The sequence below is a fragment of the Achromobacter insuavis genome, from assembly GCF_902859645.1.
Lineage (GTDB): Bacteria > Pseudomonadota > Gammaproteobacteria > Burkholderiales > Burkholderiaceae_B > Achromobacter > Achromobacter insuavis.
In genome coordinates this window covers 109,044-162,758 of sequence record NZ_CADIJR010000002.1, presented here as the reverse complement: position 1 = coordinate 162,758, position 53,715 = coordinate 109,044, and the positions used below count along the sequence as shown (strand labels likewise).

Here is a 53,715-nt window from a genome sequence, read left to right as displayed (position 1 = left end):
GCATCAAGGCCGGCGACCTGGTGGGCTTCGTCGCCAGCCAGGTGGGCGGCAAGGGCGGCGGCCGTCCGGACATGGCCATGGGCGGCGGCACCGATCTGGCGGCATTGCCCGCCGCGATCGCCAGCGTGCAGAAGTGGGTCGATGAGCGCCTCTGATCTGGACGCCGCGCCGGCCGTGCCGGCGCCGTCCTTCGACCAGGACGTCGACGCCAGCGGCCTGACCTGCCCGTTGCCGATCCTGCGCGCCAAGAAGGCCCTGGCGCAGATGGAAAGCGGCCAGGTGCTGCGCGTCCTGACCACCGACCGCAACGCCATCCGCGACTTCCAGGCGTTCGCCCGCCAGACCGGCAACGTGCTGGTCGCGCAACACGAGGCCGATGGTCGCGGCGTGCATTACCTGCGCCGCCGCTGATCCGGCGCTCCATGAAAAAGGCCAGCCTTTCCGGGCTGGCCTTTTTGTTTGGCGCGATGGCGCGCGTCTGCGCGCCGCGCCGTCTATTTATGGATGGCCGCCGCCACCGCCTGCGTGATGGTGAAGTCCACCAGATCGCCTTCCTTCAGTTTCGCCAGGCGCGCCTGCATTGCCGGATCCTGCACCTGGATCGTGCGCAGCGCGCCCTGCGGGCCCTTCAGGGTGACGAGATTGGCGCTCTTGTTGATGTGCCAGATCTCGGCGGTGATGGTGGTCTGCCGCCCGACCGCGCCGCCCGGCTTGGCTCCCTTGGCGCTGCGCGTGCCAGCGGTCTGGGTGACCACTTCGGGGGCGCCCGAGCCGGCCGGGCGCACATCGACGGCCACCGACTCGTAATAGTCCAGCGTCAGCGAGTCGCCCGGCTTGATCTGCTTGAAATTGCGCACTTCCGGGCCCGCCTGGACATCCACCACATTGCCGTTGGCGCCCTGCAGGGTGATGGTGCGGGTGGCGGGGTCCACCGCGGTGACCTTGCCGGTGGCGGTGGTCAGCGCGGCGCCGACCACCCGGGCCTGGGCCGCCATCGGCAGCGCCAGCATGCCCGCCAGCAGCCCTGTTGCCGCCAGGCGCGCGACAGGGGTGAAGACAGTTTTACGGTTCTTCATGGTGCAGCACCCTCCGGTAGAGGAAGTTGGGGGAAAACGCGGGAAAAAAGGGGTGCGATCAGTCGCCGAGAAACCGGGGACGTTTGCGCAGGCGCGGGGGACGCGAGGGCGGAGAAGGGCGGCGCCGTTGCGGCGCGGCCAGGGGAGGCGGGCTTGCGGATGTGGCGCAGGATGACATTCCGATCTCTCCAATCGGGGAAATGCTTCACACGCACTTGCCAAGGGCGCCGGTCCGGCGGCGCGTTCCGGATGGAAACGCCGCCGGGCGATCTTCCTGCGCCTCGGCGCGGCACAGCGGCCCGTGACGGGCTACACTCTGTCTGCGGCGGGCTCCGGCCCGGATTTTGTAGAATACCCGTATGTGGTGCATATGTGGTGTTTTCGCGTATAAATCACGCCGCGTCTCCCGATATTCAGCACGGGCATTTGCCAGCCGGCTTGTTTAAGTGCTAGAATTTCCCGTTTTTCACAACTAATTCAAGGGATTACCTATGGTGGTGATTCGCCTGGCCCGCGGTGGGTCCAAGAAGCGTCCGTTCTACAACCTGGTGGCCACCGATTCGCGTAACCGTCGCGACGGCCGTTTCATCGAGCGCGTGGGTTTCTACAACCCCGTCGGCAACGAAGGCGCGGAAAACCTGCGCATCGCGCTGGATCGCGTGCAACACTGGACCAGCAACGGCGCCCAGCTGTCGCCGGCCGTCGAGCGCCTGGTCAAGGACTACTCGGCCAAGGTTTCCGCCGCGGCTTAATGCCCGCGTCGCACGCCTGAACCCTGCTAGTTTCTAGCTACGCTGTACGAAACCGATAGCCCGATACATGTCTGATGCCGCACATTCCAACGCGGCGCCTGCGGACTTGATCGAGCTGGGTCGCATCAGTGCGGCCTACGGTGTGAAAGGCTGGGTCAAGGTGCAGCCGCATTCGGCCAATGCCGAAGTGCTGCTCTCAGCTTCTCAATGGTGGTTGACTCGCCCTGTGCCTGAATTGGCGCGGGGCGCTGTCGCGTCTGCGCCTGTCGCATACAAGGTCGTGCAAGTCCGTTCGCAGGGGGCCACCGTGGTGGCCCAGCTGGCCGGCATCGCCGACCGTGACCAGGCCGAAGCGCTGCGCGGTTTTTCCGTGCAGGCGCCGCGGGGTTCCTTCCCCGCGCCCGAAGAAGACGAATACTACTGGGTCGATCTCATTGGCTGTTCGCTGTACACCACGGCGAATGGCGATGCCGCGCTCATCGGCGTGGTGGACGAGGTCCTGGATAACGGCGCTCACGCCGTCTTGAAAGTCTTGTGCCAGAAGGTCGGAGCCGACGGCCCCGAACCTCTCCTGAACGCCAAGGGAAAGCCCGCCGAAATGCTCGTTCCGTTCGTGCGCGCGCACATCCAAGCCGTCGATCTGGCCGCGCGCCGCATCGATAGCGACTGGCCCGCGGATCTCTGATGCGCATCGATGTCGTGACACTCTTTCCCGAGATGTTCGGGGTGGTGCGCGACCTGGGCGTCACCGGCCGGGCCCATGCCCAGGGCCGGTGGGCCCTGCATGCCTGGAATCCGCGTGATTTCACCAGTGATCCCCACCGTACCGTGGACGACCGCCCTTATGGCGGCGGCCCCGGCATGGTGATGATGGCGGCTCCGCTGGAAGCCGCCGTCAATGCCGCCCAGGCGGCGCGCGCGGCCCAAGGCCTGGGGCCGGCCCCGGTGGCGCTGCTCGCGCCCGTGGGCAAGCGTTACGACCAGGCCGGCGCCGAGGCGCTGGCCGCCAGCGACGGCCTGATTCTCATCTGCGGTCGCTACGAAGGCGTCGACCAGCGCTTCATCGAGCGCTGCGTCACGCACGAAATCTCGCTGGGCGACTTCGTGTTGTCCGGCGGTGAGATCGCGGCGCTCGCCGTGATCGACGCCGCGGTGCGCCTGTTGCCGGGCGTGCTGAACGACGGCGACTCCGCGTTGCAGGACTCCTTCAACGACACGCTGTCCGGCCTGCTGGACAGCCCGCATTACACGCGCCCCGAAGTCTACGAGGGCGCGCCCGTGCCGGCGCCGCTGCTCAGCGGCCACCATGCCAACATCTCGCGCTGGCGCCGGGAACGCTCGCTGGCATTGACCGTTGCGCGGCGTCCCGAGCTGATCGAATCGGCCCGCGCCCAGGGCTGGCTGTCGCTGGCCGACGAGCGCTTCCTGGCCGAGCTGGCCGGCGAGCCGTTGCCGCCGCTGCCCGCCAAGCGCCGCCGCGGATCCAAACCCAAGGCTTCCTGAGCCGGCCGGCGCATCTGCCGGCTTCGCGCCAGGCCGCAAATCCCGCGCTTCGATCCGGCGCGCGATAGTCCGCGACCGCCCCTATCTGTCCAGGTTCCAAGAGCGCCTCCCGCCGTCTTGCCATCCGTCGTGCGGACCTTGTCCGCAAGTCTTTTCCCTTTTTCCAGGACCCAGGCGGCCTAGGGATGCTCCTAGGTTGTAGCGGCTCGCCTCGCTCCTTAGTATTGAAAATTACATAAAAATGAAATTTTCATATGAGCCGATCCTCTCCCGTGCCGCGTGATGCCGACGCGCTGTCCAGGCCAGCGCTGGCGGCGGGCCGTCCCGAATCCGCCGTCGACATGTGGCTGGGCCAGCAACTGCGCCAATTGCGCAAGCAGCACGGCCGCTCACTGGCGGACGTGGCGCAGGCCTGCGCCATGTCGGTGGGCCTGCTAAGCCAGATCGAGCGCGGCCTGAGCTCGGCGTCGGTCAAGACGCTGCACCAGCTGGCGCGCGAGTTCGGGGTGTCGGTCAACGCCTTGCTGCGCAACGCCGAACACACCGAAGGCGAGGACGGCGGCCGCGTCGCCCGCGCCGGCACGCACCGCTACATCGACCTGCGCGAGAAGGGCATCGTCAAGGAGATGTACACGCCGCCCGCGTGCCGCAGCATGGACCTGTGCCGCGCCACCATCGAGCCTGGCGGCTCGACCGGCAACGAGCTGTTCGTGACCGGGCAGGGCGAGCAGATCGGCGTGGTGCTCAAGGGCACGCTCGAACTCTGGGTGGGCGACCGCGTCGTGCTGCTCAAGGAAGGCGACAGCTTCTGCTATGCCAGCAGCACGCCGCGGCGCTGGCGCAATCCCGGCTTGCAGGCGACCGAGGTCATCTGGGCCATCTCGAATATCAATCAAGCCGCGGGGGATGTGACGCAACCGCCGCCTTGAGCGCGCGGGCAGTGAATGGGCGCGATGACACTGGGGATCATCCGCCTTCCGGGCACGTTCCGGAACTCTTTGCCTAGATGAGGAAATGTCATGAAATTCAAGACTCTGGTTGTCTCTGTATTCGCAGCATTGTCCACGGCCACGGCCGCGCAGGCCCAGACGGTGTTGAAGGTGGGGTCCACGCCCACCGGCAGTCCGTTCACCTTTCTCGACACCAAGACCAATTCCATCGAGGGGGTGATGGTCGACATCGTCAAGGCGGTCGGCAAGGAGGCCGGTTTCGAGGTGCAGATCGAACCCATGGCGTTTTCAGCGCTGATCGGCTCGCTGACCTCCAAGCGCATCGACATCGTCTCGGCGGCCATGTTCATCACGCCGCAGCGCCAGCAGGTAGTGAGTTTCTCGGAGCCGGTCTATCGCTATGGCGAAGGCCTGATGGTGCTCAAGAGCGACAACAAGGAATACAAGTCCTTCGCCGACATGCAGGGCATGACGGTCGGCGTGCAGGTCGGCACCGCCTTCGTCGAGCCGATCCAGAAGAGCGGCGTGTTCAAGGAAGTGAAGCTCTACGACAACCCGCCGGACATGATGCGCGACGCCAATGCCGGCCGCATCCAGGGCGGCTTCATGGACTACCCGATCGCCGCGTACATCCTGACCCAGGGCAATTATCCCAACCTGAAGATGGCGCAGTCCTACCAGCCCACCGTCATGGGCAGCCTGGGCCTGGCCACGCGCAAGGACGATACCGCCTTGCTCGAACGCATCAACAAGGCGCTGGCCAAGCTGAAGGCCGATGGCGCCATCGACCAGATCCTGAAGAAGTGGGGGCTGGGCGGCTGACGCCCGTTTGATGGCGGGCGCGGCGCCGCGACAGGCGTCCGCCCGGACTGCGCGCCCTGGCGCGCGGACCGGCCGCGACCCGGGTTTCCGGAGGCGGCCCAGTTGGGGTGAATCGAGTCATGACGGAATTCTTCAAAGACGCGGCGGAATACCTGCCGATCCTGTTGCAGGGGGCCAAGCTCACCATCCTGGTGACGCTCGGGTCGCTGGTCCTGTCCACGGTGTTGGGACTGGTGTGGGCGCTGATGCGGGTCTCCGGCAACAAATACCTGTCCAAGTTCAGCGCGGGCGTGATCAACCTGCTGCGCGGCATCCCGATCATCGTGCTGCTGTTCTACATCTACTTCGTGATGCCGGACATGGGCATCGCGCTGACGGCGGTGCAGGCCGCGATCATCGGCCTGGGCATTGCCTACTCGGCCTACCAGGCCGAGAACTTCCGCGCCGGCATCGAGGCCATCGACCGCGGCCAGATCGAGGCGGCCATGGCGATGGGCATGAGCTGGAGCATGACCATGCGCCGCGTGGTGCTGCCGCAGGCCGTCAAGATCGTGCTGCCGCCCTACGGCAACATCATGATCATGATGCTCAAGGACTCGTCGCAGGCCTCCACCATCACGGTGGCCGAGCTCGCCCTGCAGGGCAAGCTGATCGCCGTGTCGACGTTCAAGAACGCCACCGTGTTCTCGCTGGTGGCGCTGATGTATCTGGTGATGTGCGTGCCGCTGATCCTGCTGGTGCGGCATCTGGAAAAGAGGAGTGCCGCCAAATGATCGAACTCAAGGGCGTGCGCAAGAGCTTCGGGTCGCTGGAGGTGCTCAAGGGCATCGATGCCGAGGTCAGCAAGGGCGAGGTCGTGTGCGTGATCGGGCCGTCCGGCTCGGGCAAGTCCACCATCCTGCGCTGCATCAACGGGCTGGAACGCTACAACGCCGGCCGCATCACCGTGGATGGCGAGCTGGTGGACTGCGATGCGGCCTCTATCGTTTCCATCCGCACGCAGGTGGCGATGGTGTTCCAGCGCTTCAACCTGTTCCCGCACCGCACCGCGCTGGAAAACGTGGTGGAAGGGCCGATCTACGTGAAGGGCGAGCCGCGCGCGCAAGCGTTCGAACGCGGCCGTGAATTGCTCGCCAGCGTCGGCCTGGCCGACAAGGCCGACGCCCATCCGCCGCAGCTGTCCGGCGGCCAGCAGCAGCGCGTGGCGATCGCGCGGGCGCTGGCGATGCAGCCGAAGGCGATCCTGTTCGACGAACCGACCTCGGCGCTCGACCCCGAACTGGTGGGCGACGTGCTGGGCGTGATGCGCAAGCTGGCCGAGGCCGGCATGACCATGGTTGTCGTGACGCACGAGATGAGCTTCGCGCGCGAGGTCGCCGATCGCGTCATGTTCTTTGACGGTGGCGTGATGGTGGAGCAGGGCGCCGCCCGTGAAGTGCTGAATCACCCGCAGCACCCGCGCACGCAGGATTTCCTGCGCCGCGTGCTGCATCCCATGTGAGGAACCATCATGTCGCAGACGCCGTTTCCACTTTCCCCGTCGCTCTGGGCCGCCACCGCGGCGGCGCCGCCGGACACGCAGCCGCTGACGCAGTCCGCGCAGGCCGACGTGCTGGTGGTGGGCGGCGGCTATGCCGGCCTGAGCACCGCGCTGCACCTGGCCGAGCAGGGCGTGCGGGTGGTGCTGCTGGAGGCGCGCGAGATCGGCTTCGGCGGCTCGGGTCGCAACGGCGGCCAGGTCATTCCCGGCCTCAAATACGATCCCGATGCGCTGGTGTCGATGTTCGGCGGCGAACGCGGTGAGCGCCTGGTGCGCTTCGCCGGCGCCACCGCCGATTCGGTGTTCAACCTGATCGAGCGGCACGCAATGGACGTGCCGCACGTGCGCAGCGGCTGGATCCAGGGCGCACACACCCCCGCGGCGCTGGAACTGGCGCACGCCCGCGCCGCGCAATGGGCGCGCCATGGCGCCGACGCGCAACCGCTGGACAAGGCGGAGGTGGCGCGCCTGATCGGCACCGATCGCTATCTGGGCGGCTGGATCGACCGGCGCGCGGGCGCGGTGCAGCCGCTGAGCTATGCGCGCGGCCTGGCGCGGGCCGCCTTGAACGCGGGGGCGGTGATCCACACCGACACGCCCGTCACCGGGCTCAAGCGCGACGGCGGCAAGTGGACCGCCACCACCGCCGGCGGCGCCAGCGTGACCGCCGACCGCGTGGTGATGTGCACAAATGCCTACGGCGCCGACCTGCTGCCAGGCCTGAAGACCTCGATCATCGACGCCAACACCTTCCAGGTCGCCACCACGCCGCTGCCGGAGCGCCTGCGCGCGGGCATCTTTCCGGAAGGACAGGTCACCTCCGACACCCGCAACCTGCTGCTCTATTTCCGGCTGGACCACCAGGGCCGCCTGCTGATGGGCGGGCGCGGGCCGTTCCGCGAGCCCAAGGGGCCGCAGGACTGGGCTCACCTGGAGCGCGTCATGGTGAAGATGTTCCCGCAGGTGGCCGGCACGCCGTTCGAGTATCGCTGGTGCGGCCGCGTGGCCATCACCCGCGACTACCTGCCGCACCTGCACGAGCCGCAGCCCGGCCTGCTGGTGGACATCGGCTGCCAGGGGCGCGGCGTGGGCCTGCAGACCAGCATGGGCCGCGCCATGGCGCAATACCTCGTCAGCGGCGACGCCAAGGCGCTGCCGGTGCCGCTGTCGCCGGTGAGGTCGTTCCCGCTGTATGGGTTGCGGCGCCTGTACGTCAATGCGGTGGTCACGTGGTACCGCATGACGGACGGCGGCGTGTAGGCCGGCGCGATACCCGCCGACGCGATGCGCATCGGCAAGATGCCCGCGAAAAAAAGCCCCGGACCTGTCCGGGGCTTTTTGCGTGCGGCGGGTCAGGCGATCAATTGCCCAGCTTGCCGCGCTGTTCGCGCACCTTCTGCAGCGTCTCGCCGAACTGCGCCACGCGGGCCTTTTCCTGCTCGACCACGGCGGCCGGGGCGCGTTCGACGAAGCTGGCGTTGGACAGCTTGCCGTTGGCCTTGGCGATCTCGCCTTCCAGGCGCGCGATTTCCTTGTCCAGGCGCACGCGTTCGGCGGCGACGTCGATCTCGACGTGCAGCATCAGGCGGCTGGCGCCGACCACCTGCACCGGCGCGCCGGCGTCGGGCAGGACGTCCAGCACGTCGACCTGGCTGAGCTTGGCCAGCGCGGCCAGGTAGGGGGCGTTGCGCGTCAGCGTGGGCGCATCGCCCTGGGCGCACAGCGGCACCTTCTGGGCCGGCGACAGGTTCATCTCGCCGCGCAGGGCGCGCACGGCCTCGACCTGGGCCTTGAGCTCGGCCACGTCGGCTTCGGCGGCGGTGTCCACGGCGGCCGGGTTGGCCTGCGGGAACGGCTGCACGCTGACGCTGTCGGCCACGCCTTCCTGGCGCTTGCCGGCCACCACCGAGACCTTCTGCCACAGTTCTTCCGTGATGAACGGAATGATCGGGTGGGCCAGGCGCAGCACGCCTTCGAGCACGCGGATCAGCGTGCGGCGCGTGCCCAGTTGCTGGGCCGGCGTGCCGGTCTGGATCTGCACCTTGGCCAGTTCCAGGTACCAGTCGCAGTATTCATCCCAGACGTAGCGGTACAGCGCGTTGGCGATGTTGTCGAAGCGGTAGTCGGCAAAGCCGCGCGCCACGTCGGCTTCCAGCGCCTGCAGCTGGCTGACGATCCAGCGGTCGACGAACGAGGTTTCGCCCGCGTCCGGACCGGTCAGGTCGTGGCCTTCGGTGTTCATCAGCACGAAACGGGTGGCGTTCCAGAGCTTGTTGCAGAAGTTGCGGTAGCCCTCGCAACGCTTCAGGTCGAAGTTGATGTTGCGGCCCAGGGTCGCGTAGGCGGCCATGGTGAAGCGCAGCGCGTCGGCGCCGAAGGCGGGGATGCCGTCCGGGTACTGGCGGCGCGTGGCCTTCTCGATGGCGCCGGCCTGCTTGGGGTTCATCAGGCCGTAGGTGCGCTTGGCCACCAGGCCTTCCAGGTCGATGCCGTCGATCAGGTCGATCGGATCGAGCGTGTTGCCCTTGGACTTGCTCATCTTCTGGCCGTCGGCGTCGCGGATCAGGCCGTGCATGTAGACGTGCTTGAACGGGATCTGGCCGGTCAGGTGCGTGGTCAGCATGACCATGCGCGCGACCCAGAAGAAGATGATGTCGAAACCGGTGACCAGCACGCTGGACGGCAGGTAACGTTCCAGGTCGGGCGTCTTGTCGGGCCAGCCGAGCGTGGTGAAGGGCGCCAGGCCCGACGAGAACCAGGTGTCGAGCACGTCCGGATCGCGCTTGAGCTCGCCGGTGACGCCGGCGGCGCGGGCCTGCTGGATGGCTTCGGCTTCGTCGTGGGCGACGAACACCTGGCCGTCTTCCGCGTACCACGCGGGAATCTGGTGGCCCCACCACAGCTGGCGCGAAATGCACCAGTCCTGGATGTTGTTGAGCCACTGGTTGTAGATGGTGGTCCAGTTGTCCGGGTAGAACTGGATGCGGCCGTCGGCCACGACTTCCAGCGCCACTTCGGTGATGCTCTTGCCCGGGTTGAGCGTGCCCTCGGGGGCCGGCTTGCTCATGGCGACGAACCACTGGTCGGTCAGCATGGGCTCGAGCACGACGCCGGTGCGGTCGCCCTTGGGCTGCATCATCTTGTGCGGCTCGACCTTGACCAGGTAGCCCTCGGCTTCCAGCTGGGCGACCACGGCCTTGCGGGCCTCGTAGCGCTCCATGCCCTGGAACTGCTTGGGGCCGTTCTCGTTGATGTGCGCGTCGAGCGTGAAGATCACGATCAGCGGCAGGTCGTGGCGCATCGCGCAGGCGTAGTCGTTGAAGTCGTGCGCGCCGGTGATCTTGACGCAGCCGGTGCCGAATTCGGGGTCGACGAAGTCATCCGCGATGATGGGGATGTTGCGGTCGCACAGCGGCAGTTCGACTTCCTTGCCGACCAGGTGCTTGTAGCGCGGGTCTTCGGGGTGCACGCACAGCGCGCCGTCGGCCAGCATGGTCTCGGGGCGGGTGGTGGCGATGGTCATGCCGCGCAGGGTGACCGTCTGGCCGTCCTTGTCGACGATGGTCTGCGGACCGTCGACGAAGGGGTAGAGGATGTGCCACATGTGGCCGTCGGTCTCTTCCGACAGGACTTCCAGGTCGGACACCGCCGTCAGCAGCTTGGGGTCCCAGTTGACCAGGCGTTTGCCGCGGTAGATCAGGCCCTGTTTATGCAGGCGCACGAAGGTCTCCACCACGCCGCGCGACATGCGTTCGTCCATGGTGAAGTATTCGCGCGGCCAGTCGGCCGAGGCGCCCAGCCGGCGCACCTGGCCGGTGATGGCGCTGCCCGACTTTTCCTTCCATTCCCACACTTTCTCGAGGAATTTCTCACGGCCGAGGTCGTGGCGCGAAACCTTCTGGGCGTCGAGCTGTCTTTCAACCACGATCTGCGTGGCGATGCCGGCGTGGTCCGTCCCCGGAATGAAGACGGTGTCGTCGCCCAGCATGCGGTGGTAGCGGATCAGGCCATCCATGATGGTCTGGTTGAACGCGTGGCCCATGTGCAGCGTGCCCGTCACGTTGGGCGGCGGGAACTGGATGACGTAGGGTTGCGATTCCGTCCCCGTTTTTACGTGCGACCCCGCGGCGAAGTAGCCGCGCTTGTCCCACTCGGCGTACCAGCGGGATTCGAGTTCGGCGGGTTCGAAGCTCTTGGAGAGTTCCGGGGAGTCGGTCGCGGCGGGCGCGGCGTTCGGGGGAGCGGCTTGAGTCATTACAGGGTTCCGGCAGACAGGGCGCCCGGTCGATGAAAACGGGCAAGCAAACCGCTCATTTTAAGATGTAATGCGGTCGTATCGGCGTGTTAGAATACCGGGTTACTGTAAACCTTTTAGAAGTCCCTGAATTCATTGAGGTTTCGCCAAAAGTTCATTGAAAAAACGCTGCGAATTTCAGCACAATGAACCGAGCGAAGCACTCGAGGCGGGACGGCCCCGGGGGCAACCCCGGGATCACTCCGAAGGGTAGGCAGTGTCGAATCCCCGCCTTGGCACAGGCGGCCGGGACGGCCCGGAACGCGCTGTCAACGCAGCTGTTCCGAGCCGCTTGCGCGCCCATGGCGCGATGCCGCTTGAAGGGTGACACCAACGAGCGCAGGCCACGCCAGGCAATCATAGAAACCAGTCAGCAATCCGTTTTCGGAGTTTTTCATGTCCATCCAACGTACCCTCTCGATCATCAAGCCCGACGCCGTCGCCAAGAACGTCATCGGCCAGATCGTCGGCCGTTTCGAACAAGCCGGCCTGAAGGTCATCGCCGCCCGCCTGGCCCAGCTGTCGCGCGCCGACGCCGAGCGTTTCTACGCCGTGCACAAGGAACGCCCCTTCTTCAAGGACCTGGTTGACTTCATGATCTCCGGTCCCGTGTTCGTGCAAGTGCTGGAAGGCGAGGACGCCATCCTGAAGAACCGCGACCTGATGGGCGCCACCGACCCCAAGAAGGCCGCCCCGGGCACGATCCGCGCCGACTTCGCCGACAGCATCGACGCCAACGCCGTGCACGGCTCGGACGCGCCGGAAACGGCCGCTGTCGAAGTGGCTTTCTTCTTCCCCGAAATCAACATCCACAGCCGTTGATTTTCCGGAAATCGTTTTAGCGTCATAGCAATACCAGGTCATGGAATCCGTCGAACGAATCAATCTGCTGGGGCTGGATGGCTCCGCCCTGTCCGAACTCGTCGGGCAGTGGGGCGGCAAGCCGTTTCGCGCCCGTCAGCTGCAGCGCTGGATGCACCAGCGCGGCGCCGATTCGTTCGACGCCATGACCGACCTGGCCCGCGATTTCCGCGGCCAGCTGGCGTCGCGTTGCGTCATCGAGGCGCTGGCCGTCAACACCGAGCAACGCTCGTCCGACGGCACCCGCAAGTGGCTGTTCGACGTGGGGCAGGGCAACGCCATCGAAACCGTCTTCATCCCCGAAGACGACCGCGGCACGTTGTGCATCTCCAGCCAGGCCGGCTGCGTGGTGAACTGCCGTTTCTGCTCGACCGGGCACCAGGGGTTCAACCGCAACCTCAAGACCAGCGAGATCATCGGCCAGCTGTGGTGGGCCAAGCGCGTGCTGGAGGCCGACATCGGCACCGCGCGCCTGGAAAGCGCCCGCGCCACCGAAGACACCCGCGTCATCAGCAACGTGGTCATGATGGGCATGGGCGAGCCCCTGCTCAACTACGACCAGGTCCTGCCGGCCCTGCGTCTGATGCTCGACGACAACGCCTACGGCCTGTCGCGGCGCCGCGTCACGGTGTCGACCTCGGGCGTGGTGCCCATGATGGACCGTCTGTCGCAGGACTGTCCGGTGGCACTGGCCGTGTCGCTGCACGCGCCCAATGACGCGCTGCGCGACGAGCTGGTGCCGCTGAACAAGAAGTACCCGTTGAAGGAGTTGCTGGCCGCGTGCGAACGCTACCTGGCTTTCGCGCCGCGCGACTTCATCACGTTTGAATACTGCATGCTGGACGGCATCAACGATACCGACCAGCACGCCAAGGAACTGATAAACATCGCACGCCAGATCCGCTGCAAGCTCAATCTGATCCCGTTCAATCCCTTCCCCGCGTCCGGCCTGAAGCGTTCGCCCACGGCCCGCGTCAAGGTGTTCGCCCAGCGTCTGATGGACGCCGGCATCATCACGACGGTCCGCAAGACCCGGGGGGACGATATCGATGCCGCTTGTGGTCAACTGGCCGGAGAAGTGCGCGACCGTACCCGGATTACCGAACGGAACGCCGCGCAGCGCCAGACCATACCAATTAGACAGGTGCATGCATGACGCAGGATATCGCTTCTGCAGTTTCAGAAACGCCCGCGGGCGCAGGGGGTTCGGGCAAGGTGGGCTCGGCGCTGCGCACGCTGCGCCAGTCCAAGGGCTGGTCGCTCGAGGAAGTGTCCAGCCGCATCAAGTTTTCGGCCAAGCAGATCGAGGCTCTCGAGAACGAACAGTGGGGCGAGCTGCCCACCGGCGTCTCGCTGCGCGGTCTGATCCGCAATTACGCCCGCATGCTGGGCGCCGATTCCCAGGCCATCGTCGATTCGCTCGATCCCAAGGCCCGCGTCACCGGCCCGGTCAAGCTGAGCCCGGGCGCGCTGCATTCCGCGCACTCCATTCCCCAGTCGAGCGCGGATGACGATCGCGCGTCCTCGACCTCCTGGGGCTGGCTGATCGCCATCGTTCTGGTGCTGGCCGCCGGCGTCGCCTACGCCTTCTGGCAGGGCTGGCTGCCGCAGCAATGGCTGGCGTTCGACTGGCTCCCCAAGCTGTCCAAGTAAATACCGGTTTAGCCGATGCAAGATTCCTCTCTGCCTTGCCAGGATGCGCCGCCGCCCTCAGTGGGCGCGGCTTCCCGCCGCGTCACGCGTTCGGTGGCGGTGAAGTGGGGCGACCGCACGGTCATGATCGGCGGCGACGCGCCGGTGGTGGTCCAGTCCATGACCAACACCGACACCGCCGACGCCATCGCCACGGCGATCCAGGTCAAGGAACTGGCGCTGGCCGGTTCCGAGATGGTGCGCATCACCGTCAATACGCCCGAGGCCGCCAAGGAAGTCATGGCGATCCGCGAGCAGCTCGACCGCATGGGCGTGGATGTGCCGCTGGTGGGCGACTTCCACTACAACGGCCACAAGCTGCTGACGCAATTCCCGGACTGCGCCCAGGCGCTGTCCAAGTACCGCATCAACCCCGGCAACATGGGCGGCGGCAAGCGTCGTGACGACAACTTCGCCCAGATGATCGAGGTGGCTTGTCGCTACGACAAGCCGGTGCGCATCGGCGTGAACTGGGGCAGCCTGGATCACGAGCTGATGGCGCGCAAGATGGACGAGAACAGCCGCCGCGCCCAGCCCTGGGAAGCGCAGGCGGTGATGCGCGACGCGCTGGTGGTGTCCGCCATCACCAACGCCCAGCGCGCCGAGGAACTCGGCCTGCGCCGCGACGCCATCATCCTGTCGTGCAAGGTCAGCCACGTGCAGGACCTGATCACGGTCTACCGCGACCTGTCGGCGCGTTGCGACTATCCGCTGCATCTGGGCCTGACCGAGGCCGGCATGGGCAGCAAGGGCATCGTCGCCTCGACCGCCGCGCTGGCCGTGCTGCTGCAGCAGGGCATCGGCGACACCATCCGCATTTCGCTGACGCCGGAACCCGGCGGCGACCGCGGCCGCGAAGCCGTGGTGGCGCAGGAAATCCTGCAGACCATGGGCCTGCGCGCGTTCACGCCCATGGTGGTGGCCTGCCCCGGTTGCGGCCGCACCAGCAGCACGTTCTTCCAGGAACTGGCCGATAGCATCCAGTCCTACCTGCGCCGGCAGATGCCGGTGTGGCGCGCCCAGTACCCCGGCGTCGAAAGCATGAACGTCGCGGTCATGGGCTGTGTGGTCAACGGGCCTGGCGAAAGCCGCCACGCGGATATCGGCATCAGCCTGCCGGGCACCGGCGAGGTGCCGGCCGCGCCGGTGTTCGTCGACGGCGAGCGCACGGTCACCCTGAAGGGCGACCATATCGCCGAAGAATTCCAGGCCATCGTTGAAGACTACGTGGCGCGCCGCTATGGCGCGCTCGCCTCTCATTAAAGAAAGGGTGTGGCCGCGAGGCGCGCTTGCCAGCGCGCGGGGCGGCATGATCAAGATGACTCAAGCTTTCCAGAAAGTCGCCGCCATCCGCGGCATGAATGACCTGCTGCCAGGGCCCAGCGCCCGCTGGGAGCAATTCGAGGAAATCGTGCGCGGCTGGCTGCGCGGCTATGGCTATCGCAATGTGCGTACGCCCGTGCTTGAGCATACGCGCCTGTTCACGCGCGGCATCGGCGAAGTGACCGACATCGTCGAAAAAGAGATGTACACGTTCACCGATGCGCTCAACGGCGAATCGCTGACCATGCGGCCCGAGATGACCGCCGGCATCGTGCGCGCCTCGATCGAGCACAATCTGCTGTACGACCGCCCGCAGCGCGTCTACTCGATCGGTCCGGTGTTCCGCCACGAGCGCCCGCAGCGCGGCCGCTACCGCCAGTTCCACCAGATCGACGTCGAGGCCCTGGGCTTCGCCGGTCCCGATGTGGACGCCGAGCTGATCGTCATGCTGGCCCGCCTGTGGAAGCTGCTGGGCCTGACCGACGTGCGCCTCGAACTGAACTCGCTGGGCCAGCCGGCCGAGCGCGCCGCGCACCGCGCCGCCCTGATCGCGCACCTGGAAAAGCACGTCGACATCCTCGACGAGGACGGCAAGCGCCGCCTGTACACCAACCCGCTGCGCGTGCTCGACACCAAGAACCCCGCCATGCAGGAAATGGCCGACAGCGCGCCGCGCCTGTTCGACTTCCTGGGCGAGGAGTCGCGCGCCCACTTCGACGGCGTGTGCCAGCGCCTGACCGACGCCGGCATCGAATACCGCCTCAACCCGCGCCTGGTGCGCGGGCTCGACTACTACAACCTGACCGTCTTCGAATGGGTCACCGACCGCCTGGGTTCCCAGGGCACGGTGTGCGGCGGCGGCCGCTACGACGGCCTGATCGAACTGCTGGGCGGCAAGGCCGCGCCGGCCGTCGGTTTCGCCATCGGCATGGAGCGCCTGCTGGACCTGTGGGAACAGAGCGTGCAGGTCGACGCCCCGGCCGAGTGCGACGTCTACGTCGTGCACCAGGGCGAGGACGCGCAGCGCCTGGCCGCCCGGGTTGGCGAAGACCTGCGCGATGCAGGCCTGTCGGTGGTGGTGCACGCCGGCGCCGCCAGCTTCAAGTCCCAATTCAAGCGCGCGGACGCCAGCGGCGCCCGCGTTGCGGTTATCCTTGGCGCCGATGAAGTGGCTTCGCAGACCGCCAGCATCAAATTCCTGCGCGCCGACGCCCAAGGCGATGCCGCGCAGCAGCAAGTCCCGTTGGCGGGCTTGGCCGACGTATTGAAGAATCTCAAGGGTTAGGGCATGGCATACGATCTGGAAGAACAGGAAAAACTCGACGCAATCAAGGCGTGGTGGGCCCGCTACGGCACGCTGGTGCTGTCGCTGGTGGCCGCCGTGGCGGTGGCCTGGGGCGGCTGGTGGGGCTCGAAGGCCTACCAGTCGCACAAGGCGAACCAGGCCATGGGTTATTTCGAGGCGCTCGAAGACGCGGCCCGCCTGGGCGGCGCCGATTCGTCGGTGCGCATCAAGGCCGCCGCGGCGACCCTGCGCGACCAGTACGGCTCGACCGGCTACGCCACCCGTGGCGCGCTGGTGGCGGCCCAGGCGCTGCAGGCCCAGAAGGACGTCGACGGCGCCCGCCAGCAGCTCGAATGGCTGGCCGGCCAGACCAAGAACCCGTCCATGCAGGCCGTCGCCCGGCTGCGCCTGGCGGGCCTCTTGCTCGACCAGAAGCAATACGATGCCGCGCTGGGGCAGCTGAACAACGCCCCGGCCGCGTTCGCCGCCTTGTTCGCCGACCGCCGTGGCGATATCCTCGCGGCGCAAGGCAAGCGCGAGGATGCGCGTGCGGCATGGCAAAGCGCCATTGATGGCCTGGGCACGGCGAATCCGCTGACCCAGGTTGTGCAACTGAAACTGGATGCCCTGAGCGGAGCGTGACTGTAATGCGTAAATTTGCCTTTGGCCGGACGTGGCGTGGCGCGGTTTGCCTGACGGGCGTGCTCGCCCTCGGCGGTTGCGGCCTGTTTTCCCATGACGACGGCCGTTACGACCCCGCTCCCCTGACCGAGTACAAGGCCGGCATGTCGGTGCGCCAGGTCTGGTCGACCTCGATCGGCAGCGGTTCCGGCCTGGGCTTTGCGCCCACGGTGCTGGAAAACGCCATCTACGCCGCCACGCCCGATGGCTCGGTCGGCAAGTTCGACCTGCAAAGCGGCCGTCCCATCTGGAAGTCGCAGGCCGGCGTCAAGCTGACCGCGGGCGCCGGCAGCGATGGCACCACCACGGCCGTGGCCTCGCCCGATGGCGACGTGGTCGCCTTTGATGACAGCGGCAAGGTCAAATGGAAGGTGCGCGCCACCAGCGACGTCAACATCCCGCCGGTGGTGGGCTATGGCATCGTCGTGGTCCGCAGCGGCGACTACCGCATCCAGGCCTTCGACGCCAACAACGGCGAGCGTCTCTGGAGCGTGCAGCGCCCCGGCCCGGCGCTGGCCCTGCGTAGCGCCGCGCAGATGGTGCTGGCCGAAGGCCTCGTCATCACCGGCCTGCCCGGCGGCAAGATGATGGCCATCGCCTCCGACAGCGGCAACGTGCAATGGGAAGGCACCGTCGCCACCCCGCGCGGCGCCAGCGACCTGGAACGCCTGACCGACGTGGTCGGCGCGCCCCGCATCGCCGGTAACCTGCTTTGCGCGGTGGCCTACCAAGGGCGTATCGTGTGCTTTGACGTCACGGCCGGCGGCCGTCCGATCTGGGCCAAGGACTTCTCCAGCGTCAGCGGCATGACCCTGGACCAGCGCTTTGCCTACTCGGCCGACCAGAACAGCGTGGTCAACGCCTTCGCGCTGGACAACGGCGGCAACGTCTGGAAGCAGGCTGCGCTGAAGAACCGCCAGCTCACCGTGCCGGCCCTGCTGGGCGGCGCGCTCGCGGTCGGCGACCTGGACGGCTATGTGCATTTCCTGTCGCGCAGCGACGGCAGCCTGATGGCGCGCCTGTCGGTGGGCGGCGGTGCCATCGTTTCGCCGCCGCAGACGACTTCCCAAGGTGTGCTGGTCCAGACGGGCAATGGCAATCTCGTCCTGATCGGCACCAACTAAACCCTCAAGAACAAAGCCTTACACCGTGTCTTTCAAGCCTGTCGTTGCCCTGGTCGGCCGCCCCAACGTGGGGAAATCGACCCTATTCAATCGCCTGACGCGATCGCGCGCCGCGCTGGTGGCCGATTTTTCCGGCCTGACCCGCGATCGCCATTACGGCGAGGGCAGGGTGGGCGATATCCCCTTCATCGCCATCGACACGGGCGGTTTCGAGCCGGTCGCCAAGGATGGCATCCTGCTGGAAATGGCGCGCCAGACCCGCCAGGCCATCGCCGAGGCCGATGTCGTCGTGTTCCTGGTGGACGCGCGCGCCGGGCTCAACGCCCATGACCACGAAATCGCCACGCTGCTGCGCAAGTCGGGGCAGCAGCGCGTGCTGCTGGCGGTGAACAAGGCCGAAGGCATGGGGGCGGGCGCCGCCATCGCCGAATTCCACGAGCTGGGCCTGGGGCAACCCTATCCCATCTCGGCGGCGCACGGCGACGGCATCGTCGACCTGATCGAACTCGCGCTCCAGGACCTGGCCGAGCCGCCCGCCGAGGACGAAGAGCCGGCGGAAGAGGGCGAGCACGACCATCGCATCAAGCTGGCCATCGTGGGCCGTCCCAACGTCGGCAAGTCCACGCTGATCAACACGCTGATGGGCGAAGAGCGCGTGATCGCGTTCGACATGCCCGGCACCACCCGCGACGCCATCGAGATCGACTTCGAGCGCGATGGCCGCCGCTACACGCTGATCGACACCGCCGGCCTGCGCAAGCGCGGCAAGGTGTTCGAGGCGGTCGAGAAGTTCTCCGTCATCAAGACGCTGCAGGCCATCGAGGCCAGCAACGTCGTGCTGCTGATGCTGGACGCGCAGACCGAAATCTCCGAGCAGGACGCCCACATCGCCGGCTTCGTGCTGGAAACCGGGCGCGCCGTGGTCGTGGCCGTCAACAAGTGGGATGGCCTGGACGGCGAGGAAAAGGAACGCATCGAGCGCGAATTCATGCGCAAGCTGCGCTTCCTGTCGTTCGCCCGCGTGCACACCATTTCCGCCTTGCGCGGCCAGGGCATCAAGCCGCTGCTCAAGTCGGTCAATGCCGCTCACGCCGCCGCGTTCGCCAAGCTCTCCACGCCCAAGCTGACGCGCGAGCTGCAGGCCGCCGTCGAGCAGCAGCCGCCGCCCCGCAAGGGCATCTTCCGTCCCAAGATGCGCTATGCGCACCAGGGCGGGCAGAATCCCCCGCTGGTGGTCATCCACGGCAACGCGCTCGATTCGGTGCCCGATTCGTACCGCCGCTACCTGGAAACCCGTTTCCGCAACGCCTTCGATCTGGCCGGCACGCCGCTGCGGATCGAATTCAAGTCTTCGCACAACCCCTACGCGCAGGAAAGCTGATCCATGAGCCGTTTCTGGAGTCCCGTGGTCGGGACGCTCAGTCCGTATGTGCCGGGCGAGCAGCCCAAGCTTCAGAACCTGGTCAAGCTGAACACCAACGAGCATCCCTACGGGCCGTCGCCCAGGGTGCTCGAGGCGATCCGCGCGGCGTGCGATGACACGCTCAAGCTCTATCCCGATCCGTCGTCCGACCGCCTGCGCCAGGCGGTGGCGACGGCCGTCGGCGTGGCGCCGGCCAGCGTCTTCGTCGGCAACGGCTCGGATGAAGTGCTGGCGCACGCCTTCCTGGCGCTGCTCAAGCACGAGCGCCCGCTGCGCTTTCCGGACATCACCTACAGCTTCTATCCCGTCTATTGCGGCCTGTACGGCATCGATTACGAGACCCTGCCGCTGACCGATGATTTCCGCATCGACGTCGACGACTACCTGCCGGGCCGCCATGGCCAGGCCGGCGCCATCATCTTCCCCAACCCCAACGCGCCCACTGGCCGCGCGCTGACGCTGGCCGAGATCGAGCGCGTGCTGGCGGGCAATCCGGATTGCGTGGTGGTGGTGGACGAGGCCTATGTCGATTTCGGCGCTGAGTCGGCCATCCCGCTGACCACGCGCTACGACAACCTGCTGGTCATCCAGACGCTGTCCAAGTCGCGTTCGCTGGCGGGCCTGCGGGTCGGCTTCGCGGTCGGCAGCCCGGCGCTGATCGACGGCCTGGAACGCGTCAAGAACAGCTTCAATTCCTACCCGGTGGATCGCCTCGCCTCGGCCGGCGCGGTCGCGGCGCTCGAGGACGTGGAGTATTTCGAGCAGACCCGCCAGGCGGTGATCCAGACCCGCGGTCGGATGACGGCCGGCCTGGAGGCCCTGGGCTTCGATGTGCTGCCGTCCAGCGCCAATTTCGTGTTCGCCCGCCACCCGTCGCGCGATGCCGCCGCGCTGGCCGCCGGCCTGCGCGAACGCAGCATCATCGTGCGCCATTTCCGCCTGCCGCGCATAGACCAGTTTCTGCGTATTACAGTGGGCACGGATGCGCAGTGCGAATTGCTTCTGAAAGCGCTCGCCGAGCTCGTCTGACCCCCGGCTGAAGGGCCTTTCCGGCGGAAAACTCTGGTGTCAACTTTTGCATCCGACACAAGTAGCACGGGCCGGGAAAACCCTGTAGAGTACATGTTTCGGCGTGCCCCACCTGTAAAAAGCGCGTCATCACTCAATAACAAACAAATGGAGCCTGGCCAATGAGCAATAAAGGGCAAACTCTGCAAGATCCGTTCCTGAACACGCTGCGCAAGGATCATGTGCCGGTGTCGATCTACCTGGTGAACGGTATCAAGCTTCAAGGGCAAATCGAATCTTTCGACCAATACGTGGTGCTGCTGCGTAACACGGTCACGCAAATGGTCTACAAGCACGCCATTTCCACCGTGGTTCCCGCTCGCGCCGTGAATTTCCAGGTGGAAGTCCCTGCTGAGTAATCTCGCTCCCGCAGTACCTTTTATTGCCCGCCGGACGGTCGACGTCGGCGGGCATTTTCGCTTTGGCTCCAAAATGGTGCATGTATGCGCGCACTGATCATCAGCGTGGATCTGGGTGATCCCGACTTCACGGCCCATGCCGAGGAATTCGCCATGCTGGCCAAGGGCGCCGGCGCGGAAATCGTCGGCACGCTCACGGCCCGCCGCGACCGTCCCGACGCCAAGTTCTTCATCGGTTCCGGCAAGGCCGACGAAGGCGTGGGCATGGCCCAGGCGCTGCTGGCCGACATCGTCCTGTTCGACCAGCCGCTGTCGCCGGCCCAGCAGCGCAACCTGGAACGGGTCTTCAACCTGCGCGTGGTGGATCGCGTGGCGTTGATCCTGGACATCTTCGCGCTGCGCGCCAAGAGCCACGAGGGCAAGCTGCAGGTCGAGCTGGCGCAGCTGCAGCATCTGGCCACGCGGCTGACGCGCATGTGGAGCCACCTGGAGCGTCAACGGGGCGGTATCGGCATGCGCGGTCCCGGCGAATCGCAACTCGAAATGGACCGCCGCATGATCGGCGCCAAGGTCAAGACGCTGCGCGAGCGCCTGGACCGGGTCGAGCGCCAGCGCGTCACGCAGCGCCGCGCGCGTGCCCGGGGCGGCGCCCTGTCGGTGTCGCTGGTGGGGTACACCAACGCCGGCAAGTCGACGCTGTTCAATGCCTTGACCCGCGCCGATACCTACGCGGCGGACCAGTTGTTCGCCACGCTCGATACGACCACCCGCCGCATCTGGATCGAAGGGGCGGGCAATGTGGTGGTGTCGGATACCGTGGGCTTCATCCGCGACCTGCCTCACGACCTGATCGCGGCGTTCCGCGCCACGCTCGAGGAAACCGTGCACGCCGATCTGCTGCTGCACGTGGTCGATGCCGCCAGCCCGCAGCGCGACGAACAGATCTTCGAGGTCAACAAGGTGCTGGCGGAAATCGGGGCTGCCGCGATTCCCACCATTCTGGTATACAACAAGATCGACCGTGCTGGCCTGGAACCCCGGGCGGAGCGCGACGCCCATGGTACGATTGCGCGAGTATTTGTAAGCGCCACCGAGCGCGCCGGTTTGGACGCGTTGCGCGGGGCAATTGCGGAGACCGGACAGATTGTGGGAAACAATGCCTCGAATTATCAAACTCTTCAATCTGAATGACCCCGGCTGGGGTCGTGGAAACAATAATGGCTCCGAGCCGCCGCCCAAGCGGCCCCAAGGCAACGGAGACGGTCCGCCAGACCTCGACGAGGTCTGGCGCGATTTCAATAATCGCATCGGATCGTTATTCGGCCGCAAGGGCGGGGGCGGCAACAACCGCCCCGGTGGCAATCGCGGCGGCATGACGCCGCCGTCGCCGCGCGGTGCCCGCATCGGACTGGGAGTGATCGCCCTGGTCGCGGTCGGCATCTGGGCGGCCAGCGGCTTCTATATCGTCCAGGAAGGCCAGGTCGCGGTCGTCACGCAGTTCGGCAAATACAAGAGCACTTCACAAGCCGGCTTCCAGTGGCGCCTGCCGTATCCCATCCAGAGCCACGAAATGGTCAACGTGTCGCAACTGCGCACGTTCGAGGTCGGTTTCCGTGGCGGCGCCCGCAACAAGGTGCTGCCCGAGGCGCTGATGCTCACGACGGACGAGAACATCGTCGACATGCAGTTCGTCGTGCAATACCGCCTGCGCGCCGATGGCGCGCCCGATTACCTGTTCATGACCCGCGACCCGGACGACTCCGTGCGCCAGGCGTCTGAAACGGCCATGCGCGAAGTGGTCGGCAAGCAGTCCATGGACTTCGTGCTGTACGAGGGCCGTACCACGGTCGCCACGCAGGTCCAGGCGCTGATGCAGCAGATCCTCGATCGCTACCAGACCGGCGTCCAGGTCAGCACCGTCGCCATCCAGAACGTGCAGCCGCCCGAACAGGTCCAGGCCGCGTTCGACGATGCCGTCAAGGCCGGCCAGGATCGCGAACGCCAGATCAACGAAGGCCAGGCCTACGCCAACCAGGTTGTGCCGCTGGCCAGCGGCCAGGCCTCGCGCATGCTGGAGCAGGCCGAAGGCTACCGCGCCAAGGTGACGGGCGATGCGCAGGGTAATACCGCGCGCTTCACCAGCATCCTGGGCGAATACGAGAAGTCGCCGCAGGTCATGCGCCAGCGCATGTACCTGGAGAGCATGCAGGACATCTTCACGCGTGCCAGCAAGGTCATGGTCGACACCAAGAGCAACAACAACATGTTGTACCTGCCCTTGGACAAGATCATGCATCTGGCCGCCCAGGATGCCAGCAAGTCCGCGGTAGGCAACCCCGGATCGCCCGCATTGGTCAGCCCGCCGCTGCAAGCGCCACTGCGTGGTGGCGCGGCGCCGGCCCCGCAACCCTCCGGCAGCAGCAATAGCAATGCGCTGCCCCGCGATCGTCAGTCGCGCTAACCCGGAGGATTCCTGATCATGCAACGTCTTATGCCTATCCTGGTCGGCCTGCTCATCGTGCTGGCCGCCCTTTCTTCCTGCGTGTTCGTGGTGCGCGAGCGCGACTACGCCCTGGTGTTCTCGCTGGGTGAAGTGCGCAAGGTCATCAACGAGCCCGGCCTGTACTTCAAGGCGCCGCCGCCGTTCCAGAACGTGGTGACGCTGGACAAGCGCATCCTGACCATCGAAACCAACGAAGCCGAGCGCATCCAGACTTCCGAAAAGAAGAACCTGCTGATCGACTCGTACGTCAAGTGGCGCATCGCGGATCCCCGCCTGTACTACGTGACCTTCGGCGGCAACGAACGCGCCGCGCAGGAACGCCTGCAGGCGCAGATCCGCGACGCGCTCAACGCCTCGGTCAACGTGCGCACGGTGCGCGACGTGGTCTCGACCGAACGCGACAAGATCATGGCCGAAATCCTGACCAACGTCGCCAAGCGCGCCGAGCCGTTGGGCGTGCAGATCGTCGATGTGCGCCTGCGCCGCATCGAGTTCGCGCCCGAGATCTCGGAATCGGTGTACCGCCGCATGGAAGCCGAGCGTACCCGCGTCGCCAACGAGCTGCGCTCGATCGGCGCCGCCGAGGGCGAGAAGATCCGCGCCGAAGCCGATCGCCAGCGCGAAGTGATCGTGGCCCAGGCCTACGCCAAGGCCCAGACGATCATGGGCGAGGGCGATGCCGCGGCCGCCGCGATCTACTCGCAGGCCTACGGCAAGAACCCGCAGTTCTACACGTACTACAAGAGCCTGGAAGCCTACCGCGCTTCGTTCTCGAAGCCGGGCGACGTGCTGGTGGTCGACCCCAGCTCCAGTTTCTTCCAGTTCATGAAGGACCCCGCCGGCCAGGCCCTGGCCCCGGTGACCGTGCCCGCCAAGTAAAAGGCGGCGCCGCGGACGGCATGCGAAGCCCCCAGGTTTTTCCTGGGGGCTTTTTTCTGGCCGGGTTGCGCCGGCGGCCCGTGCGGCGGGGCAATGGGGGACGTGTTGCGCCACGGGCTGGCGCTGCTGGCTGAACCATGTACAATACCCCGTAAGCTAGAAAACATTCCGCAGCGGCTGAGCGGGCTTACGCCCCCTCAGCCGCTTTTTCGTTTGGGCGACGCCCACGCATCTCTAGGCGTTATTCAGGTAAACATTCATGGGTAACTGGTTGCTGCCCGAGAGCCTTGCCGACGTACTTCCGGCAGAGGCCCGGCGCATCGAGGAAGTGCGCCGCGAACTTCTCGATCTGTACCGTACTTACGGCTTCGAGCTGGTCGCGCCGCCCCTGGTCGAGTACATCGATTCATTGCTGTCCGGCACCGGTAGCGATCTGGATCTGCGCACCTGCAAGCTGGTCGACCAGCTGTCGGGCCGCACGCTGGGCGTTCGCGCCGACATGACTCCCCAGGTCACGCGCATCGACGCGCACTTGTTGAACCGCGCCGGCGTGACCCGCCTGTGCTACTGCGGCAACGTGCTGCATGCCCGCCCGGCGGACCTGCTGTCCAGCCGCGAGCTGCTGCAGATCGGCGCCGAAATCTACGGCCATGCCGGTTTCGAGGCCGACCTCGAGATCATCCAGCTGGTGCTGGAAACGGTGGCCATCGCCGGTGTGCGCAATCCGCGCCTGGTGCTGTGCCATCCCGGCGTGCTGCGCGGCATCGTCGAAGCCGATCCGGCCGCGGCCGCGGTCTCTCAGGACGTCATCCGCCTGATGCGCGAGAAAGACGTGCCGGGCCTGACGGAACTGGCCGAGCGCACGCCCGGCATGCGCGCTGAAACGCTCAAGGCGTTGCAGCTGCTGCCCAAGCTTTATGGCGGCCCCGAAGTGCTGAAGCGGGCCCGCCACGACCTGCCGCTGTTGCCCGGCGTCGTCGCCGCGCTGGATGCGCTGCAGGTGTTGCTGGATGGTCAGCCGAACGTCGACTTTGGCGTCGACCTGGCGGACGTGGACGGCTACGGCTACCACTCCGGCATCAAGTTCGCGCTGTACGCCGAGGGCTGGCGCGACGCGCTGGTGCGCGGCGGCCGCTACGACGACGTCAGCCTGGCATTCGGGCGCGCGCGTCCGGCCACGGGCTTCAGTCTGGATTTACGCAAGCTGGCGGCGGGTTTGCCGCCGGCGGAACGGGCGCGTGCGGTTCGCGCGCCCTGGGGGCAAGCCCCCGCCCTGGTCGAGGCGGTCCGCCGCCTGCGCCGGTCAGGGGAAATCGTCGTTCAGGTATTGCCCGGTCACGAGCAGGATCAGGACGAATTCGTTTGCGATCGCGAGCTGGCGCTGCAGGATGGCGCCTGGACGGTCAGAACGCTGTGACTAACTCCCTCTCGGCAACGAGAGGGCCGCGGGGAGATTTCCGGATTTCCCGAGAAACTCGATATTGATTCGTAACATGAGCAAGAACGTAGTCGTAATCGGCACCCAGTGGGGTGACGAGGGCAAGGGCAAGATCGTCGATTGGCTGGCGGAATCCGTCCAGGGCGTGGTCCGCTTCCAGGGCGGCCACAACGCCGGCCACACGCTGTGGATCAATGGCAAGAAGACGATTCTTCGCCTGATCCCGTCGGGCATCATGCATCCCGGCGTCACCTGCTTCATCGGCAACGGCGTGGTGCTGTCGCCCGAGGCCCTGCTCAAGGAAATCGAAGAGCTCGAGGCTGCCGGCCTGGACGTGCGTTCGCGTCTGCGCATCTCCGAGATCTGCCCGCTGATCCTGCCGTACCACGTGGCCGTCGACAAGGCCCGTGAAGCGCGCAAGGGCGATGGCAAGATCGGCACGACCGGTCGCGGCATCGGCCCGGCCTACGAAGACAAGGTCGCCCGCCGCGCGCTGCGCGTGCAGGACCTGTTCAACCCCGCGCTGTTCGACGAAAAGCTCGCCGAAGTGCTGGATTATCACAACTTCGTGCTGACCAAGTACCTCGGCGCCGAAGCCGTGTCGGCCAACGAAGTGCGCGACCAGGCCATGGCGCTGGCGCCGGCGATCGCCCCGATGGTCGCGGACGTCTCCAGCATGCTGTACACCATGCAGCAGGAAGGCAAGCGCCTGCTGTTCGAAGGCGCGCAGGGCGCGCTGCTGGACGTCGATCACGGCACCTATCCGTTCGTCACCAGCAGCAACTGCGTCGCCGGCGCCGCTTCGGCGGGCGCGGGCGTCGGTCCCCAGTCGCTGGACTACGTCCTGGGCATCACCAAGGCCTACACGACGCGCGTCGGCTCGGGCCCGTTCCCCACGGAACTGGTCGACGAGATCGGCACCCGCCTGGCCACCATCGGCAAGGAATTCGGCTCGGTCACCGGCCGTCCGCGCCGCTGCGGCTGGTTCGATGGCGCCGCGCTCAAGCGCTCGGTCCGCCTGAACGGCATCACCGGCCTGTGCATCACCAAGCTGGACGTGCTCGACGGCCTGGAAACCATCCAGCTGGGCGTCGGCTACCGCGTCAATGGTGAATTCCGCGACGTGCTGCCCTACGGCGCCCACGCCGTGGCGCAAGCCCAGCCGGTGCTGGAAGAGCTGCCGGGCTGGAGCGAATCCACCGTCGGCATCACCGAGTACGACAAGCTGCCCGAGGCCGCCCGTCGCTACCTGGAGCGCGTGGCCGAAGTCTGCGGCGTGCCGATCGACCTGGTGTCCACCGGTCCCGACCGCAACGAAACCATTGTGCTGCGTCATCCCCTGAAGGGCTGACATCGGGTTATTATTCGCAAGGCCGCCGCCGGTCTCATACCGGCGGCGGCCTTTTCGTATTTTCACGCAGGAGATCCTTGCCTATGAGCGCGCCAACCAGTGACGATAGCCATCTGTGGGTGACGTGGGACGATTACAACCGCTTGATCGAGCGCCTGGCCTTGCAGGTGCACCAGTCCGGTTGGGAGTTCGACAAGATTTTGTGCCTGGCGCGCGGCGGCATGCGCGTCGGCGACGTCATGTCCCGTATTTTTGATGTGCCGTTGGGCATTCTGGCGACCAGCAGCTACCGCGAAGCCGCGGGCACCAAGCAGGGCGATATGGATATCGCGCAGTTCATCACCATCACGCGCGGCACGCTGTCCGGGCGGGTGTTGCTGGTGGACGACATGGTGGATACCGGCAAGACCTTCATGAAGGTGTACGACCACCTCAAGAGCCAGTTCGCCGACATCACCGAATTGCGCAGCGCCGTGCTGTGGTGGAAAGGGCATTCCCTGGCGCAGCCCGACTATTACGTCGACAAGCTGCCGACCAACCCCTGGATCCACCAGCCCTTCGAAGACTACGACAGCCTGCGTCCGCACCAGCTGGAAGCCTGGATCCGCAAGGGCTCGAAGGCCTGAGGCCTTTCGGGGACGGATAGTCCGGCGATCCCTGCCGCCCGCGCGCGACAGGGGCGGCAAGCGCCGGGGCATTGCGCCGGACTGTTCTCCCGGTAGTCAAAATAGCCATGACCATGCTAGAATCGCTGGTTATCGCTAAACCGAACTTGGCTTGTTACTCTCTGGGTAGTCTTTGGGTAACGGAAACAGCCAGCGAATTTAGCGCTGCAAGGCTCTTGGCGCTCGCGCCTGGAAGCGGAAAATGAGAGGTCGGTGGCCTGGGTTGTCCAGGTGCGCGGATCTCTTGGCCCGGATGGGCATGCCCGATTACTATATTCGCGTATGCATGGTCTGCGGCCTGGGCTGACAGGCGGTTTGCCGCCGGGAACCCCGTGGCGTTGCTGGTAAGCAAGCCAGGTTTGTCATCAACTTTTGTTACCCTACAAGCAGGCCAATCACTTTATGCCTATCGTTCGACTGAAGGAAAACGAACCGTTTGAAGCCGCTCTGCGCCGCTTCAAGCGCACCATCGAAAAGACCGGTTTGCTCACCGAACTGCGCTCGCGCGAGTTCTATGAGAAGCCCACGGCCGAGCGCAAGCGCAAGCACGCCGCCGCCGTGAAGCGCCACTACAAGCGCATCCGTAGCCAGCAACTGCCCCCGCGCCTGTATTGATTTCTGATTCCAGAATCTATTGATTCCAGAATCATTCATCCAGGAACTACTCGCCCGGGTCGACGTTGTCGATGTCGTCGGGCGGTACGTGCAGTTGCGAAAGGGTGGGGCCAACTTGCTTGGCCTGTGCCCCTTTCATAACGAAAAAAGTCCGTCGTTCACTGTCAGCCCCACCAAGCAGTTCTATCACTGCTTCGGTTGCGGAGCGCATGGCAGTGCCATCACCTTCCTGATGGAGCACACGGGCGCCAGTTTCCCCGAAGCCGTGCGCACGCTCGCGGCTTCGGCGGGAATGACGGTCCCCGAAGAAAACCGCAGCCCCCGCCAGCAGCAGGAAACCGCGCGCCGCAAGGCCGAGGAGTCCCGCCACACGCAAGTGCTGGACGCCGCCCAGGCCCATTACCTGAAGCAGTTGCGCGCATCGCCCGCGGCGATCCGCTATCTGAAGCAGCGTGGCCTGACCGGCGAGATTGCCGCGCATTTCGGTCTGGGCTGGTCCGGCACGGACCGGCACGGGCTGTCGCAGGTTTTTCCCAATTACGAAGATCCCACGCTGGTGGAATCAGGTCTCGTCATCGAGTCCGAGGACGGCCGCCGCTACGACCGCTTCCGCGAACGGGTCATGTTCCCGATCCGCAATGCGCGCGGCAGCCTGATCGGCTTTGGCGGCCGCATCATCGGCAAGGGCGAGCCCAAGTACCTGAATTCGCCGGAAACCCCGCTGTTCTCCAAGGGCCAGGAGCTGTACGGCCTGTGGGAAGCGCGCCAGGCGATCCGCCAGGAAGGCCAGGTCATCGTGGTCGAAGGCTATATGGACGTGGTCGGGCTGGCGCAGCAGGGCATCGCCAATGCCGTCGCCACGCTTGGCACCGCGACCACGCCGGATCACGTCAAGAAGCTGCTGCGCACCAGCGACAAGGTCATCTTCAGTTTCGACGGCGACGGCGCCGGCCGCCGCGCCGCGTGGCGCGCGCTGCAGGCGTGCCTGCCGGTGCTGCGCGACGACATCGCCATCCGCTTCCTGTTCCTGCCGACCGAGCACGATCCGGATTCGTATGTGCGCGAACTGGGCGCGGAGGCCTTCCGCGCCTGCCTGGGCGAGGCGGTGGCGCTGTCGCGCTTCCTGCTGGACGAGCTGGCCTCGCGCCACAACATGGAAGAGGCCGAGGGCCGCGCCAGTTGCCTGCACGAGGCCAAGCCGCTGCTGGCGTCGATTCCGGAATGCGCGCTGCGCGTGCAGATCGAACGCGAGATGGCCAAGCTGGTGCAGCTGACGCCCGAGGAAATGGCACAGGTGCTGGCGCAGCAGCCCGCCAAGCCGTTCGGCGCGCCCGCCAAGCCGAACGCCGGTGAGGCGGGCATCGTGGCCGCCTCCGGTACGGCGGCGCCGCACGACGGCGCCCCGCACGATGGCGGCTACGACTTCGCCGGCCACGATTTCCACGACATTCCCGCCGACGATGGCGAGTATGCCGACTATGGCCAGTTTTCGTCGCAGGGCGGCGAATCGGGCGGTGGCTGGAATGGCGGCGCCGGCAAGCAGGACTGGAAAGGCAAGGGCGATTGGAAGGGCAAGAGCGACTGGAAGGGCAAGGGCGACTGGAAAGGCGGCAAGGGCAACTGGAAGGGCAAGCGCGATGACGTCGGCGGCTTCGAAGGACGCCGCACCATGCCGTCGCTGGCCAAGCGCCTGCTGAGTCTGTTGCTGGCCCATCCGGAACTGGTCGACTCCATGGGCGACCAGCAGCTTGAAGTCATCGACCACGGCCCCCATCTAGGATTGGTGAGGGACCTGATCATGCTGGCGCAGGCCAGCGGCGCGCGCCATGTGGGCGCCTTGCTGGAGGCAGCCGAGCCGGACTCGGACCTCGCCACGGTGCTCAAGGGATTGCGGGTCGACATCCTGTCGCAAGAGGATCTGCCCGATCCGCAGACCGAGTGGGATGACGCGCTGCGCCGCATCGAATTCGATTCGGCGAAGGCGGAAATGTCCAAGCTGGCGGCGGCGGGCCTGGCCACCGAGGAGGCGCGCAAGCGCTACTTGGAGCTGTCCAGCCGGATGTTGGTGCTCAAAGGTGCCGGCATACGCTAAATGCGGTAAAATCAAGGGTTTTCCCGCCGCGACATTGCCACGAACGCCGTATGGCGACGAGGTGGTGACGAGAGAGGGGGCAGGACTCTCAGTGCCGCGGGAAAACGATTACAGAAGCCGATTACAGAAGCTGCAGGAAAAAGAACGGCGGGCGGAATCTATTTTCGCCGCCGGAATCTAATTGTTTTAGGGTTTGATGGGCAGGTCGGCTGAAGATGCGCCGGGCTGGCGGACAGGACCGATACCGGTTGAGCGGGTCGGTCCGGGGCGGGTAAGCCCCAGGCGCCAGCACGAAAAAAAAGCGGACGTGTGCGTCAAACTTGTTACATAGTTAATTACTATAGCTGAGCGGTGAATCACGCAGTCCGGCGACGGTTATCTTCGCGCCGCGTCTGAGGTTTGGGTGCTGTGTCTATCCAGCTGCCAAGGGCAAGGCCCGACAGGCAAGCAACGCCTATTTATAGGCAGACAGCCCCCCCTCGACGCCCGAAGTCCATCGCGGGATGAAGCCATGCACGCCAGGCGCCCAGCCGGTCACGGACCGCAACGACGCCAGGCGGGCTCGCAAGAGCCGGTGCTGCGAACAACGCAGCCGCGGGGCTTCCGCCGATTCACCTGATTTACCCGTAGGGATGCCGCGAAAGGCCTTTGCCTGGCAGCGGCGTCATGCGGTGCAACATGCCCGAACGGGTTGCGACGACCACGGAAGCGACTATGACCAAATCCACCGGCAAATCCTCCTCTGCAATTGATGCGACCGACGCCCTGGCCACGAAGGCCAAGCGCGTGGTCAGCATGGCAGCGGAAAAAGCGCCCGCCAAGACGGCGGTGAAGGTCGCCAAGCCTGCCGCGAAGACGGCCGCCAAGAAGGCGGCTGCCAAGACGGCGGCGGCAGACAAGCCCGAGAAGGTGACCAAGGCTCGTGCCAAGAAGGCCGAGGACAAGCTCGCCGACCTGGTCGGCAGCGCGCGTCCGGTCCCCAGCGGCCGCCGCCCCGGTCGCCCGGCCAAGAACGCCAACAATGATTCCGACGGTTTCGACGACACCATGGACGGCGAAGGCGAAGTCCTGCCGGACCTGAAGCCGCCCAAGCGCGGCGGCAAGCGCGGCAAGGCTGATCCCAAGGATCTGATCGCCCGCGGTCCCGTCTCGGCCGAAGAATACGAAGCCCGCCGCAACCGCCTCAAGCAGCTGATCAAGCTGGGCAAGGACCGCGGCTATCTGACCTACGGCGAAATCAACGACCATCTGCCTGATGACCTGGTCGACGCCGAAGCCATCGACGGCATCATCAGCACCTTCAGCGACATGGGCATCGCGGTCTACGACCAGGCCCCCGACGCCGAAACGCTGCTGATGAGCGAAAACGCGCCGGTCGCGTCCAACGACGACGACGTCGAAGACGAAGCCGAAGCCGCGCTGACCACCGTGGACTCCGACTTCGGCCGCACCACCGACCCCGTGCGTATGTACATGCGCGAAATGGGCTCGGTGGAGCTGCTGACGCGCGAAGGCGAAATCGAGATCGCCAAGCGCATCGAAGATGGCCTGAAGCACATGGTCATGGCCATCTCGGCCTGCCCGACCACCATCAACGAAATCCTCGCCCACGTCCTGCGCGTGCGTGAAGGCCAGGCGCAGATCGACGAAGTGGTCGACGGCCTGGTCGATCCGGAAGACGGCGAGGAATACGCCGGCGCCGGCGTCACCGCCGACGAAGACGAAAGCGACGACGGCCCCGCCGGCGGCATGTCCAGCAAGCAGCTGGAAGACCTGCGCATCAAGGCGCTGGCAAAGTTCGACGAGGTCGGCAAGCAGTTCGACAAGATGCGCCTGTCGTACGAGAAGGACGGCTACAAGTCGGACGTCTACGTGCGCGCGCAGGAGTCGATCCAGAACGAACTGATGGGCATCCGCTTCACCGCCAAGATGGTCGAGAAGCTGGCCGACACGCTGCGCAACCAGGTGGAAGAAGTGCGCCAGCTCGAGCGCGCCGTCCTGCACACGTGTGTGGACCGTGCCGGCATGCCGCGCACGCATTTCATCAAGGTGTTCCCGGGCAACGAAACCAACCTGCAGTGGGTCGTCGACGAAGTGGCCGCCGGCCATCCGTACGCCGAAACGCTGGAGCGCCAGATCCCCGCCGTGCAGGAACTGCAGCAGAAGCTGATTGACCTGCAGACCCGCGTGGTGCTGCCGCTCAAGGACCTGAAGGACGTCAACAAGCGCATGGCCACCGGCGAAGCCAAGGCTCGCAAGGCCAAGCGCGAAATGACCGAGGCCAACCTGCGCCTGGTGATCTCGATCGCCAAGAAGTACACGAACCGCGGCCTGCAGTTCCTGGACCTGATCCAGGAAGGCAACATCGGCCTGATGAAGGCCGTGGACAAGTTCGAGTACCGTCGCGGCTACAAGTTCTCGACCTACGCGACGTGGTGGATCCGTCAGGCCATCACCCGCTCCATCGCCGACCAGGCGCGCACCATCCGTATCCCGGTTCACATGATCGAAACGATCAACAAGATGAACCGGATCAGCCGCCAGATCCTGCAGGAAACCGGCGCCGAGCCGGATCCCGCGACCCTGGCGCAGAAGATGGACATGCCCGAGGACAAGATCCGCAAGATCCTGAAGATCGCCAAGGAGCCGATCTCCATGGAAACGCCGATCGGTGACGACGACGACTCGCACCTGGGCGATTTCATCGAGGACACCTCGACCCTGGCGCCTTCGGACGCCGCGCTGCATGGTTCCATGCGCGACGTGGTCAAGGAAGTGCTAGACTCCCTGACCCCGCGGGAAGCCAAGGTTCTGCGCATGCGTTTCGGTATCGAAATGAGCACCGACCAGACGCTGGAAGAAGTGGGCAAGCAATTCGACGTCACGCGTGAGCGCATCCGCCAAATAGAGGCTAAAGCGCTGCGCAAGCTGCGTCACCCGAGCCGGGCCGACAAGCTGAAGAGCTTCCTGGAAGGGCAGTAAGTTTCCTGGGCCTCTAGCTCATGCCTGGTTAGAGCAGCGGACTCATAATCCGTTGGTGCCGAGTTCGACTCTCGGGGGGCCTACCAAAGAAACTCGCGGGTCTTGGAGTAATCCAAGACCCGTTTTCTTTTCCGCAATCCTGGGCCTTTTCCGCAAACCGGCTTACCGAGTGGGTGCTGCCTTGTCGCCCTTGCGGCGCCGGACGTACTTCTCGGTGGTCGTCACCGACCCATGGCCGAGCTGCTTCTGGGCCTGGCGGATGTCGCCGGCGGCCTCGGTCTTGTCGGTGCCGGCCTTGGCGCGCAGGTCGCGGAACTGGAACGCGGCCTTGGGCACGCCGGCCGCCTGGCGGGCTTTGTCGAACCGATCGCGCAGCGCGCCGGCGGTCAGCGGCAGGCCGGATTCGTTCACCACCAGGTACAGGCTGACCACCTTGTTGTCGGCACGGTAGCGGGCCTTCCTGGCCTTGATCCGGTCGACCACCTGCGCCAGCTCGCCGGTGATCTCGATGCGCAGCTTCTGGGCGGTCTTGCCCTGGCGTACATGCAGGAAGCCGTCGCGCATGTCCGTCTCCAGAAACCGCAGGGTGTCGGCCGGCCGCTGGCCCGCCAGGTAGGCCAGGTCCATGGCGTCCTGCAGCGGCTCGTCCGCAGCCTTCCAGACCTGCGCATAGGTGTCGTCCTCGACGTAAGTGTCGCGGCCGCGCTCCTTGTTCTTGCGCACGCCCTGGGCGGGGTTCGGTGCGTCGGTCAGGCCGATCTCGCGGGCGTAGTTAAAAATGGCGCTGAACAGCGCGATTTCGCGGTTGGCGCGGACGTGGCCGGCATCGGGTGGCACCTCCCGGCCCTTCTCGCGGAACCAGTCCGCCGCTTTCCCCATGCGCCAGCGGATGTACCGGGTGACGTGGACAGGCTTGATCAACTCCAGCGCGACCGGGGGTTTGTCGAAGATCTCGCACAGGAATTCGAGTTCGATCTGGTTGCCGTCCTGCGTGCGCGGCGCCTTCGTCGGCACGATGTCGGCGAAGTATCGGTTAGCAGCCTGACGGAATGTGACCTGGCCGGCGGCGCCGACCGACTGCTGCGTGAGCTGGCCCCAGCGGCGCATGGCCTCGACGAAGTCGGACCCCAGCGGCTCTTCCTTGCGCGGCTTGCCACCCAGGTCGAAGTAGTAGTAGGTCTTGGCGCCGCGGTGGCGCGCGCGCATGCCAGGCGGCAAGCGATTGCGGGTAGGCTTGCGCCCCATGCTCATGCTCTCCAGGCGTCAGGGGTCCATTCGGCATTGGCCGGCTCGGCCGCGCGCTGGCGCTGGCCATCCACGGCACTGCGCGCGACTATAGCCCGGCCGGCACGGTTCACGTGCGCCGGGTAGCCGTGGGCAAGCAGCCATTCCACCTGCAGGACAGGGTAAGGCTTGCCCTTGGTGCCGCGCCGGATGCCGGTCATCTCGGCCACCTCGGCCGGGCTCAGGAACATGTCGGCGGCCGGTGCTTGGTGTTGGGCTGCGTGTGCCATCACATCTCCTTCTTGTCGGTGTCGGCGCGGCGGAACTCCACGACCCAGACCCATGGGTTTGCCAGCCAGGAGCCGGCACCGTTGATCTGCTCCCAGAGTGCCGCATAGGTCGGCTGCGGATCTTCGAAGGTGCGTCCCATCGTCTTGGCCAGACGGCAGATTTCCACTTCATCAAGCGATCCGTCGCATTCTTCGATACCCTCTGCCCAGCAATCAGCTCCACTAATGTCCTGCAACCGCTCCACGCGCACGCCGGTGATTTCCAGGACCAGGCGGCAGGCCCAGCGCGGCATGTGAATGCCAGGGCGCAGCTTGCCGGGCGTGGTGCCGGTGGGCGGCGTGTCGAAGCCGTGCCAAGCGCCAGCGCGGCGGCCGTCTGCTTCAAACTGCGTGGGTGCCCAAGGCGTGTTGTATCCGGCGTCGAGCGCCTTCTCTCCCACGTCGTTAGGCGAGAGGCGATCGAGGCTCGCGGCAAAGCGAAACGCTTCCCGCACCCATAGGCGCTCGCCGGGCTGGCCGTAGGGGCAGCCGTTCTGGTTCGGGAATCTGGTGAGAATCGCGTCCAGGTCGTCGCGGCCTGCGAATTCCTTGGCAACCCGCCGCGTTTGCGTCTTGTTGCCGGCCAGGATGGCGCGCACCATCGGGCCGGTGAACAGGATAGGGCGTTCACGCATGATTTCCTCCTTCCTCGGTGGTCTGCGCGCCTGAATGCATTACGGCACGCCTGGGGCGCTCCGACTTGTACGCGGCGCGCAGCTTGCGCAGGATTTGGCCGGCGCGCTTGTGCTTGGCCACCTCGGCGTCTTTCACTGCCTGCGAGATATCGGCGTCGTTCATGATGGCCTTGAGCATGTACTTGTGGTTGTTCAGCACGGCGCCCAGCACCTTCAACTCGACCATCGTCAGATCAACCTTCATCGCGTTCCCCTTGTTCGGGCTGGGTGGCATCGTCCACCACCTCGCCAACTGCGGCGCGCAAGGCGTCGAAAGCGACATCGAATCGTGCGACGTTCTCAGGAAACACCACCAGCGCGCCATCAGCCCGGTCCCATACATGCCCGTACAGCTTGGTCATGCCCTTGGCGGCGGTCAGCAGCCGGCCGACGTCCGCACCCCCGGCGCGCTGCTGGCGGTCGGCCGGATGCACAGCGCACGGATGGCGCAGGGAGCCGTCACCGCTGGGGCAGGAGCAGGGCCGAGCCGGCTCGGCGCTGGCCTGGTCGATCAGATCGCGCATCACGTCGGCGCGGTGCCAGCCCAGGTACTTCACGGGCAGCTTGCCGGACGCGATCCGCTTCTGGATGAAGTCGGTCTTGTCCAGCCACTCGTTGAAGGCGGCGCACAGCTCGGCATCGGCGCTGGCCTGGGGCGCGGCATACACGGCCACCGCTTCTGTAGGCCAAGGCCCCGGCGTCACGTCTGCGTATTGCTTGGCCCATTGATCCGCGCAAATTCGGGCTTGATGCTGGTCCGTAATGCGCGAGAAATAGCGAGCGCTGCACGGCGCGTGCAGTACTGCGACGTAACCTAGCGGCCTCTGCGCCTCCCCGGCTACAGGGGCGCTTGCCAGGGCGGCGCGGCCTCGCCAGCCCTCCCAGCGGGCGGTGTCTCCCTGGCGGAAGGGGACCGGTCTACGGCCGAAATCCGACACATGCCACTTTTCAAACGCTGCCCACTCATCGGCTACAGGGGCGCGCAGCTTGGGCAGCGGCGTAGGCGATGCGGTGTTCGGCGTGTACGGATACGCCGGGCCAATGCCCTTGACGCGCTGCGCGTCGTCCTTCTCGTTGGCCGCCTGGGCGGCGTTGTTCTGGTTCTGATTGGTCATAGGTCCAGTTCCTTGTTGATTGATGTGCCCGCGCTGCGGGCGATGGCTAGCAGAACGTCGCGGAATTCGGGCGGCGTAGCGTCGCGGATACGGGTCTTGTCCTTGCCTCCCACCATGGCCATCATTCCGATGCGGCGGGCCTTCTCGTAGCCGTGCAGTTCCAGGGCGCGCGGGTGGATGCGCTGGGGTGACCGGCCCCACTTCAGTTCAGGAAGATCGGTGCCGACGGCGTAGAGCCACGTCCCCTTGCGCGCCATGTGGCCGTAATGCCCTTGCTCGACATAGCAGGTCCAGCCGCCGAATTCATCGGCGCGCACCCACCGGCCGGCGCGCGGCGGCTTCTTCAGTCCAAACCAGCCCCAGGCGCGAGAGTCGGCCGGATGCTCCAGCACGCCGCCGTAGTTGCGCACTGCGGTCAGCGCGGCGCCGAAGCATCCGCCGTCTTCGCCGAGCCGGAACTGGTGCGGCTTGTTGGGTGGCCCATGCCAGTACCGGCCCCAGCGCTGGCAGGGCGGGTGGGCGACGACAGGACGATGCCCGGCGTACCGGCGTGCGTCCCGCGGCTCGTCCCACGGGTCCACGCCAGGCACGCCGAAATAGGCGCCGTCCGTTTCCACGAACAGAGCGGCAACGTCCATGCTCACCTCCCCGCGCCCTGTTGTGCTGGCTGGGCGGCGATGAAGCGCGACGGCGCCCAGTCGCATTGCTCGTCGCCCGCGATATGGCCGAACATCAGATTGCAGCGGCGGAAATGCGCGCAGTCGCCGCAGGTCTTGCCGTCAGGCAGGTTCATTTTGTAAAGGTCGGGTGTCTCGCGCTTCATGGGTTGGCGGTCTTGTGCCATCACGCATCCCCCTTACGTTGTGACGGCTGGGCGGCGAGCTGCCAGCAAACGGGTTTCTCGTTGTCCAGGCGTCGAACCAGGCCCAGCTTTTCCAGGCGCACCAGACAAACCCGCATGGCGGCGCTGTGCTGATGCTGGTTGCCGAAACGCGGGCGCACCCTGTCGGCCACATCGCGAGTTAGCAACGCGCCCGGTCCGCTCAGTGCGGCGAGTACCTTCTTTTCGTAGTAGGTGAGTTCCATCACGCATCCCCCTGCCGCTGGGCGGCATTAAACGGAATGCGGATGACTTCCTCGATCTGCACAGGGCCGTCCTGGCCGTACACGGCTGCATAGTTCTGGATCTCTTGCAGGGCCTGCGCCCGTGGGCCACTGGCCGACGCCACCACCATGTCGTCTTGCAACAGGTCGAAATGCGCATCCCGCGCATCGCCAGCAGCGGGAGCGGGGTGGTTCAGGTGGGCCAGCACGGCGATGGCCTGCTTCTCGCTGATCCATACGCCGCTGCATTCGCCCTCGATGGCATCGCGCAGCCGCTTCACCGCATCCCCTTGCTCCACCGTGGATACGGGGGATGCAGCCAGCTCCAGCGGCCCGGGCTCGTCCTGGAAGAGGCCGTGCTTGATTTCGAATTCGGTCATGTCGTCACCTCAGAAGTTGGTTGAACGCCATGCTCGCGATGGCGCAGAGAATCAGTAGCCCAGAAATTGCCCCGACGATCCCGTATTCAAGGAGCCGGTCCGACGATTCGTCGTCTAGGTCGGTGTGAATGTGCCTATCCGAATTCATTTGGAATCTCCTGGGCAATGGAAAGGGGAGCCTTTGCGATTAGCGATAGGCCTTTTTCAGATCGGATCGAACGGCATACCCGCGCTTGCGCATGGCATTGGCAATCAGGGCGCGGTCACGGTGGCCGTCTGCATGGCGAAGCATCCCTAGGTAGCTATTGCCCGTCTCGAAGACCCTCTCTTGTGGCAGATCTTCGATTCGTCGCACAGCCGTGCGGACGGAGCGGCGGCGCACTTCACGGCGCCAGGGCTTGATTACATGACCGGCAAAATCAACGCCTCGATCGATAGGCTGGATGATGGTTTTGCGCGGGTTCAGTTCCAAGCCCAGCCGTGGCAGGTAGGAGTTGACCGAGTCCAGGGCCTGCCCTAGCCATTGCGCTGATGGGTGCAGCAAGACGAAGTCGTCCACGTATCGCACGTAGTGCTTGCCGTGCAGGTGGTGCTTCACGTGCTTATCCAGGCCGTCCAGCAAGATGTTGGCGAAGAATTGGGACGACAGGTTGCCGATGGGAAGACCGCAGTGGTCCGGAGCCTCGGCTAGGCGCTTGTGCCTGGGGACAAGCGCCAACGTTGCGCGGTCGCCCCGCACCTCAACATCGGCCCGCGGGTCATGAAACAAGATCTGCGCGGCCAGGCGGCGCCACCAATGCTCCGGAATCTTGCGGCCAACCCGTAGCCACAGATAGCGCTTGTCGATGCTCACAAAGAAGTTGGCCAGGTCGGCTTTGAGATACATAGCCGGGTGCGCCCAGTTCTGCGTCACGCTGCGAACCTTCGATTCAAGTCTCTGCGCGGCGTACAGCGTGCCGCGCCCCGGAATGCAAGCGCACGAATCGGCGATGAACCCCGCCAGGAAGCGCGGGGCGATCTTGTTGTAGAGCAGATGGTGAACCACCCGATCCCGGAAGTCGGCCGCCCAGACTTCGCGCGGCTTGGGGCGGGTGATGACAAAGCAGATTGAACGTCCGGGGCGGTAGGTGCCGCTCCGGAGCTCCTCGTCCAGCTGGGCCAGGTTGCGCTCCAGATTCATTTCAAAGCGCAGGGCGCTGGCCGTGTTTCTCTTGAGCCGGCGGCAGTCGAAATATGCCTGCACCAGCTCCGCGAACGAATGGCAAGAATCCATAAAAACTCCGAGCATGATTTGCGGACGGGACGCACCCGGAACTCGTTGTTGCGGTTCCAGTTGTTGACGTTACCGTTCTCGAAATTCACCGCCCAGGCGTTGTACGAGCCGTGGGGCGAGATATCACGCTATCCACGTCGCCCCGCCGAAGGCTTGCCGGATCAGCGGGGAAACTGCGCGGGACCTGGGCGGCCTGAGCCGGAGGTTTCCTCTTGTGCGCATATCGGTGGCCTTGTGGGCCAGCGGCGTGACCAGATCATCAAGCGCGTTGGCCCGGCCGCCGTGACGGCGGGGCGGCAAGCGCGTTCTCGGAGTGTTTCAGCCATCCTGTGGCCTGGCGGCCGATGCTATCGGTGAGTTCTATCGCCTGCCCGTACTGGGGCCGCGATATCAGCCGTAGATCGACCGCCAAGCGCAAAGACAGGTTTGTCGCTTCGACCCCTTCCCTGAGAGCCCGAATCAGAGGTGGCCTGTCCGTCGCAGAGTTTGCCCGATACACCTGCATCACCAGATCGAAGCTTTGTGCATGCAGTCGCTTACCGAAAACAGCCTTGTAGTTCCGAGGCATGTTGGCCACAAGCTTTTCCACCAACAAGCTCAGGTCGTAGGTTGCCTTGAATATCTTGGTATCGGTGTGCAGGGCCATGGCGTCAGCGGGCTACGCCCGCAAAGGGTTAAAGGGGTGAAGCGATGATGCTGCGGACGGGACGCACCCGGAACTCGAGGCTGCGGCCCCAGCGGTAGACGTCACCGGACTCGAAAAGCACCGCCCAGGCGCGGTACGAGCCGAGGGGCTTGTTCGTCCAGTACCAGTCGCCCTTTTCGAACAGATCCGGGACGTTGATGTAGGCCAGCATCATGTCTTCCTGGTCGGGCGCGCGCCAATCGGCATGGCCGTTCACTTCGCCGCGCTCGGTCACAGCCGAGGCCAGATCCTTGAATTCCACGTCAACCAGGTCGAATTCCTTGCTGCCCGGGATGACCACGTGATGCATGGCGCCGTAGATGAGGCGGGAGCCGATGTAGATACCGCCCTGTTCGGGCCATTCCTGCCCGATGACGGGCGCGGTAGTTGCGATAGCGGTCATGCAAGTCTCCTACGGGCTTCGCCCGCTTAAGGGGTAAATGGATCAATAGGTGAATCTGCGGACGGGACGCACCCGGAACTCGGTGCCGCGGAGCCAGCTGGTGACGCCACCGGACTCGAAATTCACCGCCCAGGCGGTGTACGAGCCGTGGGGCGTCGAGGTCCAGTACGGCTTCGGCTGGAACAGGTGCGGCAGGTTGGCCGCAATGATCTGCAGTTCACGCTTGGCCGGCAGGTAGAAGTCAGCGTGTCCGTCAGCGCTGTACGCCCTGGCCGCGCGCGCAGCTGGGTGCGCACTGTCGTGGCGCAGCAGGTCGTTTGTGTTGACCAGGCCATCCCAGGTGCTGGCGGTACGTTCGCCATCGTCCGGCCCCCAGGTATACGTGCCATCCAGATCCTCGCTGGCAACGACGAGGCCGTAGACCACGCCATCGTCGCCGAGGATGTCGCCGGCGTAGATACCACCCTGCCCCGGCAGGTACTGGCCGATCTTGGCCTGATGGACAGGCTGCCCGGGGCGAGAAGCGAGATAGCTGCTCAATGCGCCGAGCAGGGTAGATGCGGGAATTTCCAGGCGCAAGCCGCCCGGATCCAGCGGGATCATGTTGTTCATGGTCTTCCTTGGGAATTTGCCGCGATTGCGGCGGTTGGGCTTGCTTATGGGCGCAGGAAGCCCTTCGGCGTTCGAGTTCCTGCGCCCTCAATCAAAAGGGATGTCGTCGTCCATGTCCGCCAGGTTGGCGCCGCCGCCGGCGGGCGCGGCCTGGGGCGCGGGACGCTGCTGCGGCGCCGGGCGCTGGGCCGGGGCGCGCTGCTGCGGCTGGCGCGCCGGGGCGTCGTCGTAGCCACCGCCGCCACCGTAGCTGCCGCCACCGCCGCCGCCGTCTTCGCGGCCGCCCAGCATCTGCATCTGGTCGGCGACGATTTCGGTGCTGTAGCGGTCAGCGCCGGTTTCCTTGTCCTGCCACTTGCGGGTCTTCAGGCGGCCCTCGATGTAGACCGAGCGGCCCTTCTTCAGGTATTCGCCGGCGATTTCAGCCAGGCGGTTGTACATGACGACGCGATGCCATTCAGTTTCCTCGCGCTTCTCGCCGCTGGCCTTGTCTTTCCAGCTGGACGTCGTTGCGAGGGAGAGGTTGCAGACGGCCATGCCGTCCGGACTGTAGCGGACCTCGGGGTCGCGGCCCAGGTTGCCAACCAGGATGACTTTGTTAACGCTGGCCATTATGCGGCCTCTTTGAACAGTTGGGGATGGACCTGGTCAAAGTCTTGGATGACTTCGGCGAAGTACTCGCGCGCTGCCTTGACCTTGGCGATCATCTCGCGCTCTTTCTCGAAGTCGCGTTCGATGATCCAGGACGTGAGGCGCTGGTGTTCAGGGATGTGAGACACCAGGTGCATCTGGATCGGCTCGAAGCCAATCAGCCGCTCCGGCGTGTCGACCAGGGCGTAGTTCACCTCCCACTGATCGGCGTCCCACAGCATCATGTAGCCGCGCATCTGCCATTCGTACCCGCTGTCGATCGCGTCCACCAGCCAGCCCGGGAATGTCTTCGCCGACCACGACGACTTGAGGTCATGGCCGCGCCGGCGCTCGGCGTCATAGAGGTCGCATTCGCCCGTGAGCCATTCATTGGTGCGGCGCTCGGCGTTCTTCACCAAGGACAGGCCGCGCACGCGGTTCAGAAGGGCGATGGACTGATCCTCGACCTCCAGGCCTTTCTGGGTCTCCTTGCTGGAGAATTCGAAGTCGATGCCCAGGATCTCCTGTTGGGCTAGTTCACGGATGTAGGTCTTGGCACCGACCGAAAGGACTTCGCCAGCCTTGATGGCGGCGGCAGTCGGGTTGGCCATCAGCTTGCCGATGCTCGAGCAGCGGAACTTGATATCACGCATTTCTATCTCCTTGAGGTTGCTTGATCTCTGCGCCGCGCTTCTGTACCGCCGCAGCGAATTGCTTGTATCCATCCTGGTCGCGCGCGGCCTGAAACACCTTCACGCCGGCCTTCATGGTTGCGCGCAGTTCATCCTCGTTCGCTGCGGCCTGCGCCCGGGTGACCCATTCGGTGCGAACCTCCAGCATGTGCGTTTCGCGCTCGTCTTCGGCCAGGTGCCGCACGAGCTCGGCGTCCAGGTCTTCCAGGTCCTGGCTGAACATGTCGCTGGCGGCCGTGACGTTCAGAACCATGGCGATCTTGGCGCGCTTGCAGGCCATCTTCAGGACGGTGTTCGCAAGGTCGGCCGGCTCGGTCCGAATCTGCTGGACCGTGTAGTGCCCGCCAGACTTGCGCCCGTACTTCGTGCGCTTCATCTCGGCAGGCGTGCCCTCGAATTCGGCATCGCAGACCGCCTTGCGCCAGCGATACTTCTCTTCGTCGGTGGAGGCCTCGCCCAGACCAGACCCGAGGGCTACGCCCGTGGCTTGGTGCCGGCCGATGCACTTCACGCGATAGCGAACGGCTCCGGCCGTGGAGAGGTCCACGATTTCGTACTCGTCCGCGATGCGGAAGGTCATGCACAGCACCTCGGCGCCGGGCTTCAACAACGTCGGCTTCTCGCCCGCGCCGGGAATCGCTCCGTAGTGCACGTTCGGCTTCATCACCGAACGCATCACTTCCTGGACCGCGATCACATGGCGGGTGACGTCGGCGACCGAGCTGCGGCCATCCTGCTGCGGGACAATGCCCGACTGCCGGGCAGGCGCTTCGATAACTTCGTTCATGGCGTCCTCAATAGGTGATTCGAATGTTGGGGATCAGGCCCTTGGCGATCAGCGTGACCGCCTGCTTGGCGCAGTCCTCGGGCATGCCGCCGTGGACGAACGCATCCAGGGCCGCGCGGTTGATGGTGGCCTTGTGGGCCATGTCTTCCTCGCGGCTCGCGGCTTCGGCAGCCGCAGCGGCCTGTTCGTCGGCGATGCGCTGGCGCTCGGCGGCGGCGGCCTGCTCGGCAGCCTGGCGCGCGCGTTGCTCGGCCTGCGCCGCGGCTTCCCGCTCGCGCACCGCGGCGGCCTGGCGGTCGAGTTCGGCCTGCTGCTCGGCGGCAATGCGGCGCTGCTCGGCCAGTTGGGCATTCAGGCGGGCGGTTTCGGCGGCGGCCAGGGCTTCAGCTTCGCGGCGCGCGGCGGCGTCGCGCTCGGCCTGGGCGCGGGCCTCGGCTTCGCGCTGGGCGCGCTCGGCGGCTTCGCGGGCAATGCGCTCTTCGCGCTCCTTCTGCTCGCGGGCCGCTTCCACGGCACGCAGGCGGGCAAGCTCGGCCTGCTCTGCCTCATACTTCTCGCGCGCCACCAGCCGGTCACGAAGGCCTGACAGCGCCTTGTCCTTAGCTCGGGCGGCTTCCGCTTCGAATTCTTCCCATTCGGGTCCGATGGCGATGGCTTCCACGGCAGCGAGGGCGGCGCGCAGCGATTCCGCAGATTCATTGCAGTTGACGACCAGAGACGCAATTCCCTCGACTGCATCTTTGTGACGCTGTACGCGATCTTCTTCGGCCTGCTCCCACTCCGTAAGCGGTCGACGCACATCGTCAGCCAGGGCGTCCAGCGTGTCGCGCATGCGCTTGCGCTCGGCGTCAATCCGCTTCGGCACGTCCTTCAGGTCATCAACCAACTGTTTGCCCATACCGTCCAGGGCGGTTTTGACCTTACGAACCTTGAACGCCAAGCTGGCGATCGCGTCACGGCCTTTCTTCGTCTTGAGGTCAGGCACATGCCCGGACACCTCGGCGCGGATCTTCTCCAGCCACGGCTCCAGGCCGCTGGGCTTGGAGTACACCTCCAGCGCGGTTTCCTTCGGCGGCAATTTGGCGATTTCAGTTGCTTCGGTCATGTCATTCCTTGGCGGCGACGGCGGTCTTGCCGCAGCCTTCGCAGGCGGTGAGGGTGGATTGGGCTTGCTCGTCCAACATGCCGGCGAGGGAGAAGGCAACGGTCATCAGCAGGGCCATGACGACGCCTTCCCAGTGGGTTCGGATCAGGTTGCGCATCTCAGTCCCCCATGTCCCGGTCCATGAGCGCCTGGATGTCTTCGGCTTCCTCGCGCATCCAATCGGCGCGCTCACATTCGATGCGCTCTTTCTCGTCGGCCAAGTGGCGCCAGCAGGCCGCGATCAGGTCGGCGTCGCCGTAGTCGCCATCGAACGTGCCCGAGTAGGCGCCGATGACTACCACGATGGAATTGATCGTGATGCTGGCGGCCGCACCCACGGATGGATCCGCTTTGGAATGGTCGAATTCGATGACCAGATGGCCTTCCGCGAGGCAGCCGGCCGGGCCGTCGAAATCGGCCGGATAGTCGAACGTGTGGGCGGTCATTGGGCACCTCGCGCGGCCAGCGGGGTCTTGTCGTTCAACCATGCGCGGTCAAACGCATGCATCGCAGCGGCGGGCGTGTCGCCAAATCCGGCCACGCCATCCTGCAAATTGGCGCCGTAGAGGGCACACCACTGGTCGCCGTCGATACTCAATGCCGGACGGAAGACAACCGCCGGGCGCTGCAATTCGTTGACGGTTTCCTGCACGGCGCACCGGATGATGTGGTCTGCGTTGCCGAAGGCCTCGCGCAAGGCGCTTTCAACGGCTTGACCAACGTCGGCATGGCCGATGCGGCTGCGCACTGCGTCATAGATGGGCTGATAGGTATCGGTCATGCTGACTTCCTCAGAAAGGCCATGGCGAAGTCGCCGATCAGGCCCAAGGGGTAAGCGGCGCACAGGCCGCACAGGATGAAGAGGGCGACGCTCATCCCTTGCTCCATTCCGGCCAGTAGCCGCGCACGTATTGTTTGGTGTGGTAGTCGGCAAGATGCGCGATAGCCAGGGTCATCTGGTCGCGGCATTCCGGCCCCAGGATTCCAGAAGCAGCCAGTTCCAGGATCTTCTCCGGCCGGTCAGCGTTGCCAGCGATGAAGGACAGCATCTGGGCGTCCTCGTCGGGGAATTCGTTCTCGAAGGCCTCGATTACCTGGTGCCGCCACTTGAGCAGACCCGCCTCAATCTCCCTGACGACCTCTGCATACTTCATGTCGTAGATTTCTTGGGGCGTATCAAAGGTGAACTTAGGGCGAGTCCCCATGGTTGTTCCTAATGAGGTGCAGCCTCCCTAGCCGATTCCCCACGGACGGCCCAGCGCCACGTCATGAACGTACATGCCGGTGTGTCTAGGAAGCTTGAGGGAGGGGAGGAAGGCTGCGTAAGCTTGCTCAAGTCGGCGCACCCAAGTGCCCATAAAGCAGGGCTTTGGCTTTTCGCACGTGTTGAGAGTTAGGGATCGCAGCGCGGCTAAGGCGATGCGCCTGGATGCGCCGGCTTGAGCAGTTGAGGGTGCCGCTGGTTACGGTTCCAGCTCCGGCGCTGGGCCCGGACGATTTCTACTCGCTACACACCAGCGGCCACGTTTTCCCCGGTTCAGACCTAGGAAGACCGGACGCGGCATAGTGCATCCGCTTTCGATGCTGCAAGCCCCGGCAAGCCGGGGCGAAAGGGGTTAATTGATCAAGCGATGATGCTGCGGACGGGACGCACCCGGAACTCGTCGCTGCGGCCCCAGTAGAAGACGCCACCGTACTCGAAACCCACCGCCCAGGCGTCGTACGAGCCGTGGGGCGTCGAGGTCCACACGTCGCCAACGGTTTCGTCGAGACCTTCCACCGCCACCACCTGCAGCAGTTCACGATGAGCTGGCAGGTAGAAGTCCTTGTGGCCATCGGCCGAGTACTCGGATGCGGCCTGGGCAGCGGGATGACCGCCGCGTTCCAGCAGCTTGCGGGTGTTCTCGGCGCCATCCAGGTCGGAGTAGCCGTCCAATTCATCGCCATAGCCGCCGAATTCGAAATCGCCGTCCAGCGGCGCCGCAGCGGCGAACAGGTGCCGCCCCTGTGCGGTCAGGCCGATGTAGATCCCGCCTTGGCCCTCGGCGTACTGGCCAACTACGAATGCATTGCTCATGGTTTCTCCAAGTATTTGAGAGGCCCGATTCATGCTCGGGCGTTTGTTTCGGGGGTAGGGGACAGCCAGGGTGTGTGCACGGCCATTGCCTGATCTGCCGCGCTGCGGTAATCACGGGCCTCGTAGACCCGCACGTACAAATCCTGCGTCTGCTGGTGCCCGACGATTTTCTTGACTGCTGGGCTGGCGATGGCCTTGTTGTAGGCGTCGCTTTGGTCGCGGCCTTTGAACTCGCCCGCGAGAACTGGGCGGGTCAGCCCGCTGCGGGAATGGACGAACGCGTAGAAAGTCATAGCGCCTTCCCTAGAATGTCTAGCAGGTAGGGGCGTATGAGTTGGATTGCCTCTTCGTCTCTCCCGCTGCGAATGAGCTCATGGAGGCGTCCCATCAGATCTAAATCGACGGATGGGTGATCCACCTCAAAATCGCTAGACACTTCATATCCGCGCGATTCAAGCTCGCCGATCATTTCGCCGTCTTCAAGGTCTGTGAGGTCAAGCTCAACCTCGACGGTCACTTTGGTCATCTTGACCTCCCAGGTTCATGAAAATGCCTGAACCCGGATGGGCTGGCATTCAGATGAATCTGGAAGGGTGGGGCTACCACCCTTCATCGCAGCGAGCTTTCATTCGCTGCCCCGTCTTGTCCGTTTCCGGGCCTCCACGGCTCCCCGCTATTCGTATCCAGCCCGGGTGGCTGCGTTGCGATTTAGCGTCCTCGCCAACGACGTGATGCACCTGGTTGAGCCAGGCAGATAAAGAGCGGTACTTCTGGTGCTGCTGCCTCTTCTCCATGCCGACTCTTTATGTGTGTGGGCTAACGTCTGCCGCCGAGGTGTCCCAGGGGTGCGGCTCCGTGGAGGTCTTGCCAGCAGACTTGTCTGCCGTGAATGAATTAAACCATTGCTTTAGTTTAAAAGCAAGCAATGGTTTATGTCGGAACGCAAAATGGCCCGCTCAAGGCGGGCTGTGGGGCAGGTGGCCGCGACCGCCAGCTATCAGCTACCATCAAGAATGTTTTGTTACTTGGAGAGCGACGTGGTCAAAGTCGGAAGGGGATGGGTCGTTACCGCGCTCTTAGTGGGGATGCCTTGGGTAGTTGCGCATGCGAATAGCGTTGATTGCCAGAAGCCTTCGACGAAAATTGACAGGCTGGTGTGCGGTAGCCAGCCGCTGCTGAACCTGGACACCAAGTACGCGCAGGCCTACACAACGGCCCGAGACAGTGTCGAAGATCGCGATCAGTTCATGAAGTTGGCCGCATCCGACTTGCAGTGGCGTGCCGCAAATTGCAGTGATTCGATTTGCGTGGAAGAGTGGTATGAGAACGTGACCCCGCGGTACTTGGCATTTGCCGCGAATGCCAAGATGACCAAGACGCGTCCTTCGGCGGATGAGATCCCCTCCAAACAGAGCGACCGCACGCCCCAAGTCCAGGCAGTAAATGTCGCTGCGGCTTATGAGGCGAACGGCCTGGCGGCTGATGAACGATTTCGTGGCAAGCGTTCCAGCATCGCTGGGGTAGTGATTGAAGTCAGGCGTGATGTTGGTGACGACCCGTACGTCGCCTTGTTGGGCGGCTATCGCTACGGAGCCATCAAACTGGTTTTTTCTTCGAATCAAGAGCCCGAGCTCTCGAAACTGAAGAAGTGGCAGAATTTCGCTGCATCGTGCGTGGGGCTCGGGTTGCACTATGACGTGCCGGTGTTTGATTGCCGTGAGCAGAGCGCAACTGCCAGCAAGGTGGCAGCCCGGCCGAGGGCCCAAATGGAAGGTATGCTAAACGAGGCTGACCGACTGAATGGAGAGTGCCGCGGCGGACTACCTGCGAATCCTCGAACATCCGAAGCGTGCAGCGATCGCGACCTGCTGATGACTCAGATTGAGCGTGCGGGCTGGTGCTGGGGCCATGCTGGTGAAGCTGGCTATCAGCGGAAATGGGTTGAGTGCCGGCCGGGTGATTAAGCCCTACTAAGCAACAAGAAATCCACCCGGAGATGTCATGCTCCGGGTGTACGCTGCAGTTTTCTAGGAGGCGCCATGGACAAGGCCACGATGCTGGCGCTGATGGTCACCGCGAAGAAGGGCGATCCCGGCGACTGGGAGTCGGTGCTTACGGTGTACGCCACCCGTCTTGAGCGAATCGCCCCGAAGCTGACAGAAGATGAGCTGTACTCGATGTTGGCTGTGGGCGCGGCGATCTACCAGCGGTGGTGCCAGCACACCGATTCTGAGCGTGTTGCCGCCGAAGCGCTGCTGCGCCTGGCGGGGAAGAGGCCGCTGGAATAAAAAAGCCACCCGGAGGTGGCTTGGTGGGCAGGGGGCTAGCCTTTGTCTTCGTCTTCTAGATCAAGGGCTGCTTGTCCTTCGAATCGCGGATGAAGCCGGTTCATCTTGGAAATGAAATCTGGATAATCCGATGAAAGCTTCATCGCGGTTACCACTGATGCTAGGTGTTCGCGTAGCTTTGGATGCCCAATTTCTTGTGTAAGGCGCCTGTGTAGATGGGCCTTCTTTTCATCCTTTGCCGCCTGTTTTTTCAGCTCTTCAAGCAAGCCTGGTGCTACACGAGAATAGACAATATCGTTCGTCAGTACGCCAAAGTACTGTGGACGGAAGCGCGGATTGTCGGGCGGGTACTTGAGGCCGCGCAGCCGGAACATCTGCTCGTAATAGTCCGACGGGAATGCTTTCACGTACGGCTGCAACTCTTTTGCGACAAACGCTTCGAGAATTTTGGCTAGCTCGTTTTTGGCGCGGTCTTTCTCGTAACCAGTCGCCTCATCGACCAGAGCGATAATCCCAACGCGGGCAAAGCCTCGCACAAGGATTTCACATTGTTTAGCAATGGCCTGCTGAGTTGCAGTTAAAGGGCCGGCTTCGCGAGCCGCCAACACTCCCTCGCAAATGTCAGCGAGTACGGTTGCTGGGTAGCCGTGCGCAGATCGACCTCCGTGCGGTGGGATGAACTCAATGGGGTTTCGAAGCGCCTCAGCAAGCTGACCCTTCGCGTACGGTCGGATGCTATCCGACTCAATAAACTGCACTAGGCGGCTGTCACCTGACCGAGTAGATCCAGAGGAAATTTTCAAAGCGCCATTGAGACCCGTCAGCGACAGCAGACGAGTGCCGTCTTCCAAGACATAGCAGGGGATATCAATGTCGCCAAGGCGAAGGGGGTGGTCGGTTGAGCCATGCGTGGCCACAGGCAACTTAGCTTTTGCGGCCTTTGCCTTGGCCGCTTTTCGCGCCGACTCAGATCGCTGTTCAGCAGTTAGGCTCTTTGCTCTGGCTGCACCACCTGCCGCCCGCCCGGTAACTTTCTTCTCTGCCATGTGCATCACCGTTTTTTTGATAAGGTGCGTGCATTATGGCATGTTGCACGCAAAAAACAAGTTTATGCGTGCAATGTTGGGTGTTCGGTGCATGGCGGAATTACAACAAGCTCATGCGGCCGGCTTTCTAGGCAGGGGAGGTCAAGACCGCACCCACTGCCCCGCCTCATCATCCCGCAGCCTGGCGCCGGCCCAGACAACCTGACCCAGCACGCGCACAGGCGTGCCATTCTCGAGCGGGATGTCGGGGTAAGCCGGATTGAATGACCGCGCCACCCATTGCTTCGTCAGGCGATCCCGCGTCACCGTTTTCACGATCATCTTGCCGTCGTAGTTGATGGCGTAGACGCCGCCTGCGGCCAGGTCGCGTACGGTCAGATCCTCATTCGGCACAACTAGAAGAGCTGCTCCATCGCGAATGATGGGTTCCATGCTGTCGCCCTTGGCGTAGACGACGCGAGCCTTCCCGGCATCCGCGCCCACGGCGCGCAGGAAGGAGCGGCGGAAGTGCATCACGCCGGTCTGTTCCTCAAGGTGGTTCTCGATGCCGTCGCCAGCAGCTAGGCGGACGTCGGCCATCTCCGGCACCTTTTCGAACTTGTCGTTCGCAGCATATGGCTCGCCAGGGCCGACATTGGCCACCACTCCAGTCTGGGTGCTAATCCGGATCTTGGGATTGGCTTCTGCCTGGTGTGTTGTATTTCCGCCTTCCCACGGGGCAGGGGGGAGGCCTTGGATTCGCATGGGAAACGCGTCTTCTGCTGCGTCCATATCCACGACTGATCCGCGGCCAGCTCCGAGCACTCCCCGCGGCGCCGGCACGCTGATCGTAGCCATTCCCTCCGCGTAACCCTGCAGAGCAAACAACATCACACCTTCTAGGTGCTTTAGGCGTTCGGGAGGGAGTGTCTCAATCCGTTGAGGGTCAATGGACGCAAACGGCCAGGGTGTAGCCGCGACAGTACTCGGCTCATCTTCTAGACCATCGCCCGGGAGCCACCAAGAAACAGGTAGGCCCGTTAGACGAGCGAGTGTCTTGATGTGCTGCTTTCCAACGCGCCCATTGGTCTTCCATCCATTGATGGCCTGGACGGTCACTCCGCATGCCTCAGCCACGTCTTTCGCAGGTACGAGCCCACGGCCGATGGTCGCGGCGACTTTGCCCGCGAGGTCATCCGGAGGCGAGGAAAGGAGGTCGTGGATTAATGAAGAGGAAAGCATTGCTTGATTGTGCTTGCGTGGCAGGTATGCAAGCAATGATTGCTTTGCATAAAGCATTGGTTTAGTATCGAGGCAAGTGATGCTTTAGGACCAACCATGGACCGAAATGTCGGCCTCGAAAGGGCCATCTCGATTGTAGGAAGCCAGAAAGCTCTGGCAGCGATTTTGGGTGTTAGCCCTCAATCGGTGAGCCAGTGGGTTAATGGATCCCGCCCTTTGCCTTCCGAGCATTGCCCGGTCATTGAAGAGGCTACAGGCAAGCTCGTCGTGTGTGAAGAGTTGTTTCCGAATTTCCGGTGGGACGTACTGCGAACTACGCGGGCCAAGCGCAAGCGTTCTGCAGAGGCCACTGGCGCATGACATCAATGCACTGTCGCGCTCTCGCGCCCCTCGGTCGCCCACGCCATGCGGTCACGCTCGGCGCACAGCTCCTGAAACAAGTCCATGACTGCTTTTTCGCTCGGCTCTTCAAAGATCCGGCGGGCCAAGTCCTGGGCGCTGATCAACAACTTCTCCGTTTCGGTCACGAAACACACCTCGCTCTTTGTTCATAAGGAAGTACTCGATGAGCACCACCCAACCAGTATCCGGCGATAGACAGGAAAGCACCCGCAAGACCGGCGCAAGGTATTTGGCCGAGGTCTTGCAGCGCCTTGCGATGACGACGCAAGACCGTGCAGCAGCTTGCATGGGCATGGACGCCAGCACGCTCAGCCGCTTCAAGGCCGAGCATCTGGAACGCGCTTGCCAGTTGTTGGCGGCGGTGGGTCTGCAGGTCGCGCCAGCGGACGCCGTGGTGGTAAGCCGTGACGATCTGCAGGCGTTGAAGCGCATGGCCTACAAGTACCTGCAAGCTGAAATCGAATCTGAGGAGCGGCACTGACATGGCCGATATCACCCTGGTTCGTCAGCAGCCCGTCCAAGCCTCCGAGCAGGAAAAGGAAGCCGCGCGCCGATTGATCTTCGGCATGGTCGATGGCCTGGGTGAACGCGGGCGCAAGCAATGGCGCCGGCTTTGGAATCAGCTGGTCCGCCTGGAGCCGGGGGAGATGCTGTCCATCACCACGCACAAAGAGCGCACGGGCTGGTACCACCGCAAGCACATGGCGCTGGAGTCGGCCCTGTTTGAGGCTCAGGACCGCTTCGAGGAATTCGAGGCGTTTCGCGCCTGGCTCAAGACGGGCAGTGGCTTCGTGGATTGGTACCCGGGTCCGAAGGGCGGGGTGATCCCCGTGCCGCGCTCGATCAGTTACGCGAAGCTGGAGCAGGCCGACATGGAGCAGTTCCACGATGACGCCGTGACGTTCCTGCGCACCGCGCACGCGCAGAAGACCATGTGGCCGCACCTGCCGCCCGCGCGCGCCAGCGAGATGCTGGAGATCGTTTTGCGAGGCTTCGGCGAATGAAAGGCCGCAACCCGACCGCCGAACAGAAGCGATTCTGGGACATGCTGGCCTCGAATATCGGCTGCGTGGCCTCGCGCATGGACGGCTTCTTCGACAGCCAGTGTTCGATCCATCACATCGACGGGCGCACGAAACCGGACGCGCACTGGCTCGTGCTGCCGCTCTCAGCCGGCAACCACCAGGATGGAACGGGCGCGCCCGGTCGCATTGCTGTGCACCCATGGAAGGCGCGCTTCGAGGCTCGCTACGGCCGCCAACGGGATCTGCTGGTCTGGTGTATCGAGCAGCTGCAGGCACAAGGATTTGAAGTCCCTGATGGCGCGTTGCGCGCGGCGGGGATGCTGGAGCACGCATGAATTACTACCCGCACCACATCGGCGACTTCAACAGCGCCACGCGCCACCTGACCCGTCTCGAGCGGTCTGTGTACCGCGACATGCTCGACCTGTACTACGACACAGAGGCGCCCCTGACCCTGGATAAGGATGTCCTGTGCCGCCTGCTGATCGCCCGTTCCAACGAAGAACGAACAGCTGTTGAACAGGTGTTGAACGAGTTCTTTACGGAAACCGACGAAGGTTGGCGCCATTCGCGCTGCGATTCCGAAATTGAGAAGTACCACGCCCAGCGCGAGGCGAAATCGGCTGCAGGGAAGGCAAGTGCGGCAAAAAGAGCCCAGAAAACGCAACGACCGTTGAACAGCCGTTCAAAACCTGTTGAACAGCCGAACCACGACTGTGCAACTAACCAGAACCAGAACCATAACCAAGAGAAAGATATCCCCCCTACCCCCCGCAAGCGGGGGCAAGGATTCGACGCCTCGGCGATCGAGCTGCCCGACTGGCTCGACCGCGAGGACTGGGAAAGCTGGGTTGCCGATCGGAAGGCCCGCAAGAAGCCGGTGACTGAGGAGGGCGCCAAGCGCCAGCTGCAGCAGCTCGCTGGCTACCTGGACGAAGGCCATCAGCCGCGCGCCGTGATTGCCCACAGCATCGCCGGCGGCTACCAGGGACTTTTCCCGCCGAGGGCGCAGGCGCGCGCCAGCCCGCCTACTGCGGCACAGCGGCGGGCCGCGTGGTCATCTGAGTTGCGGGATGTGCTGGCTGAGGGCCAGGAACGAAGGGAAATTGACATGGGGGTGATCGATGCAAGTAGCTAACGCACAGACCGGTTTGGGCGCCCTCGTGGTGAACGAGATGCACCTGCTGTACGGCGCCAAGTTCGCCCAGCAGTGGGAGGGACTGACGCCCCGCGAGCTCAAGGACTCGTGGAATCAGAAGCTGGCCGGCCTCGATGAGGCACAGGTGCGCCGCGGGCTGGTTGCCTGCATGACCCGTGAATGGCCGC

General features: G+C 64.7%; 66 protein-coding genes and 1 tRNA gene (2 of these 67 running past the window's edge). 38 read left to right on the top strand and 29 right to left on the bottom strand.

The features are described from left to right. Together alaS and H0523_RS02805 are read left to right on the top strand one after the other, a co-directional pair. On the top strand, positions 1–155 hold the 3' portion of the coding sequence (gene alaS, locus H0523_RS02810; RefSeq protein WP_054434259.1) for an alanine--tRNA ligase. 2,470 nt of this gene lie to the left of the window's left edge; the window shows 155 of its 2,625 coding nt (coding positions 2,471–2,625); its start codon lies off the left edge, out of view; the stop codon is at positions 153–155. Continuing rightward, entirely contained in the window at positions 142–411 is a 270-nt protein-coding gene (locus H0523_RS02805) for a sulfurtransferase TusA family protein (RefSeq protein WP_054434261.1), read from the top strand. The genes alaS and H0523_RS02805 overlap by 14 nt, the downstream gene beginning before the upstream one ends. 83 nt (positions 412–494) lie before the next feature. Here the strand turns inward: H0523_RS02805 and H0523_RS02800 are convergent, their stop codons facing one another. Continuing rightward, entirely contained in the window at positions 495–1,076 is a 582-nt protein-coding gene (locus H0523_RS02800; protein ID WP_054434262.1) for a hypothetical protein, read from the bottom strand. Positions 1,077–1,567: 491 nt separating this feature from the next. Here H0523_RS02800 and rpsP point away from each other — a divergent pair, with 491 nt between their 5' ends. From rpsP to H0523_RS02760, 8 genes are all read left to right on the top strand, one after another. Then, positions 1,568–1,828: a 30S ribosomal protein S16 gene (gene rpsP / locus H0523_RS02795; RefSeq protein WP_006387841.1), complete on the top strand. Its 261-nt coding sequence runs from the start codon at positions 1,568–1,570 to the stop codon at positions 1,826–1,828. 67 nt (positions 1,829–1,895) lie between these two features. Then, positions 1,896–2,513, top strand: coding sequence for a ribosome maturation factor RimM (rimM, locus tag H0523_RS02790; protein WP_054434264.1), 618 nt, complete (start codon positions 1,896–1,898; stop codon positions 2,511–2,513). Then, on the top strand, positions 2,513–3,331 hold the full coding sequence (trmD, locus tag H0523_RS02785; RefSeq protein ID WP_054434266.1) for a tRNA (guanosine(37)-N1)-methyltransferase TrmD: 819 nt from the start codon (positions 2,513–2,515) through the stop codon (positions 3,329–3,331). The genes rimM and trmD overlap by 1 nt, the downstream gene beginning before the upstream one ends. Positions 3,332–3,585: 254 nt before the next feature. Continuing rightward, positions 3,586–4,260, top strand: coding sequence for a helix-turn-helix domain-containing protein (locus tag H0523_RS02780; RefSeq protein ID WP_054434268.1), 675 nt, complete (start codon positions 3,586–3,588; stop codon positions 4,258–4,260). A 90-nt stretch (positions 4,261–4,350) separates the two neighbouring features. Continuing rightward, a complete protein-coding gene (locus H0523_RS02775) occupies positions 4,351–5,103 on the top strand; it encodes an ABC transporter substrate-binding protein (RefSeq protein ID WP_049075200.1) in 753 nt (250 codons plus the stop codon). A 119-nt stretch (positions 5,104–5,222) separates the two neighbouring features. Next, the gene (locus H0523_RS02770; protein ID WP_054417795.1) at positions 5,223–5,876 is read left to right on the top strand and encodes an amino acid ABC transporter permease; all 654 of its coding nucleotides are present in this window, start codon (positions 5,223–5,225) and stop codon (positions 5,874–5,876) included. Next, entirely contained in the window at positions 5,873–6,604 is a 732-nt protein-coding gene (locus H0523_RS02765; RefSeq protein ID WP_054434270.1) for an amino acid ABC transporter ATP-binding protein, read from the top strand. Before H0523_RS02770 ends, H0523_RS02765 begins: the two co-directional genes overlap by 4 nt. A 9-nt stretch (positions 6,605–6,613) precedes the next feature. Further along, the gene (locus H0523_RS02760) at positions 6,614–7,903 is read left to right on the top strand and encodes an NAD(P)/FAD-dependent oxidoreductase (protein WP_054434272.1); all 1,290 of its coding nucleotides are present in this window, start codon (positions 6,614–6,616) and stop codon (positions 7,901–7,903) included. Positions 7,904–8,003: 100 nt separating this feature from the next. Here the strand turns inward: H0523_RS02760 and H0523_RS02755 are convergent, their stop codons facing one another. Next, complete coding sequence (locus H0523_RS02755) at positions 8,004–10,898, bottom strand: valine--tRNA ligase (RefSeq protein WP_054434274.1); 2,895 nt, start codon at positions 10,896–10,898, stop codon at positions 8,004–8,006. Positions 10,899–11,333: 435 nt separating this feature from the next. On the opposite strand from H0523_RS02755, the gene ndk reads away from it, so the two are divergent. From ndk to H0523_RS02655, 20 genes are all read left to right on the top strand, one after another. Continuing rightward, complete coding sequence (gene ndk, locus H0523_RS02750; RefSeq protein WP_006393972.1) at positions 11,334–11,759, top strand: nucleoside-diphosphate kinase; 426 nt, start codon at positions 11,334–11,336, stop codon at positions 11,757–11,759. A gap of 40 nt (positions 11,760–11,799) precedes the next feature. Then, positions 11,800–12,954 carry a dual-specificity RNA methyltransferase RlmN gene (gene rlmN / locus H0523_RS02745; RefSeq protein ID WP_054434278.1) on the top strand — a complete coding sequence of 385 codons (1,155 nt, stop codon included), beginning with the start codon at positions 11,800–11,802 and terminating at the stop codon, positions 12,952–12,954. Beyond that, on the top strand, positions 12,951–13,451 hold the full coding sequence (locus H0523_RS02740) for a helix-turn-helix domain-containing protein (RefSeq protein WP_054434280.1): 501 nt from the start codon (positions 12,951–12,953) through the stop codon (positions 13,449–13,451). The genes rlmN and H0523_RS02740 overlap by 4 nt, the downstream gene beginning before the upstream one ends. 15 nt (positions 13,452–13,466) lie before the next feature. Continuing rightward, positions 13,467–14,753, top strand: coding sequence for a flavodoxin-dependent (E)-4-hydroxy-3-methylbut-2-enyl-diphosphate synthase (ispG, locus tag H0523_RS02735; protein WP_054434282.1), 1,287 nt, complete (start codon positions 13,467–13,469; stop codon positions 14,751–14,753). A gap of 55 nt (positions 14,754–14,808) precedes the next feature. After that, entirely contained in the window at positions 14,809–16,098 is a 1,290-nt protein-coding gene (gene hisS / locus H0523_RS02730; RefSeq protein WP_156333298.1) for a histidine--tRNA ligase, read from the top strand. 3 nt (positions 16,099–16,101) lie between these two features. Then, a complete protein-coding gene (locus tag H0523_RS02725; RefSeq protein WP_006393977.1) occupies positions 16,102–16,740 on the top strand; it encodes a YfgM family protein in 639 nt (212 codons plus the stop codon). A 5-nt stretch (positions 16,741–16,745) separates the two neighbouring features. Then, complete coding sequence (gene bamB / locus H0523_RS02720; RefSeq protein WP_054434285.1) at positions 16,746–17,903, top strand: outer membrane protein assembly factor BamB; 1,158 nt, start codon at positions 16,746–16,748, stop codon at positions 17,901–17,903. Between the two features lie 25 nt (positions 17,904–17,928). Then, complete coding sequence (gene der / locus H0523_RS02715) at positions 17,929–19,284, top strand: ribosome biogenesis GTPase Der (protein ID WP_054434286.1); 1,356 nt, start codon at positions 17,929–17,931, stop codon at positions 19,282–19,284. Between the two features lie 3 nt (positions 19,285–19,287). Then, on the top strand, positions 19,288–20,355 hold the full coding sequence (gene hisC, locus H0523_RS02710) for a histidinol-phosphate transaminase (protein WP_054434289.1): 1,068 nt from the start codon (positions 19,288–19,290) through the stop codon (positions 20,353–20,355). Between the two features lie 161 nt (positions 20,356–20,516). Next, a complete protein-coding gene (gene hfq / locus H0523_RS02705; protein WP_006218585.1) occupies positions 20,517–20,753 on the top strand; it encodes an RNA chaperone Hfq in 237 nt (78 codons plus the stop codon). A gap of 84 nt (positions 20,754–20,837) precedes the next feature. Beyond that, entirely contained in the window at positions 20,838–21,944 is a 1,107-nt protein-coding gene (gene hflX, locus H0523_RS02700; protein ID WP_006387860.1) for a GTPase HflX, read from the top strand. After that, the gene (gene hflK / locus H0523_RS02695) at positions 21,910–23,214 is read left to right on the top strand and encodes an FtsH protease activity modulator HflK (RefSeq protein WP_054434315.1); all 1,305 of its coding nucleotides are present in this window, start codon (positions 21,910–21,912) and stop codon (positions 23,212–23,214) included. The genes hflX and hflK overlap by 35 nt, the downstream gene beginning before the upstream one ends. An 18-nt stretch (positions 23,215–23,232) precedes the next feature. Then, on the top strand, positions 23,233–24,135 hold the full coding sequence (gene hflC, locus H0523_RS02690; RefSeq protein ID WP_054434291.1) for a protease modulator HflC: 903 nt from the start codon (positions 23,233–23,235) through the stop codon (positions 24,133–24,135). Positions 24,136–24,394: 259 nt separating this feature from the next. Further along, positions 24,395–25,552, top strand: a complete 1,158-nt coding sequence (locus H0523_RS02685) for an ATP phosphoribosyltransferase regulatory subunit (RefSeq protein WP_054434294.1) — start codon at positions 24,395–24,397, stop codon at positions 25,550–25,552. Positions 25,553–25,628: 76 nt separating this feature from the next. After that, positions 25,629–26,924, top strand: coding sequence for an adenylosuccinate synthase (locus tag H0523_RS02680; RefSeq protein ID WP_054434296.1), 1,296 nt, complete (start codon positions 25,629–25,631; stop codon positions 26,922–26,924). 83 nt (positions 26,925–27,007) lie between these two features. Further along, on the top strand, positions 27,008–27,550 hold the full coding sequence (locus H0523_RS02675; RefSeq protein WP_054434298.1) for a phosphoribosyltransferase: 543 nt from the start codon (positions 27,008–27,010) through the stop codon (positions 27,548–27,550). A gap of 441 nt (positions 27,551–27,991) precedes the next feature. Further along, entirely contained in the window at positions 27,992–28,204 is a 213-nt protein-coding gene (gene rpsU / locus H0523_RS02670; protein ID WP_006218592.1) for a 30S ribosomal protein S21, read from the top strand. A 19-nt stretch (positions 28,205–28,223) separates the two neighbouring features. Further along, on the top strand, positions 28,224–30,296 hold the full coding sequence (gene dnaG, locus H0523_RS02665) for a DNA primase (RefSeq protein ID WP_054434300.1): 2,073 nt from the start codon (positions 28,224–28,226) through the stop codon (positions 30,294–30,296). A gap of 714 nt (positions 30,297–31,010) precedes the next feature. Then, on the top strand, positions 31,011–33,278 hold the full coding sequence (gene rpoD, locus H0523_RS02660) for an RNA polymerase sigma factor RpoD (protein ID WP_054434301.1): 2,268 nt from the start codon (positions 31,011–31,013) through the stop codon (positions 33,276–33,278). Positions 33,279–33,285: 7 nt separating this feature from the next. After that, positions 33,286–33,364, top strand: a tRNA-Ile gene (locus H0523_RS02655). A 76-nt stretch (positions 33,365–33,440) separates the two neighbouring features. On the opposite strand, the gene H0523_RS02650 is transcribed toward H0523_RS02655, so the two are convergent. From H0523_RS02650 to H0523_RS02535, 24 genes are all read right to left on the bottom strand, one after another. Then, positions 33,441–34,523 (bottom strand): tyrosine-type recombinase/integrase, encoded by a 1,083-nt coding sequence (locus H0523_RS02650; protein WP_054434302.1) that lies wholly within the window; start codon positions 34,521–34,523, stop codon positions 33,441–33,443. A 2-nt stretch (positions 34,524–34,525) separates the two neighbouring features. Continuing rightward, the gene (locus H0523_RS02645; protein WP_054434304.1) at positions 34,526–34,792 is read right to left on the bottom strand and encodes a DUF4224 domain-containing protein; all 267 of its coding nucleotides are present in this window, start codon (positions 34,790–34,792) and stop codon (positions 34,526–34,528) included. Continuing rightward, positions 34,792–35,466, bottom strand: coding sequence for a hypothetical protein (locus H0523_RS02640; protein WP_054433068.1), 675 nt, complete (start codon positions 35,464–35,466; stop codon positions 34,792–34,794). The genes H0523_RS02645 and H0523_RS02640 overlap by 1 nt, the downstream gene beginning before the upstream one ends. Next, a complete protein-coding gene (locus tag H0523_RS02635) occupies positions 35,459–35,710 on the bottom strand; it encodes a hypothetical protein (protein WP_054433069.1) in 252 nt (83 codons plus the stop codon). The genes H0523_RS02640 and H0523_RS02635 overlap by 8 nt, the downstream gene beginning before the upstream one ends. Continuing rightward, positions 35,700–36,620, bottom strand: a complete 921-nt coding sequence (locus tag H0523_RS32175; RefSeq protein ID WP_231691915.1) for a hypothetical protein — start codon at positions 36,618–36,620, stop codon at positions 35,700–35,702. Before H0523_RS32175 ends, H0523_RS02635 begins: the two co-directional genes overlap by 11 nt. Beyond that, positions 36,617–37,258: a hypothetical protein gene (locus H0523_RS02625; RefSeq protein ID WP_054433071.1), complete on the bottom strand. Its 642-nt coding sequence runs from the start codon at positions 37,256–37,258 to the stop codon at positions 36,617–36,619. Before H0523_RS02625 ends, H0523_RS32175 begins: the two co-directional genes overlap by 4 nt. A gap of 2 nt (positions 37,259–37,260) precedes the next feature. Next, positions 37,261–37,443, bottom strand: a complete 183-nt coding sequence (locus H0523_RS02620; RefSeq protein ID WP_054433072.1) for a hypothetical protein — start codon at positions 37,441–37,443, stop codon at positions 37,261–37,263. A gap of 20 nt (positions 37,444–37,463) precedes the next feature. Beyond that, positions 37,464–37,706, bottom strand: coding sequence for a hypothetical protein (locus H0523_RS02615; protein WP_054433073.1), 243 nt, complete (start codon positions 37,704–37,706; stop codon positions 37,464–37,466). Beyond that, positions 37,706–38,104 (bottom strand): hypothetical protein, encoded by a 399-nt coding sequence (locus H0523_RS02610; RefSeq protein ID WP_054433074.1) that lies wholly within the window; start codon positions 38,102–38,104, stop codon positions 37,706–37,708. Before H0523_RS02610 ends, H0523_RS02615 begins: the two co-directional genes overlap by 1 nt. 187 nt (positions 38,105–38,291) lie before the next feature. Further along, a complete protein-coding gene (locus H0523_RS02605; protein WP_054460718.1) occupies positions 38,292–39,377 on the bottom strand; it encodes an RNA-directed DNA polymerase in 1,086 nt (361 codons plus the stop codon). A 259-nt stretch (positions 39,378–39,636) separates the two neighbouring features. Further along, positions 39,637–40,023, bottom strand: coding sequence for a four helix bundle protein (locus H0523_RS02600; protein ID WP_054460720.1), 387 nt, complete (start codon positions 40,021–40,023; stop codon positions 39,637–39,639). A 28-nt stretch (positions 40,024–40,051) separates the two neighbouring features. Next, a complete protein-coding gene (locus H0523_RS02595; RefSeq protein WP_180180024.1) occupies positions 40,052–40,465 on the bottom strand; it encodes an Lcl C-terminal domain-containing protein in 414 nt (137 codons plus the stop codon). 42 nt (positions 40,466–40,507) lie between these two features. After that, positions 40,508–41,077 (bottom strand): Lcl domain-containing protein, encoded by a 570-nt coding sequence (locus tag H0523_RS02590; protein ID WP_180180023.1) that lies wholly within the window; start codon positions 41,075–41,077, stop codon positions 40,508–40,510. Positions 41,078–41,164: 87 nt separating this feature from the next. Beyond that, positions 41,165–41,689, bottom strand: coding sequence for a single-stranded DNA-binding protein (gene ssb / locus H0523_RS02585; RefSeq protein WP_054433077.1), 525 nt, complete (start codon positions 41,687–41,689; stop codon positions 41,165–41,167). Next, positions 41,689–42,360 carry a hypothetical protein gene (locus H0523_RS02580; protein WP_054433078.1) on the bottom strand — a complete coding sequence of 224 codons (672 nt, stop codon included), beginning with the start codon at positions 42,358–42,360 and terminating at the stop codon, positions 41,689–41,691. The genes ssb and H0523_RS02580 overlap by 1 nt, the downstream gene beginning before the upstream one ends. Then, positions 42,353–43,186 carry a hypothetical protein gene (locus tag H0523_RS02575; RefSeq protein WP_054433079.1) on the bottom strand — a complete coding sequence of 278 codons (834 nt, stop codon included), beginning with the start codon at positions 43,184–43,186 and terminating at the stop codon, positions 42,353–42,355. Before H0523_RS02575 ends, H0523_RS02580 begins: the two co-directional genes overlap by 8 nt. Before the next feature lie 7 nt (positions 43,187–43,193). Then, positions 43,194–44,291, bottom strand: a complete 1,098-nt coding sequence (locus H0523_RS02570; protein WP_054460756.1) for a hypothetical protein — start codon at positions 44,289–44,291, stop codon at positions 43,194–43,196. Position 44,292: 1 nt separating this feature from the next. Then, a complete protein-coding gene (locus H0523_RS02565) occupies positions 44,293–44,448 on the bottom strand; it encodes a hypothetical protein (RefSeq protein WP_156351007.1) in 156 nt (51 codons plus the stop codon). A 1-nt stretch (position 44,449) separates the two neighbouring features. Beyond that, the gene (locus H0523_RS02560) at positions 44,450–44,776 is read right to left on the bottom strand and encodes a hypothetical protein (RefSeq protein WP_054433486.1); all 327 of its coding nucleotides are present in this window, start codon (positions 44,774–44,776) and stop codon (positions 44,450–44,452) included. Further along, on the bottom strand, positions 44,773–45,111 hold the full coding sequence (locus H0523_RS02555) for a hypothetical protein (protein ID WP_054433485.1): 339 nt from the start codon (positions 45,109–45,111) through the stop codon (positions 44,773–44,775). The genes H0523_RS02560 and H0523_RS02555 overlap by 4 nt, the downstream gene beginning before the upstream one ends. Positions 45,112–45,202: 91 nt before the next feature. Then, positions 45,203–45,535, bottom strand: a complete 333-nt coding sequence (locus H0523_RS02550) for a hypothetical protein (protein ID WP_054433484.1) — start codon at positions 45,533–45,535, stop codon at positions 45,203–45,205. Between the two features lie 419 nt (positions 45,536–45,954). Next, positions 45,955–46,407, bottom strand: coding sequence for an Lcl C-terminal domain-containing protein (locus H0523_RS02545; RefSeq protein ID WP_180180022.1), 453 nt, complete (start codon positions 46,405–46,407; stop codon positions 45,955–45,957). Positions 46,408–46,436: 29 nt separating this feature from the next. After that, entirely contained in the window at positions 46,437–46,700 is a 264-nt protein-coding gene (locus H0523_RS02540; RefSeq protein ID WP_054433482.1) for a hypothetical protein, read from the bottom strand. After that, positions 46,697–46,933, bottom strand: a complete 237-nt coding sequence (locus H0523_RS02535; RefSeq protein ID WP_054433481.1) for a hypothetical protein — start codon at positions 46,931–46,933, stop codon at positions 46,697–46,699. The genes H0523_RS02540 and H0523_RS02535 overlap by 4 nt, the downstream gene beginning before the upstream one ends. Before the next feature lie 406 nt (positions 46,934–47,339). On the opposite strand from H0523_RS02535, the gene H0523_RS02530 reads away from it, so the two are divergent. After that, positions 47,340–48,371, top strand: a complete 1,032-nt coding sequence (locus H0523_RS02530) for an OB-fold protein (protein ID WP_180180021.1) — start codon at positions 47,340–47,342, stop codon at positions 48,369–48,371. A gap of 75 nt (positions 48,372–48,446) precedes the next feature. After that, the gene (locus H0523_RS02525) at positions 48,447–48,695 is read left to right on the top strand and encodes a hypothetical protein (RefSeq protein ID WP_180180020.1); all 249 of its coding nucleotides are present in this window, start codon (positions 48,447–48,449) and stop codon (positions 48,693–48,695) included. A gap of 35 nt (positions 48,696–48,730) precedes the next feature. On the opposite strand, the gene H0523_RS02520 is transcribed toward H0523_RS02525, so the two are convergent. After that, positions 48,731–49,741: a P63C domain-containing protein gene (locus H0523_RS02520; protein WP_241076320.1), complete on the bottom strand. Its 1,011-nt coding sequence runs from the start codon at positions 49,739–49,741 to the stop codon at positions 48,731–48,733. 141 nt (positions 49,742–49,882) lie between these two features. Beyond that, on the bottom strand, positions 49,883–50,839 hold the full coding sequence (locus H0523_RS02515) for a S24 family peptidase (protein ID WP_420884997.1): 957 nt from the start codon (positions 50,837–50,839) through the stop codon (positions 49,883–49,885). 219 nt (positions 50,840–51,058) lie between these two features. Here H0523_RS02515 and H0523_RS32435 point away from each other — a divergent pair, with 219 nt between their 5' ends. After that, positions 51,059–51,322 (top strand): transcriptional regulator, encoded by a 264-nt coding sequence (locus tag H0523_RS32435; protein WP_180180017.1) that lies wholly within the window; start codon positions 51,059–51,061, stop codon positions 51,320–51,322. 2 nt (positions 51,323–51,324) lie between these two features. Here the strand turns inward: H0523_RS32435 and H0523_RS02505 are convergent, their stop codons facing one another. Then, complete coding sequence (locus H0523_RS02505; protein ID WP_180180016.1) at positions 51,325–51,489, bottom strand: hypothetical protein; 165 nt, start codon at positions 51,487–51,489, stop codon at positions 51,325–51,327. A 38-nt stretch (positions 51,490–51,527) separates the two neighbouring features. Here H0523_RS02505 and H0523_RS02500 point away from each other — a divergent pair, with 38 nt between their 5' ends. The 5 genes in view from H0523_RS02500 to H0523_RS02480 are tightly spaced (at most 37 nt apart) and all read left to right on the top strand, a layout consistent with a single transcriptional unit that may run on beyond the window. Next, complete coding sequence (locus H0523_RS02500; RefSeq protein ID WP_082404842.1) at positions 51,528–51,845, top strand: CII family transcriptional regulator; 318 nt, start codon at positions 51,528–51,530, stop codon at positions 51,843–51,845. A gap of 1 nt (position 51,846) precedes the next feature. Beyond that, the gene (locus H0523_RS02495) at positions 51,847–52,368 is read left to right on the top strand and encodes a DUF1367 family protein (RefSeq protein WP_054435402.1); all 522 of its coding nucleotides are present in this window, start codon (positions 51,847–51,849) and stop codon (positions 52,366–52,368) included. Continuing rightward, positions 52,365–52,724, top strand: a complete 360-nt coding sequence (locus H0523_RS02490; RefSeq protein ID WP_054435397.1) for a Ref family recombination enhancement nuclease — start codon at positions 52,365–52,367, stop codon at positions 52,722–52,724. Before H0523_RS02495 ends, H0523_RS02490 begins: the two co-directional genes overlap by 4 nt. Further along, positions 52,721–53,527 (top strand): YdaU family protein, encoded by an 807-nt coding sequence (locus H0523_RS02485; protein ID WP_054435395.1) that lies wholly within the window; start codon positions 52,721–52,723, stop codon positions 53,525–53,527. Before H0523_RS02490 ends, H0523_RS02485 begins: the two co-directional genes overlap by 4 nt. A 37-nt stretch (positions 53,528–53,564) precedes the next feature. Beyond that, positions 53,565–53,715 carry the 5' end (the start) of a hypothetical protein gene (locus tag H0523_RS02480; protein ID WP_306670180.1) on the top strand. Its footprint extends 482 nt past the window's final position, so the window shows 151 of its 633 coding nt (coding positions 1–151); it begins with the start codon at positions 53,565–53,567; its stop codon lies beyond the right edge, outside the window.

Bases quoted from the DNA above. Each gene is read 5' to 3' on its own strand.
- H0523_RS02615 (WP_054433073.1), bottom strand. From the start codon at position 37,706: ATGGAACTCACCTACTACGAAAAGAAGGTACTCGCCGCACTGAGCGGA.
- H0523_RS02680 (WP_054434296.1), top strand. From the start codon at position 25,629: ATGAGCAAGAACGTAGTCGTAATCGGCACCCAGTGGGGTGACGAGGGC.
- H0523_RS02725 (WP_006393977.1), top strand. From the start codon at position 16,102: ATGGCATACGATCTGGAAGAACAGGAAAAACTCGACGCAATCAAGGCG.
- H0523_RS02580 (WP_054433078.1), bottom strand. From the start codon at position 42,360: ATGCGTGATATCAAGTTCCGCTGCTCGAGCATCGGCAAGCTGATGGCC.
- H0523_RS02800 (WP_054434262.1), bottom strand. From the start codon at position 1,076: ATGAAGAACCGTAAAACTGTCTTCACCCCTGTCGCGCGCCTGGCGGCA.
- H0523_RS32175 (WP_231691915.1), bottom strand. From the start codon at position 36,620: ATGACCAATCAGAACCAGAACAACGCCGCCCAGGCGGCCAACGAGAAG.
- H0523_RS02530 (WP_180180021.1), top strand. From the start codon at position 47,340: ATGTCGGAACGCAAAATGGCCCGCTCAAGGCGGGCTGTGGGGCAGGTG.
- hisS (WP_156333298.1), top strand. From the start codon at position 14,809: ATGACTCAAGCTTTCCAGAAAGTCGCCGCCATCCGCGGCATGAATGAC.
- H0523_RS02565 (WP_156351007.1), bottom strand. From the start codon at position 44,448: ATGCGCAACCTGATCCGAACCCACTGGGAAGGCGTCGTCATGGCCCTG.
- H0523_RS02545 (WP_180180022.1), bottom strand. From the start codon at position 46,407: ATGAGCAATGCATTCGTAGTTGGCCAGTACGCCGAGGGCCAAGGCGGG.
- H0523_RS02805 (WP_054434261.1), top strand. From the start codon at position 142: ATGAGCGCCTCTGATCTGGACGCCGCGCCGGCCGTGCCGGCGCCGTCC.
- H0523_RS02595 (WP_180180024.1), bottom strand. From the start codon at position 40,465: ATGACCGCTATCGCAACTACCGCGCCCGTCATCGGGCAGGAATGGCCC.
- H0523_RS02635 (WP_054433069.1), bottom strand. From the start codon at position 35,710: ATGAAGGTTGATCTGACGATGGTCGAGTTGAAGGTGCTGGGCGCCGTG.
- H0523_RS02780 (WP_054434268.1), top strand. From the start codon at position 3,586: ATGAGCCGATCCTCTCCCGTGCCGCGTGATGCCGACGCGCTGTCCAGG.
- H0523_RS02740 (WP_054434280.1), top strand. From the start codon at position 12,951: ATGACGCAGGATATCGCTTCTGCAGTTTCAGAAACGCCCGCGGGCGCA.
- H0523_RS02560 (WP_054433486.1), bottom strand. From the start codon at position 44,776: ATGACCGCCCACACGTTCGACTATCCGGCCGATTTCGACGGCCCGGCC.
- H0523_RS02525 (WP_180180020.1), top strand. From the start codon at position 48,447: ATGGACAAGGCCACGATGCTGGCGCTGATGGTCACCGCGAAGAAGGGC.
- hflX (WP_006387860.1), top strand. From the start codon at position 20,838: ATGCGCGCACTGATCATCAGCGTGGATCTGGGTGATCCCGACTTCACG.
- H0523_RS02620 (WP_054433072.1), bottom strand. From the start codon at position 37,443: ATGAAGCGCGAGACACCCGACCTTTACAAAATGAACCTGCCTGACGGC.
- H0523_RS02590 (WP_180180023.1), bottom strand. From the start codon at position 41,077: ATGAACAACATGATCCCGCTGGATCCGGGCGGCTTGCGCCTGGAAATT.
- trmD (WP_054434266.1), top strand. From the start codon at position 2,513: ATGCGCATCGATGTCGTGACACTCTTTCCCGAGATGTTCGGGGTGGTG.
- ispG (WP_054434282.1), top strand. From the start codon at position 13,467: ATGCAAGATTCCTCTCTGCCTTGCCAGGATGCGCCGCCGCCCTCAGTG.
- H0523_RS02775 (WP_049075200.1), top strand. From the start codon at position 4,351: ATGAAATTCAAGACTCTGGTTGTCTCTGTATTCGCAGCATTGTCCACG.
- ssb (WP_054433077.1), bottom strand. From the start codon at position 41,689: ATGGCCAGCGTTAACAAAGTCATCCTGGTTGGCAACCTGGGCCGCGAC.
- H0523_RS02490 (WP_054435397.1), top strand. From the start codon at position 52,365: ATGAAAGGCCGCAACCCGACCGCCGAACAGAAGCGATTCTGGGACATG.
- rpoD (WP_054434301.1), top strand. From the start codon at position 31,011: ATGACCAAATCCACCGGCAAATCCTCCTCTGCAATTGATGCGACCGAC.
- H0523_RS02540 (WP_054433482.1), bottom strand. From the start codon at position 46,700: ATGACTTTCTACGCGTTCGTCCATTCCCGCAGCGGGCTGACCCGCCCA.
- hflK (WP_054434315.1), top strand. From the start codon at position 21,910: ATGCCTCGAATTATCAAACTCTTCAATCTGAATGACCCCGGCTGGGGT.
- rpsP (WP_006387841.1), top strand. From the start codon at position 1,568: ATGGTGGTGATTCGCCTGGCCCGCGGTGGGTCCAAGAAGCGTCCGTTC.
- H0523_RS02605 (WP_054460718.1), bottom strand. From the start codon at position 39,377: ATGGATTCTTGCCATTCGTTCGCGGAGCTGGTGCAGGCATATTTCGAC.
- H0523_RS02535 (WP_054433481.1), bottom strand. From the start codon at position 46,933: ATGACCAAAGTGACCGTCGAGGTTGAGCTTGACCTCACAGACCTTGAA.
- H0523_RS02645 (WP_054434304.1), bottom strand. From the start codon at position 34,792: ATGGCACACGCAGCCCAACACCAAGCACCGGCCGCCGACATGTTCCTG.
- rlmN (WP_054434278.1), top strand. From the start codon at position 11,800: ATGGAATCCGTCGAACGAATCAATCTGCTGGGGCTGGATGGCTCCGCC.
- H0523_RS02625 (WP_054433071.1), bottom strand. From the start codon at position 37,258: ATGGACGTTGCCGCTCTGTTCGTGGAAACGGACGGCGCCTATTTCGGC.
- H0523_RS02555 (WP_054433485.1), bottom strand. From the start codon at position 45,111: ATGACCGATACCTATCAGCCCATCTATGACGCAGTGCGCAGCCGCATC.
- H0523_RS02675 (WP_054434298.1), top strand. From the start codon at position 27,008: ATGAGCGCGCCAACCAGTGACGATAGCCATCTGTGGGTGACGTGGGAC.
- H0523_RS02650 (WP_054434302.1), bottom strand. From the start codon at position 34,523: ATGGGGCGCAAGCCTACCCGCAATCGCTTGCCGCCTGGCATGCGCGCG.
- H0523_RS02755 (WP_054434274.1), bottom strand. From the start codon at position 10,898: ATGACTCAAGCCGCTCCCCCGAACGCCGCGCCCGCCGCGACCGACTCC.
- H0523_RS02500 (WP_082404842.1), top strand. From the start codon at position 51,528: ATGAGCACCACCCAACCAGTATCCGGCGATAGACAGGAAAGCACCCGC.
- H0523_RS02770 (WP_054417795.1), top strand. From the start codon at position 5,223: ATGACGGAATTCTTCAAAGACGCGGCGGAATACCTGCCGATCCTGTTG.
- H0523_RS02495 (WP_054435402.1), top strand. From the start codon at position 51,847: ATGGCCGATATCACCCTGGTTCGTCAGCAGCCCGTCCAAGCCTCCGAG.
- H0523_RS02685 (WP_054434294.1), top strand. From the start codon at position 24,395: ATGGGTAACTGGTTGCTGCCCGAGAGCCTTGCCGACGTACTTCCGGCA.
- hflC (WP_054434291.1), top strand. From the start codon at position 23,233: ATGCAACGTCTTATGCCTATCCTGGTCGGCCTGCTCATCGTGCTGGCC.
- hisC (WP_054434289.1), top strand. From the start codon at position 19,288: ATGAGCCGTTTCTGGAGTCCCGTGGTCGGGACGCTCAGTCCGTATGTG.
- rpsU (WP_006218592.1), top strand. From the start codon at position 27,992: ATGCCTATCGTTCGACTGAAGGAAAACGAACCGTTTGAAGCCGCTCTG.
- rimM (WP_054434264.1), top strand. From the start codon at position 1,896: ATGTCTGATGCCGCACATTCCAACGCGGCGCCTGCGGACTTGATCGAG.
- H0523_RS02575 (WP_054433079.1), bottom strand. From the start codon at position 43,186: ATGAACGAAGTTATCGAAGCGCCTGCCCGGCAGTCGGGCATTGTCCCG.
- H0523_RS02600 (WP_054460720.1), bottom strand. From the start codon at position 40,023: ATGGCCCTGCACACCGATACCAAGATATTCAAGGCAACCTACGACCTG.
- H0523_RS02550 (WP_054433484.1), bottom strand. From the start codon at position 45,535: ATGGGGACTCGCCCTAAGTTCACCTTTGATACGCCCCAAGAAATCTAC.
- H0523_RS02765 (WP_054434270.1), top strand. From the start codon at position 5,873: ATGATCGAACTCAAGGGCGTGCGCAAGAGCTTCGGGTCGCTGGAGGTG.
- H0523_RS02570 (WP_054460756.1), bottom strand. From the start codon at position 44,291: ATGACCGAAGCAACTGAAATCGCCAAATTGCCGCCGAAGGAAACCGCG.
- H0523_RS32435 (WP_180180017.1), top strand. From the start codon at position 51,059: ATGGACCGAAATGTCGGCCTCGAAAGGGCCATCTCGATTGTAGGAAGC.
- ndk (WP_006393972.1), top strand. From the start codon at position 11,334: ATGTCCATCCAACGTACCCTCTCGATCATCAAGCCCGACGCCGTCGCC.
- H0523_RS02485 (WP_054435395.1), top strand. From the start codon at position 52,721: ATGAATTACTACCCGCACCACATCGGCGACTTCAACAGCGCCACGCGC.
- H0523_RS02760 (WP_054434272.1), top strand. From the start codon at position 6,614: ATGTCGCAGACGCCGTTTCCACTTTCCCCGTCGCTCTGGGCCGCCACC.
- H0523_RS02640 (WP_054433068.1), bottom strand. From the start codon at position 35,466: ATGCGTGAACGCCCTATCCTGTTCACCGGCCCGATGGTGCGCGCCATC.
- bamB (WP_054434285.1), top strand. From the start codon at position 16,746: ATGCGTAAATTTGCCTTTGGCCGGACGTGGCGTGGCGCGGTTTGCCTG.
- H0523_RS02520 (WP_241076320.1), bottom strand. From the start codon at position 49,741: ATGGCAGAGAAGAAAGTTACCGGGCGGGCGGCAGGTGGTGCAGCCAGA.
- H0523_RS02610 (WP_054433074.1), bottom strand. From the start codon at position 38,104: ATGACCGAATTCGAAATCAAGCACGGCCTCTTCCAGGACGAGCCCGGG.
- hfq (WP_006218585.1), top strand. From the start codon at position 20,517: ATGAGCAATAAAGGGCAAACTCTGCAAGATCCGTTCCTGAACACGCTG.